At 46.0% G+C, this 52422-nt stretch carries 47 protein-coding genes and 2 rRNA genes (1 of these 49 cut by a window edge); 25 read left to right on the forward strand and 24 right to left on the reverse strand.

Features of this window, described 5'->3' with window-relative positions; all coding sequences use genetic code 11:
* Together GV64_RS02310 and rrf are read left to right on the forward strand one after the other, a co-directional pair.
* Positions 1-1374, forward strand: a 23S ribosomal RNA gene (locus GV64_RS02310) (it extends 1516 nt beyond the left edge of the window).
* Between the two features lie 123 nt (positions 1375-1497).
* Positions 1498-1613 (forward strand): 5S ribosomal RNA (rrf, locus tag GV64_RS02315).
* Between the two features lie 61 nt (positions 1614-1674).
* Here the strand turns inward: rrf and GV64_RS02320 are convergent.
* On the reverse strand, positions 1675-2037 hold the full coding sequence (locus GV64_RS02320; RefSeq protein WP_020582648.1) for a phage holin family protein: 363 nt from the start codon (positions 2035-2037) through the stop codon (positions 1675-1677).
* 212 nt (positions 2038-2249) lie between these two features.
* On the opposite strand from GV64_RS02320, the gene GV64_RS02325 reads away from it, so the two are divergent.
* Together GV64_RS02325 and GV64_RS23525 are read left to right on the forward strand one after the other, a co-directional pair.
* On the forward strand, positions 2250-3965 hold the full coding sequence (locus GV64_RS02325; protein ID WP_020582647.1) for an amidohydrolase: 1716 nt from the start codon (positions 2250-2252) through the stop codon (positions 3963-3965).
* 81 nt (positions 3966-4046) lie between these two features.
* A complete protein-coding gene (locus tag GV64_RS23525; protein ID WP_020582646.1) occupies positions 4047-4709 on the forward strand; it encodes a DUF3313 domain-containing protein in 663 nt (220 codons plus the stop codon).
* Between the two features lie 38 nt (positions 4710-4747).
* Here GV64_RS23525 and GV64_RS02335 read toward each other — a convergent pair whose 3' ends face one another.
* The 5 genes from GV64_RS02335 to GV64_RS02355 all read right to left on the reverse strand — a co-directional run bounded on the left by GV64_RS02335 (position 4748) and on the right by GV64_RS02355 (position 12209).
* A complete protein-coding gene (locus GV64_RS02335; RefSeq protein ID WP_020582645.1) occupies positions 4748-7561 on the reverse strand; it encodes a response regulator in 2814 nt (937 codons plus the stop codon).
* 5 nt (positions 7562-7566) lie between these two features.
* The gene (locus GV64_RS23530; RefSeq protein ID WP_081622130.1) at positions 7567-8100 is read right to left on the reverse strand and encodes a YfiR family protein; all 534 of its coding nucleotides are present in this window, start codon (positions 8098-8100) and stop codon (positions 7567-7569) included.
* A 21-nt stretch (positions 8101-8121) separates the two neighbouring features.
* Positions 8122-10269 carry a TonB-dependent receptor plug domain-containing protein gene (locus tag GV64_RS02345; RefSeq protein WP_026258270.1) on the reverse strand — a complete coding sequence of 716 codons (2148 nt, stop codon included), beginning with the start codon at positions 10267-10269 and terminating at the stop codon, positions 8122-8124.
* Positions 10270-10441: 172 nt separating this feature from the next.
* Positions 10442-11836, reverse strand: coding sequence for a S8 family peptidase (locus GV64_RS02350; protein ID WP_020582642.1), 1395 nt, complete (start codon positions 11834-11836; stop codon positions 10442-10444).
* A gap of 4 nt (positions 11837-11840) precedes the next feature.
* The gene (locus GV64_RS02355) at positions 11841-12209 is read right to left on the reverse strand and encodes a hypothetical protein (protein WP_020582641.1); all 369 of its coding nucleotides are present in this window, start codon (positions 12207-12209) and stop codon (positions 11841-11843) included.
* A 240-nt stretch (positions 12210-12449) separates the two neighbouring features.
* Here GV64_RS02355 and GV64_RS02360 point away from each other — a divergent pair, with 240 nt between their 5' ends.
* The 5 genes from GV64_RS02360 (at position 12450) to GV64_RS02380 (ending at position 17276) form a co-directional block, all read left to right on the forward strand.
* Positions 12450-13031 carry a DedA family protein gene (locus tag GV64_RS02360; protein ID WP_020582640.1) on the forward strand — a complete coding sequence of 194 codons (582 nt, stop codon included), beginning with the start codon at positions 12450-12452 and terminating at the stop codon, positions 13029-13031.
* 43 nt (positions 13032-13074) lie between these two features.
* Complete coding sequence (locus GV64_RS02365) at positions 13075-14235, forward strand: ATP-grasp domain-containing protein (protein WP_020582639.1); 1161 nt, start codon at positions 13075-13077, stop codon at positions 14233-14235.
* A gap of 28 nt (positions 14236-14263) precedes the next feature.
* Positions 14264-14707 (forward strand): YHS domain-containing (seleno)protein, encoded by a 444-nt coding sequence (locus tag GV64_RS02370; protein ID WP_020582638.1) that lies wholly within the window; start codon positions 14264-14266, stop codon positions 14705-14707.
* 25 nt (positions 14708-14732) lie between these two features.
* Positions 14733-15179 carry a DoxX family protein gene (locus GV64_RS02375; RefSeq protein WP_020582637.1) on the forward strand — a complete coding sequence of 149 codons (447 nt, stop codon included), beginning with the start codon at positions 14733-14735 and terminating at the stop codon, positions 15177-15179.
* 282 nt (positions 15180-15461) lie between these two features.
* Positions 15462-17276, forward strand: coding sequence for a lysophospholipid acyltransferase family protein (locus tag GV64_RS02380; RefSeq protein WP_020582636.1), 1815 nt, complete (start codon positions 15462-15464; stop codon positions 17274-17276).
* On the opposite strand, the gene GV64_RS02385 is transcribed toward GV64_RS02380, so the two are convergent.
* Entirely contained in the window at positions 17273-17803 is a 531-nt protein-coding gene (locus tag GV64_RS02385; protein ID WP_034843951.1) for a DinB family protein, read from the reverse strand. The two genes, GV64_RS02380 and GV64_RS02385, sit on opposite strands and share 4 nt — an antisense overlap.
* 376 nt (positions 17804-18179) lie before the next feature.
* Between GV64_RS02385 and gcvH the strand changes: the two genes are divergently transcribed.
* Complete coding sequence (gcvH, locus tag GV64_RS02390) at positions 18180-18572, forward strand: glycine cleavage system protein GcvH (protein WP_020582634.1); 393 nt, start codon at positions 18180-18182, stop codon at positions 18570-18572.
* A 171-nt stretch (positions 18573-18743) separates the two neighbouring features.
* On the forward strand, positions 18744-19493 hold the full coding sequence (locus tag GV64_RS02395) for a HesA/MoeB/ThiF family protein (RefSeq protein ID WP_020582633.1): 750 nt from the start codon (positions 18744-18746) through the stop codon (positions 19491-19493).
* 24 nt (positions 19494-19517) lie between these two features.
* On the opposite strand, the gene GV64_RS02400 is transcribed toward GV64_RS02395, so the two are convergent.
* Together GV64_RS02400 and GV64_RS02405 are read right to left on the reverse strand one after the other, a co-directional pair.
* Positions 19518-19784, reverse strand: coding sequence for a TfoX/Sxy family protein (locus tag GV64_RS02400; RefSeq protein WP_020582632.1), 267 nt, complete (start codon positions 19782-19784; stop codon positions 19518-19520).
* Positions 19785-19951: 167 nt separating this feature from the next.
* Positions 19952-20566 (reverse strand): AAA family ATPase, encoded by a 615-nt coding sequence (locus GV64_RS02405; protein ID WP_020582631.1) that lies wholly within the window; start codon positions 20564-20566, stop codon positions 19952-19954.
* 511 nt (positions 20567-21077) lie between these two features.
* On the opposite strand from GV64_RS02405, the gene mrcB reads away from it, so the two are divergent.
* From mrcB to GV64_RS02420, 3 genes are read left to right on the forward strand one after another with little or no spacing between them, the layout of a single operon-like run.
* On the forward strand, positions 21078-23312 hold the full coding sequence (mrcB, locus tag GV64_RS02410) for a penicillin-binding protein 1B (RefSeq protein ID WP_033403043.1): 2235 nt from the start codon (positions 21078-21080) through the stop codon (positions 23310-23312).
* Entirely contained in the window at positions 23309-23737 is a 429-nt protein-coding gene (locus GV64_RS02415; protein WP_020582629.1) for a tetratricopeptide repeat protein, read from the forward strand. The genes mrcB and GV64_RS02415 overlap by 4 nt, the downstream gene beginning before the upstream one ends.
* A gap of 16 nt (positions 23738-23753) precedes the next feature.
* A complete protein-coding gene (locus tag GV64_RS02420) occupies positions 23754-24065 on the forward strand; it encodes a YqcC family protein (RefSeq protein WP_020582628.1) in 312 nt (103 codons plus the stop codon).
* Between the two features lie 77 nt (positions 24066-24142).
* Here the strand turns inward: GV64_RS02420 and GV64_RS02425 are convergent, their stop codons facing one another.
* From GV64_RS02425 to GV64_RS02450, 5 genes are all read right to left on the reverse strand, one after another.
* Positions 24143-25123 (reverse strand): hypothetical protein, encoded by a 981-nt coding sequence (locus GV64_RS02425; RefSeq protein ID WP_020582627.1) that lies wholly within the window; start codon positions 25121-25123, stop codon positions 24143-24145.
* A 269-nt stretch (positions 25124-25392) separates the two neighbouring features.
* Positions 25393-29229, reverse strand: coding sequence for a YobI family P-loop NTPase (locus tag GV64_RS02430; RefSeq protein ID WP_020582626.1), 3837 nt, complete (start codon positions 29227-29229; stop codon positions 25393-25395).
* Positions 29230-29437: 208 nt separating this feature from the next.
* Entirely contained in the window at positions 29438-30658 is a 1221-nt protein-coding gene (pepT, locus tag GV64_RS02435) for a peptidase T (protein WP_020582625.1), read from the reverse strand.
* A 395-nt stretch (positions 30659-31053) separates the two neighbouring features.
* Entirely contained in the window at positions 31054-32001 is a 948-nt protein-coding gene (gene surE / locus GV64_RS02445) for a 5'/3'-nucleotidase SurE (RefSeq protein WP_020582623.1), read from the reverse strand.
* 275 nt (positions 32002-32276) lie between these two features.
* Positions 32277-32714 carry a DUF4124 domain-containing protein gene (locus GV64_RS02450; RefSeq protein ID WP_020582622.1) on the reverse strand — a complete coding sequence of 146 codons (438 nt, stop codon included), beginning with the start codon at positions 32712-32714 and terminating at the stop codon, positions 32277-32279.
* Between the two features lie 472 nt (positions 32715-33186).
* On the opposite strand from GV64_RS02450, the gene GV64_RS02455 reads away from it, so the two are divergent.
* Both GV64_RS02455 and ilvN read left to right on the forward strand, forming a co-directional pair.
* Positions 33187-34917 carry an acetolactate synthase 3 large subunit gene (locus tag GV64_RS02455; RefSeq protein ID WP_026258266.1) on the forward strand — a complete coding sequence of 577 codons (1731 nt, stop codon included), beginning with the start codon at positions 33187-33189 and terminating at the stop codon, positions 34915-34917.
* Positions 34917-35408, forward strand: coding sequence for an acetolactate synthase small subunit (gene ilvN, locus GV64_RS02460; protein WP_020582620.1), 492 nt, complete (start codon positions 34917-34919; stop codon positions 35406-35408). Before GV64_RS02455 ends, ilvN begins: the two co-directional genes overlap by 1 nt.
* Before the next feature lie 41 nt (positions 35409-35449).
* Here the strand turns inward: ilvN and GV64_RS02465 are convergent, their stop codons facing one another.
* The 3 genes from GV64_RS02465 to ilvY form a co-directional block, all read right to left on the reverse strand.
* Entirely contained in the window at positions 35450-36331 is an 882-nt protein-coding gene (locus tag GV64_RS02465; RefSeq protein WP_020582619.1) for an SET domain-containing protein-lysine N-methyltransferase, read from the reverse strand.
* 229 nt (positions 36332-36560) lie between these two features.
* A complete protein-coding gene (locus GV64_RS02470; RefSeq protein WP_020582618.1) occupies positions 36561-37283 on the reverse strand; it encodes a hypothetical protein in 723 nt (240 codons plus the stop codon).
* Between the two features lie 265 nt (positions 37284-37548).
* Positions 37549-38439 carry an HTH-type transcriptional activator IlvY gene (gene ilvY, locus GV64_RS02475; protein WP_034844527.1) on the reverse strand — a complete coding sequence of 297 codons (891 nt, stop codon included), beginning with the start codon at positions 38437-38439 and terminating at the stop codon, positions 37549-37551.
* Between the two features lie 210 nt (positions 38440-38649).
* On the opposite strand from ilvY, the gene ilvC reads away from it, so the two are divergent.
* A complete protein-coding gene (gene ilvC / locus GV64_RS02480; RefSeq protein ID WP_020582616.1) occupies positions 38650-39666 on the forward strand; it encodes a ketol-acid reductoisomerase in 1017 nt (338 codons plus the stop codon).
* Positions 39667-39824: 158 nt separating this feature from the next.
* Here the strand turns inward: ilvC and GV64_RS25170 are convergent, their stop codons facing one another.
* The 7 genes from GV64_RS25170 to GV64_RS02510 all read right to left on the reverse strand — a co-directional run bounded on the left by GV64_RS25170 (position 39825) and on the right by GV64_RS02510 (position 44951).
* On the reverse strand, positions 39825-39965 hold the full coding sequence (locus tag GV64_RS25170) for a hypothetical protein (RefSeq protein WP_020582615.1): 141 nt from the start codon (positions 39963-39965) through the stop codon (positions 39825-39827).
* Between the two features lie 30 nt (positions 39966-39995).
* Entirely contained in the window at positions 39996-40892 is an 897-nt protein-coding gene (locus GV64_RS23535) for a hypothetical protein (protein WP_020582614.1), read from the reverse strand.
* Complete coding sequence (locus tag GV64_RS02490) at positions 40876-41748, reverse strand: HEAT repeat domain-containing protein (protein ID WP_020582613.1); 873 nt, start codon at positions 41746-41748, stop codon at positions 40876-40878. Before GV64_RS02490 ends, GV64_RS23535 begins: the two co-directional genes overlap by 17 nt.
* A gap of 135 nt (positions 41749-41883) precedes the next feature.
* Positions 41884-42744, reverse strand: coding sequence for a hypothetical protein (locus GV64_RS02495; RefSeq protein WP_020582612.1), 861 nt, complete (start codon positions 42742-42744; stop codon positions 41884-41886).
* 3 nt (positions 42745-42747) lie between these two features.
* The gene (locus GV64_RS02500) at positions 42748-43947 is read right to left on the reverse strand and encodes an MFS transporter (protein ID WP_152553900.1); all 1200 of its coding nucleotides are present in this window, start codon (positions 43945-43947) and stop codon (positions 42748-42750) included.
* Between the two features lie 117 nt (positions 43948-44064).
* Complete coding sequence (locus GV64_RS02505; protein WP_020582610.1) at positions 44065-44751, reverse strand: DUF2959 domain-containing protein; 687 nt, start codon at positions 44749-44751, stop codon at positions 44065-44067.
* Between the two features lie 2 nt (positions 44752-44753).
* On the reverse strand, positions 44754-44951 hold the full coding sequence (locus GV64_RS02510; protein ID WP_020582609.1) for a YqaE/Pmp3 family membrane protein: 198 nt from the start codon (positions 44949-44951) through the stop codon (positions 44754-44756).
* Between the two features lie 253 nt (positions 44952-45204).
* Between GV64_RS02510 and cuyB the strand changes: the two genes are divergently transcribed.
* From cuyB to GV64_RS02550, 8 genes are all read left to right on the forward strand, one after another.
* A complete protein-coding gene (cuyB, locus tag GV64_RS02515) occupies positions 45205-45933 on the forward strand; it encodes a cysteate racemase (protein WP_034843957.1) in 729 nt (242 codons plus the stop codon).
* A gap of 70 nt (positions 45934-46003) precedes the next feature.
* The gene (locus tag GV64_RS02520; protein ID WP_020582607.1) at positions 46004-46264 is read left to right on the forward strand and encodes a YdcH family protein; all 261 of its coding nucleotides are present in this window, start codon (positions 46004-46006) and stop codon (positions 46262-46264) included.
* Positions 46265-46334: 70 nt separating this feature from the next.
* Positions 46335-47489 (forward strand): beta-aspartyl-peptidase, encoded by a 1155-nt coding sequence (gene iadA / locus GV64_RS02525; RefSeq protein ID WP_020582606.1) that lies wholly within the window; start codon positions 46335-46337, stop codon positions 47487-47489.
* Positions 47490-47501: 12 nt separating this feature from the next.
* Positions 47502-48425 (forward strand): LysR substrate-binding domain-containing protein, encoded by a 924-nt coding sequence (locus GV64_RS02530; protein ID WP_034843959.1) that lies wholly within the window; start codon positions 47502-47504, stop codon positions 48423-48425.
* A gap of 343 nt (positions 48426-48768) precedes the next feature.
* Positions 48769-49602, forward strand: coding sequence for a CDP-diacylglycerol--serine O-phosphatidyltransferase (pssA, locus tag GV64_RS02535; protein ID WP_020582604.1), 834 nt, complete (start codon positions 48769-48771; stop codon positions 49600-49602).
* Positions 49603-49741: 139 nt separating this feature from the next.
* Positions 49742-50239 carry a hypothetical protein gene (locus GV64_RS02540; RefSeq protein ID WP_020582603.1) on the forward strand — a complete coding sequence of 166 codons (498 nt, stop codon included), beginning with the start codon at positions 49742-49744 and terminating at the stop codon, positions 50237-50239.
* A 168-nt stretch (positions 50240-50407) separates the two neighbouring features.
* Positions 50408-51439 (forward strand): protein-methionine-sulfoxide reductase catalytic subunit MsrP, encoded by a 1032-nt coding sequence (gene msrP, locus GV64_RS02545; protein ID WP_020582602.1) that lies wholly within the window; start codon positions 50408-50410, stop codon positions 51437-51439.
* Positions 51440-51462: 23 nt separating this feature from the next.
* Positions 51463-52056 (forward strand): protein-methionine-sulfoxide reductase heme-binding subunit MsrQ, encoded by a 594-nt coding sequence (locus tag GV64_RS02550; RefSeq protein WP_020582601.1) that lies wholly within the window; start codon positions 51463-51465, stop codon positions 52054-52056.
* The last annotated feature ends 366 nt before the right edge of the window (positions 52057-52422 follow it).

A 52422-nucleotide genomic window follows, 5' to 3' on the forward strand; every position in this document is an offset into this window, starting at 1 on the left:
GGTTCTAAGGAACTGAAGTGATTGATGCCATGCTTCCAGGAAAAACTTCTAAGCTTCAGGTCAGAAGGGACCGTACCCCAAACCGACACAGGTGGTCAGGTAGAGAATACCAAGGCGCTTGAGAGAACTCGGGTGAAGGAACTAGGCAAAATGGCACCGTAACTTCGGGAGAAGGTGCGCCGGCTTTGGTGATCGGACTTGCTCCGTAAGCTGAGGCTGGTCGAAGATACCAGGTGGCTGCGACTGTTTATTAAAAACACAGCACTGTGCAAACACGAAAGTGGACGTATACGGTGTGACGCCTGCCCGGTGCCGGAAGGTTAATTGATGGGGTTATCTTCGGAGAAGCTCTTGATCGAAGCCCCGGTAAACGGCGGCCGTAACTATAACGGTCCTAAGGTAGCGAAATTCCTTGTCGGGTAAGTTCCGACCTGCACGAATGGCGTAACGATGGCCACGCTGTCTCCACCCGAGACTCAGTGAAATTGAAATCGCTGTTAAGATGCAGCGTATCCGCGGCTAGACGGAAAGACCCCGTGAACCTTTACTACAGCTTCACAGTGGATCTTGATGTTGCTTGTGTAGGATAGGTGGGAGGCTTTGAAGCGTGAACGCCAGTTTGCGTGGAGCCATCCTTGAAATACCACCCTGGCAATATTGAGGTTCTAACCCAGGTCCTGAAACGGGATCGGGGACATTGTGTGGTGGGTAGTTTGACTGGGGCGGTCTCCTCCCAAAGAGTAACGGAGGAGCACGAAGGTTGGCTAAGTACGGTCGGACATCGTACGGTTAGTGTAATGGCACAAGCCAGCTTGACTGCGAGAGGTACATCTCGAGCAGGTACGAAAGTAGGTCATAGTGATCCGGTGGTTCTGAATGGAAGGGCCATCGCTCAACGGATAAAAGGTACTCCGGGGATAACAGGCTGATACCGCCCAAGAGTTCACATCGACGGCGGTGTTTGGCACCTCGATGTCGGCTCATCACATCCTGGGGCTGAAGCCGGTCCCAAGGGTATGGCTGTTCGCCATTTAAAGTGGTACGCGAGCTGGGTTTAGAACGTCGTGAGACAGTTCGGTCCCTATCTGCCGTGGACGTTGGAAGTTTGAGAAGAGCTGCTCCTAGTACGAGAGGACCGGAGTGGACGGACCACTGGTGTTCGGGTTGTGTCGCCAGACGCATTGCCCGGTAGCTATGTTCGGACGGGATAACCGCTGAAAGCATCTAAGCGGGAAGCCCCCTTCAAGATGAGACTTCCCTGGGCACCAGATGCCCCTGAAGAGCCGTTAAAGACTATGACGTTGATAGGTTGGGTGTGTAAGTGCTGTGAGGCATTGAGCTAACCAATACTAATGACTCGTGCGGCTTGACCATATAACGCCAAAGCGATTTAGAGTGTAGAGATACACAGCCATACGCAAGAGTGTGAAGCAAGAAGCAGCTTAAGACAGGATTCCGGAACTGAGAGCCGATAGGCTTTGAGTTCAACCAGTTAAGCCTGGCGACCATAGAAGGTTAGAACCACCTGATCCCATCCCGAACTCAGCAGTGAAATGACCGATCGCCGATGGTAGTGTGGGGCTTCCCCATGTGAGAGTAGGTCATCGCCAGGCACTAATTAGAGAACCCCGATAGAGCAATCTGTCGGGGTTTTTGCTGTATGTGGTAAAAAAATCACATGAAAGGAAATGAGATTACAGCAAACATTTTGAAGATGCCCATGATCAGGCTCATCAACATTGCCCAGCCAAAATTCTTGATCTCAAAGCCGTCAACCAGCTTGCTGGAGAAGACCAGGATCAGAGCATTGATAACCCAGGTAAATAATCCGAGAGTAAGAATCGTGATAGGTAACGCTAATATCATCAGAATGGGTTTAACTAGAAGGTTTAGGCAGGTCAGCACCAGGGCAACAATAAAGGCTATCGTATAATTTTCAATCTCCACTCCCGGAAGAAGACGGGCAGAGATAAAAATAATAAATCCATAAATCGCTAGAATGGCTATTTGTACCAGCAAAAATAAAAGTATATCCATAAAGCTACCTTCAATTTTTTACAGTAATCGCTGCATTGTAGGTCAATATGGTTCAGGCTAATGTGTTCTGTCAGATCCCGTGATCTCATAAACGGCTAAAGCGTACGATAGTGTAAAATTATTGCTTTGCGTTTTAATCCCCTGCACACTGTGGCCAGCTCGCATCCTGTGATACGACAACTGCATAAATAATAAGAAAAAAAGGGGCTTATATGTTTGTCCTACGCCGAGTCTTACAGGCTTTTCTGGTTCTGTTCTTTTTAGTGACCGCAGGCCTCTACTTTATCTGGTATCAGCTTAACCCCTCTCCTCCTGACCAACAGGTATTTCTGAACTCAATGGTACTGACAATGGATCAGGAGAATCCCACTGCAGAAGCGGTGCTGGTTGAACAGGGTATTATTATTGCCGTTGGCTCAGAAGAGGCTGTCCTAAGCCAGGCTTCACCAGAGGCAGAGCATATTGACCTGGCAGGAAAAACACTGCTGCCCGGCTTTATCGAAGCCCATGGTCATTTTCCTGGTAGCGGCTTGAGTGCTGTTGCAGCTGATTTGAACAGCCCCCCTATTGGAAGCACGTTGTCTATCAAGGATGCACTAAGCGAATTGAAGGTAATGGGTGATGCAACCCCTGAAGGAGAGTGGATCATCGGTTTTGGCTTCGACGATACCATGATTCTGGAGAAGCGCTTCCTTAGCAAAGAAGACCTTGATCAAGTATCAACAGAGCACCCTGTCGCAGTACTTCATATTTCCGGGCATATGGTCATGATCAATACACTGGGTCTGGAAATCATGGGAATAACTCATGACAGCAAGGACCCAACAGGTGGAGAGATTGTAAGAGACAGTAAGGGAAACATTACCGGGTTACTGAAGGAAAAAGCACAGGATCCTGTCGTTGCTAAAGCATTAAATCTGTCTTTGCCAAGAATTGCTGAGATGCTCAAGAAGAGCCAGCAGGAATATCTGGAAAAAGGGGTAACGACGGTTCAGAGTGGCCTTACCAATATTGATAAATGGAAGCCTTTGGCGTTTGCGGCCAGGTTTGGTTTCTTTCCCCAGCGATTAGTTATATGGCCCGATATTTCGATGGCTGACGGTATTCTGGATGGAACCGTAGAAACAACAGACAGCGAGAAACTGACCGTTGGTGCGTTAAAGCTGGTATCCGATGGTTCAATTCAGGGATACACGGGATTTTTAAAAGAGCCTTATCATCAGCAGGAACCTGATCGAGATACCGATTATCGAGGGTATCCAACGATGACTCGGGAAAAGCTGCAGGATATTGTTACTCGCTGGCATGCCAGTGGCCGGCAGCTGGCAATACATGCGAATGGTGATGCTGCCATTGATCTGGTGATTGAAAGTGTTGCAGAAGCTCAGCAGCAATCCTTCCGAAGCGACCCACGGCATATTCTTGTTCATGCCCAAATGATGACTGATGGACAGTTGAAAAAATCAGGGGCCCTTGGCCTTACGCCCAGTTTCTTCCCTTCCCATATTTATTATTGGGGAGATCGGCACTTCAATATTTTTATGGGGGCAAAGCGTGCTGAACATATCAGCCCCATGCGGTCCGCCGAAGAACTCGACGTTCGATTTACGATGCATAACGACACTCCGGTGGTTCCCATCGACCCGATGCTTCTTGTAGAAAATGCGGTTGAACGTAAAACGTCCAGTGGGAAAGAGCTGGGAGTGAGCCAGAAAATAAGTATTGAGTCAGCGTTAAGGGCGCTGACTATTGATGCTGCCTGGCAGGTTTTTCAGGAGGGTAACCGAGGCTCAATTGAACCTGGAAAGTTTGCGGATTTTGCCATTCTCGAAGAAAACCCTCTTGCCGCGTCAGGGAAATTGCGGAACATTCAGGTTGCACAAACCTGGATTGGTGGAGTGAAATGGTTTGACCGTAACCAGCTGTAGTCAGAAAGACGTATTGCTGTTAGGCACTGGTGTATGTTTTCCTGTTCCGAACTAGAACAGAAGTGGATCTCAGGGGGATAGATGAGAGCATGGTTGGGCTTGCCAATGATCCTTATGGTGATGTTACTGGCAGGTTGTGCCAGCGGGCCAAAAGTTTCAGAACAACACAGTGGCTTTCTTTCGGATTACTCAAGATTAAAACCACTAGAGGCCCAAGAGAAGTCACAATTTTTGGGTTATCACGCCAGACGCTGGAAAATGCGTCGCTATGAAAGCGTGATCATTGATCCAGTGATTGTGCATATCAATGATGAAGTCCGGAAGAACTGGCAGGTTCAACCAGAGCGTTATCACCAGTTACAAGCTTACTTCACTGAAAGGCTGACAGAGCGCCTCAAGCTGAAATATATGATCACTGACCAGCCGGGGCCGGATACTCTGCGTTTGAGAGTAGCGATTACTGGCGGTGAGCTGGGTATGAAGGCACTGGAATTTTATCAGTTTTTGCCATGGGGACTGGTCATTAACGGTGTCGGAGAACTTGCAGGGGTCAGGGATAAGCTTCTTAATATTATTGAAGAGGGAGAGCTGGTAGATAGCCTGACGGGAGAACAGGTTGTTGCACTGGTCGGTGGTGTTCAATATGGTCCTGTTGATATGGGGGACTTTAGAGAAAGTTCAGCGAATGAGCTTAAGCCGGTGATTGATGTGTGGGTTGATTCTTTTTATAAACATCTACGATAGTAGCTTTGTGTATATTGCTGACAGTTGTCTTCCAGATTTCAACTATCAGGAGCTCTCAGCATCTTTATAGTTTCATCAAGCGCTGACTCCAGAGAAGGAATCAGTGCTGATGCCTCACTCAATTTATTAGCCTGACCTTCCCGCTCTATATCAGCGGCGATCATTGCCAGTTGCGTGGCGCCAAGGTTGTTGCTGCTTGATTTTAGAGTATGAGCCGCCCTGACAAGAACCTCACGGTCAGCATCTTTAGAGGATGACTGAATATCGGCCATCAATTTAGGCGCATCTTCGACATAACTATCAATCAGCACAGGGAATTCTTCTTCCATCAGTTCTTTGAGAGAGTCAAAGGTTGATTGATCGATTAATGGGTATTCTGATTGGTTGGCCTTTTTCTCGCTCTCTTTTACTGTGCTGGTACCCATATCGGCAGTGTCCTGTGGTGGGGCGTCATGTATCAGCCAGTGTTCAAGCCTCTTTCTCAGGTTATCAATCTTGACCGGTTTGCTTAGATAATCATCCATCCCAGCAGCAAGGCATTTCTCCCGATCCTCAGCCATTGCATTGGCTGTCATGGCAATAATAGGTATTTTGGGTAACTGCTGTTCCCTTTCCCGCTGTCGAATAAGACCTGTAGCTTCATAGCCACTCATTTCTGGCATCTGGCAGTCCATAAGAATCAGGTCATAAGTTTGATTACTGCTCATGTCGACGGCTTCTCGCCCATCTTCTGCTAAATCGATATGGTTTAAACCAATTTTTTTCAGCATGCTGATCGCAACTTTCTGATTCACTATATTGTCTTCTACCAGTAATATTTGAATGCTTTCTGAGAAAGCGGTTGCTTCCGGCTCCAGTTGGTTTGCCATCCCATCCTGTTGTTGGTTTGTATGATGGTAGTGCATAACCTGCATTGTTGTGTCCAGTAGCCTGGATTGCCTGAATGGTTTGCTCAGGCATGCGGAAATGCCAGCTTCTTCCTGTTGCTCTTGGGAAATAAAACCAGTTGAGCTAAGCATTATCCTACGAGTGGATTTTAAGTCGAGGTCTTGTTCTATCATTTTAGACAGCTCCAGACCATCCATTTCTGGCATATCCATATCCAGAAAGACAAGCTCAAAGGGCTGGTTATTACTGTAAGCTTTTCTCAGCTGCTGAAGAGCATCTTTGACCGTTGATGCTTCACTGTGGTCTATACCCCAGGCTGTTAGATAGTGACGAAGGATTTCCCGATTGGTTTTGTTATCATCAACAACCAGTGCCTTTATCCCGTCAAGCACATGGAATACCTGAGATCTTTGTATGTGTTTGTTCTGAGATATTTCCATTTCAAGGATGAACGTGAAGGTCGAACCGAGTCCTTCAGCGCTAACGACAGTAATATTTCCTCCCATTAACTCAACCAGCTGCCTGGAGATGGTAAGACCAAGCCCGGTGCCGCCGAATTTCCGGGTAGTACTGCCATCAGCCTGAGTGAACTCATTGAACAGTGTAGGAAGAATGTCTTCGGCAATACCTATACCGGTATCTTCTACAGAGAACTCAACTTGTGCAGAAGTCTGTGATCGTTCAATGAGGTTAACCTTCACGCTGACCTCCCCTTCGGCGGTGAACTTAACCGCATTACCAATCAGGTTAGTCAGTACCTGTCTCAATCTTACAGAATCACCTTTTAGTGCCTTGGGTAAGTCTACATCGGTGTAGCAGCTAAGCTCCAACTCCTTTTCTCTGGCTGAGCCTGCCAGTAATGTACAGACATCTTCAACAATATCCCTGACAGAAACATCAACCTTCTCAATTGTCATCTTGCCAGCTTCAATTTTTGAAAAGTCCAGAATGTCGTTGATGATCTGCAGCAGTGAATCTGCCGAAGCGTATGCTGTATGAAGAAAATCACTTTGCGTTTTGGTAAGAGGGGTATCTTTCATCAAATCAAGCATGCCAAGTACACCATTCATTGGCGTACGGATTTCATGGCTCATATTAGCCAGAAATGAACTTTTAGCTTTGGCTGCATCCAGAGCGGCTTCTTTGGCCTCATTGAGCTGGGTAAGGTTTTCTTTTAAATCCCGGTTGGCCATTTTCAATTCACGAGTACGATTTGCAACGGTTGCTTCCAGAGTTCCCCTGTTCTGCTGGAGTCGATCATCCCGCTCTTTGATCTGCATTAACATATCGTTGAAACAGTCATAGAGCTGTCCAATTTCATCATTATCAAATTTCTGAACATGGCGATCGTATTGCTGATATTCAGTAATTTCGCTGATGGTATCAGCCAGCTCAGTGATGGGGCGAGCAAGGAGTCTTTGCAGGCGTGAGCTCAGCATCGCTGCAAGCACAACAGAAATCAGCGCAGCAATAAGAACCAGAAATAGAATATGAGTGAGATGAAGATAGAGTTCACTCAGGTTCGATTGGACATAGATTGCCCCAATAAATTGACCATCCATATTTATAGGGCGGTAGAGGTGCAATTTTGCCTTACTGAATAATGTAACTGGCTGATTTAACTCCTCTAGAGTAAAAGCCCAGGGTTGTTTTTTATCTCGATGATAAGCAGCAACCCGTTCTCCTGAAGCACTCAATAGATAAGCAGCCTCAATTTCATCCGTGTTTGAAAAACCGTTAAGTAATTGCTCTGCGGAAACAGTGTCTTCGAACATTAATGCAGCCTGGGCATTGGCTCCAATAACCTCGACTAACGTTTCCAGCTTACTGACCAGAAGAGTCCGGGAATGAATGTATTCGCTGACGGTTTGTACGCTTAAGGTTACCAACAGGACAGAATACGCCGTCAGCAGCATGGCGTATCGTAGCTTCTTTTTGATCGGAAGGTTTTTAAAGGTGATCATCGTTGTTATTTAACAGTCTTGGCCAGTCCCATGAGCTGGGAACTAATTGAAATTCCAGCATTTCTGGTTGCGCTGTGGCTAATGGCAAAACGAATACGACTGCCTGTACGAAATAGTCCTATGACCCCCCCCTGATAGACAAAGTTTTCGCTGTCACTAATTGTCACTACCGGCTTGTTCTGTAATTTATTTATAACTTCTGATATGCGATCCATTTTTGTATTATGGATGTAAACCATGTCGCATAACTTTTCTAAAGGGGCGGTCGGTGTTTTGTGAGTTACTGAAATACGTCGGCCCATACTGAACTTGTGATTGATTTTTAATAGTTCACTGTTTATGGCTCCGCTACCAATAATGCATAACGCCAAGGTCTGTCTTTTTTCAGGCCAGGTAATGAACTTTGTCAGTTTATAGACAATGGCTGCTTTCACTTTATCCGCTTTAGTAACTTCGCTAGCATCTGACGCAGTTGAACTCAAACAACCCAGTAAAGTTATAGCAAGTATTGCGTATGTTCTTCTAATTATTATCGGCATGAAGTCATCTCCCCCATCCGATTAATATTGCCAGCGCAACTGAAGGTACCAGGATTCCTGTACCTCCGTTGCACCAAGACCACTGAAAATCTCACTGAACTCAAGCCGCTGTTTGTCGAACAGATTCTTGCCTGTCAACGAAACTTCCAGATCTTTCCCAATTTTTTTGGCAACTCTGAAGTCTAATGCAGTATATGCACCTACTTTGGCATTCTTCAGGTTATCCATATAGCGTACCCAGAAATCCAGATACCACTGATTAGGTAGATTCATGCTTGATCTAATGTTGGCTGTGCTGGAAGCGCTCAATTCTTCAATTAACGCTTCGTTCTCTTTCAGATATATCTCGTTTTGATAAGCCTTGGCATCAATTTGAAGTGCACTGAAATTAGTGTGCAGCTTCCACCAGTCATTGACTTGCCAATCAAGCGCAACTTCAACACCGTAAGCAGTTGCGCTTAGTCCATTAGTGAATGTTGTAGGAAATTCTAAAATAGCGTCAAATGGTGGAGCTTGGGTTGTACCTGAAATAACACACACATTAGTAGGTTGCCCATCAAGGCCAATGATGTTCTCTACTGTCGTATCATCATAGCACTCACCCCTGTCAACATACGCGAGAATATCGTCATATTTATTGAGAAATGCGGTGACATCGAGGCGGAGACGATTATTGAACTGTTCACGATAACCTAGCTCAAACGCAGTCAGAGATTCGGAGTTTAAATTATTATTACCTGAGATGCTCATTAAATAGGGAGGATTTGAAACGAAATCCAATAATGGATCAAACATATCCTCAGTAAGAATATTTATGCCTCGGGTTGTCACTTCTGTTTCGCTAATTGAAGGTGTTTTTACAGCTCTTGATAATGAGCCCCAAAACGTTCTGTTCTCTGCTGCTTTCCAGGTGACTTTTGCATTGGGTTGAATTTCATAGCCGGTGAAATCGTTGTGTTCAAACCGGGAGCTTAATGCAAGGCTCCATGTGGGGGATAAGGTAATATGGTCTTGAATGAAAGCGCTGTATAACTCATCGGTTCGGCTGGTCTGAGGCATGGTTATATTATTCATGTCACTCAGATTATACTTAGTCAGCCGGTAGCCCAATCCCCAGATAATGTCGTGATTGTCCCACGGCAATATATGGTGTTGGAACTCCAGATCACCAATATCGCGTTTCTCTGTCACACGGTAGTCATAGTTTTCATAGCGGTCATAGTAACCTCTAAGGGAAAAATTACTGCCATCGCTGTAATACTGTTTGTAGTTCCCAATTAAATGCCCACCTTGCTGAGCTCTGTTGAGGTTAACAATAGTGTCCTCAACCTCTGTACCATAATAACTAAATATTTTTAATGGAGGTCTGGTTGTTCCATCATATACTTCGCCCTGTACTGAAGCTTCAGCCCCTGTTTCAGTTTGCCAGTCTGCCCTCAGGCCTGCTCGGTTTATTTTCCAGTCATCATTGGCATCTGTGCCGTCAGAGTTAGCCAGCCCATCACGAGTGAATGTTTTAAAGAAAGCTCGATAATAGCCATCATCCCCGATTTCACCGCCGTAACGATAGGCGGCAAAGGCTTTTTCTTCTGAGCCAAAACCAGTTGATAAAAGACCACCCTGTGTATCAGCTGCATGCTTGGTAATGATATTGATTACACCATTTACGGCATTGGCACCCCAAAGAGCTGCACCAGGACCACGAATCACCTCAATACGGGCAATGTCTTCCAGCATGGTATCCTGAATATCCCAGTTAACGCCGGAAAATAGCGGAGAATAAACCGTGCGCCCATCAATCAGCACCAGCAGTTTGTTTGCAAAAATATAGTTAAAGCCGCGGGTACTGATTGACCAGGTGTTACCATTTAATCGGGCTACCTGCATTCCCGGTACCATTCTTAGTGCTTCAGGAATGGAAGTGACACCTGAACGCTGAATATCTTCATCGGTGATAACAAAAACGGCTGCGGGGGAATCCATTAGTCGCTGCTTTCTTTTGGATACAGACGTAACGTCTGGTACGTCCAATGAGATCAGCTCTTCGAGGCTGAGATCCAATAGGGTGTCAGCCATTTTATCCGAATCAGAGTCTGCCTGAAGATTCACAGGAATTATTAGAGATGAAAAAATACCGGCTAGCAGCAGTGAATTATGTGGTTGTTTCAAAGCTCCACTCCATTGGGTTTCTATAAGAAAAAAGAAGCACTGCTGAATCATTCTTTCTTCTCTTAAAATATTGCATTATTTCCCGTTTAATTGATAAGTCATGCAATATTAACTTTATCTTGTTATCCCTTATTAAAAACCTAGCTGAATTTCAGGGAGGTGGTGAATGTTTTTATTGGGCATTCTGTACTGCTCTCAGAAAAGAGCCTGCGTCAGCAATGCCTGCGCCACACCGAAATGTGGTGCAATTACTGTCAGATGCGAATGGCCTGGCAGTTTCCATTAATAATTTTCTACGCTCAGCAGGTGTCAAAGAAGGGTTTACTGCATAGCTCAGGTCGATAAGTCCTGCAATATGTGGCGTTGCCATGCTGGTGCCCTGTAATTCAGTGTAAGATCCATTTTTTGGTGACTTAAGCCCGGAGTTATACAGAGATAAGACGCCATTGCCAGGGAAGTGTGTTTCACCGCCAGGTGCCATAATATCTATGCCAGTGCCATAGTTTGAGTACCAGCTTCGGTTACCCGTGCGGTTGACGGCTCCGACGACAATGACATTTTTACAGTTTGCTGGAGTGCTCAAGGCGACATTATGTTGCTCATTACCTGCTGCAACCACGATTGTGACACCCGCATCAACAATCTCATCAATGGCGTCCTGGTAGGTTTGGGGGCACCAGAGTGCGGTCCCGCCAAGACTTAGATTAATCACATTGACTGGGTTAGGGTTTATCGGGAGCCCATACACTTTCAGTCCTGCAGCCCATCGCATGGCTGAGACTATGTCGGATGTATAGCCACCACAACGCCCGAGAGCTCTTAGAGGTTGCACTCTGGAGAGCCAGGTTACCCCGGAAACACCCGTATTATCATTGGTTTTAGCTGCGATCGTGCCGGCAACATGAGTGCCATGCCAGCTGCTCTTCTGAGCATTAGCGGGAATCGGGTTGCCGAATGAGGTTCCGCAGGCTCCTGGTTGCAGAGAGTCTCCCGGGTCCTGAGGGTTTTCATCCCAGCCATCACCGTCATTGGCCATCCAGGGATCTGAGACAAAGTCATAGCCTGGTACAAGCCTGTCATTAATCTCTTTGTGATCAGTAATACCGGTATCCACAACCCCAATCACATTGTTAGCATGGCCTATGGATATCTCCCAGGCTGCTGGAAGATTGATACCGGCTTTGACTTCAAAGTAGTGCCACTGCTCGTTATAAAGAGGGTCATTGGGAACCCTCATGGTTTGCATGACAAGATCGGGTTCGGCAAACTCAACCTGGGGATCATCCTCTAACCCTTTTGCCAGTATTTTCACCTCTTCAAGATCCAGAGTCGCTCCGATTTCAAGCACTTCTTGGCTTTTCCCAGCAGCAACCCCGTAGCCACCATGGGTGACACCCTGTTTAATAAACGCTAATGCTCTGGCTTCTGTAGGTTTTTCTTTGAAGTGAACAATTACGCGATCAGTTCGTTGTAAAAGCAGTCTGTAATTATCCACCTCAGCCTGTGAAATAAAGGCCGGTATTAGAAGCGTTGCTGTTAAAACAGTCCTTGTCAGCAATGAATTCATGGTTTTACCTCAAGGGTGTGGTGCCCATATTTCTATCTTGTAATGGGTTCATGGTGTCATCAATTTCGATAAAGCGAACTTTTTCCAGTAATAACAGCTGGTTAATAGTCTTTTCTATCTGTGAATCAGCAGACTGATTGATATGGACAAGGATTGAGTTATTACCTAATGGCCTGACCAATGATATTGGGTGATTACTTTTTGAATAGTTATTAATGTACTCATTCGCTTCAACAGCACCACCCAGTCCATGATAGGCGTCAGAGTAAAATCCAATAATGAGTCTTGTGGATTTAATACCTTCGACTATTTCTGCTTGAATACCAAGGCTAAACACCATGAATAAAATGATGTTCAATAGTTTCTTGTTCATTTGTTAAGATTCACTATCTATTTAGTTTGAATTCGCTTTTCTGAAAGTAACTTCCTAATTATTCATCAGGCTTTTGTAATCTGTATTTTTTTGTCCTGCTATATAGATATGCTGTTGAACCAGTATTTTACAAAACCAGATTGCCTTCGGTTTTGTCATTGAGAATATTCGATTTGGAATTCCCCTAAGAAAAAAGTATGGTTGATGGATATAGAGGCTTCAAAGTAATTTGGATGATTGATGGCAGAGTTGATATTGGATGTCACAAAGAACCCTCTGGTATTGGCAGGCTTAATTTTACTGTCAACCTATCTTCTTGAAGATGCTGCCATTATTTCGGCAGCATTGATCAGTATTGATGGCTTTCTCTCGCCAGAACTGGCTTTTCTGGCGCTGTTTATCGGGATTTTTACCGGAGACCTTGGCCTTTATGGGGTGGGACGTTTTTTAGGCCGTTGGTCATGGTTAGACAGAAGAATTCCAAAGGAGAAGATTAATAGCGCAGGTGAATGGCTAAAACGGCGTGCTGTTTGGACTATTCTGGTTGTACGCGTGGTGCCAGGCCTCAGATTACCTTCTTATGTTGCCTGTGGCTTTTTTCAATATTCATTTGTTTCTTTTTCCTGTTGGGTTTTTCTGGCCTCTTTGGTGTGGACCGGTGTGATTTTTATGGGGCTTTACTGGTTTGGCTCTATGTTTTGGAGTGAGCTTTCTTCACTAAAATGGCTTTTGCTTCTTTTAGTGATCATCGCCATTTTGATTTTGCATCGAAGTATAAAGCGATCAATAGGAAAAGATAACGCTGAGAAAAGTCAGGTCTGATATTGTGGTTAAATCATCTCAGGGAAGGTAGTCAGAATAAGTTATGGAAGCTTTCGTTCACGAAAAGAATAGTGCATCTGCCCGATTATTTGTTGAGAGAACATCGCCGGATAAGCCAGTTCACCCCGGCATGCCGGACCTTGAGCAAGTAAAGAAACCAATTTCATTTTTTGAGTTTTGGCCGGGCTATCTTTTTTATATTCCTGTGGCTTTTCAATGGCTTTGGAACGCTATCCGTTTTCAAGGCCTTGGATTGCCATTGATAGCCAATCCCTCAATTCCTTTAAGTGGGATGGTTGGGGAGTCGAAGTCAGGCGTTTTCTCCAAAGCATCTGGCGCTGCCAAAGATAGGATTGCCCCCTGGGTATTACTGGATGATTGGGAAAATACTGATCAGGGTGCCAGCCGTGCGCAGCGGCTCTTTAAACATGCAGGCTTGAGCTTTCCACTGGTGGCTAAGCCTGATATTGGCTGCCGTGGTGCAGGTGTTCAGTTGATCAGGAGTAAAGCTGAGCTGGTTGCATATATAGAGAAGTTTCCTTCCGATGGCCATATTCTGTTCCAGCAACTGGTTCCCTACGAGGCGGAAGCTGGTATTTTTTATATCCGTTATCCTGGAACCGAAAATGGCGAAATCATCTCCATCACGCTGAAATACCAGCCATATGTAATCGGGAATGGACAAAATACTCTGGAAGAGCTGATTTCTATGGATCCTAGGGCTGGTCAGCTAAAGCATCTCTATCTGCCGAGGCACAGGGATCGACTACAGGATGTCTTACCTCACGGGCAGCCGTTTCGCCTGGCATTTACTGGTAGCCACAGTAGAGGTTGTATCTTTAGGGATGGGCGGAAGTTCATAACGCCTGAGCTTACAAGAGCCTTTGATCGACTGTGTAATGACTTGCCGGAATTTTACTACGGTCGGTTTGATGTCCGTTTTAAGGATATTGATTCTCTAATGAAGGGACAGGATTACTATATACTTGAAATTAATGGAGCCAGCAGTGAAGCTGCTCATATATGGGACTGCAGAGGCTCTCTGGCCGATGCTTTTAAAACGCTTTTTTTTCAATATCGAACGCTTTTTAAACTGGGAGCTATTAATCGTCGTCGAGGTTTTTCTTCCCCTCCACTTCGACAATTGATAGGGGCGTGGCGAAGGGAGAAAAAGCTGGTTAGCTGTTATCCTGAGACAGAATAGGATAGAAATAACAAGAGGACGGAACCTCATGAATAAATTGCTCAAGAGCATTACTCTGTTTTTGTTGGTTGTCAGCGCACCCTCCTTTGCAGACAAGCATATTTATACCGGTTGGTTCAGCAGTAAAGCGGTCAGCGGTTATGATACAGTGGCTTATTTCACTCAGGAGAAGCCGGTGAAAGGGAGTGCCAAATATAAATTTGAGTATCTGGACGTTGAATGGTATTTCTCTTCTGAGAAGCATTTAAACCTGTTCAAAGAAAATCCTGAGAAGTATATGCCACAGTATGGTGGTTACTGTGCGTGGGCTGTCGCTGCGAAAAAACAAAGGGCACCAGGAGACCCTAAATACTGGAAAATTGTCGATAACAAACTGTACTTGAATTACGACAGCAGCGTTCAGGAAACATGGCTTAAGGATATTCCGGGCTTTATTAAAGCTGCAGATCAGCACTGGCCTGAAATGAACTGATTTTTATATTTGCCAGGAGGCACAGATGGTTTATAAGGGATTTACTTGGGCGCTAAGCCTGTACATTGCCGTGGTATTCGTTCAGTCATTGTTTTTTAAATTTACCGATGCTTATGAAACCCTGCATATATTTGGTGTTCTTGGCGCGTGGTCCGGGTTTCAATGGTTTGCCGATTATGGTGCTTATGGGGTTGGGGCTGTAGAGCTGGTGGCTTCAATATTACTGTTAACTCCACTGCGCCTTTACGGGGCGGCTATTGCTACAGGCGTAATGACAGGCGCTGTATTCTTTCATTTATTCACACCCCTTGGCATTGCCATGCCCGAGTTTGATGAACTTGGGAATATCATTGGGGATGATGGAGGGCTGCTGTTTTATAATGCCTGTGGATTACTGGTTTCAGGTATTATTCTGAGCATCCTGGAGTTTAGAAATACTGATAACAAAATTAAGCAGTTCCTTCATAGTTAAAAATTTTAAAGTGTTGAAGAACATCACTGTTTTCTTTTTGATAGCAGTGGTTCTTCAACGCTCACCTTCATAAAAACATCACTTCATTTTCACCTTTTTGTCATTTCTCCCAAATATTCTGGTTGTTCATTGAGGTTGGCTTCGACATTATAGAAAGAAAGCCCTGTGGTAGTTGCCATGGAGATAACACTGTAAGGCATCTTTCAATGTTCGGTGTTAAGGCAGCATATTCAGCGACTGATGTGATGAACATGGCGCTGAGTACCGAATACAGGCATAGCGATGATGAGTGTATTTGCGCTTGGAAAAAACTCAGGGATAGAGGACTACATGCTGAACTCACCTTTCCGTTTACCAAGGCATACACGCTTTGGTTTGATAGAGTCTGCAATTGAGAAGTTTATTGGACTGAACATTCTTGAGCGCTTGTATGAGCCAGAATACAGGCATCAATACTCCGGAAAAGTCTTCCTGAAGCGGGTACTGGAGATTTTTAACGTTAGCTATGAAGTTGCAAGAGGCTCCATCTCATCAATTCCTGAGTCTGGCCCATCGATTATCGTGGCGAACCATCCTTTTGGTGGAATTGAAGGCGTTGCACTGGCAGATCTCCTGTTGCAAAGGCGTAACGATGTCAAGGTTCTCACCAACGAGCTCCTTTGCCGCATTCCAGAGTTTAAAGATGTGTTCATTGGCGTTGATGTATTAAGTAAGCAGGCGAAAGAAAAAAACAAACGGGCTATAGCAGAAGCTCAGGCCTGGGTTGCAGACGGTCATCAACTGTTAATTTTTCCCGCTGGTGAAGTATCAAGCTATAACAAAGCGTTAGATAGTATTTGCGACCCTGACTGGCGAAATACTGCCAGCTCCATTGCTTTAAATACACAGACCAGTGTTACACCTATTTTTGTAGAAGGAAGCAACAGTAAGCTTTTTCATTGGCTTGGCAGAATCCATCCCCGGTTGAGAACAGTAAGGCTGGTTCGTGAACTTATTAATAAGCAGGGTGCAACACTAGCTTTCCGAGTTGGGAAAACACTGAATACAAAAGAGTTGCACTCGTTTTCATCAAAAAAGGCACTGACTCACTATCTCCGGCTGTGTACTTATCTGCTTTCTTCTCAGCCGATTTATTCCGGGAACGTAGAGAATATGAAGTCTCAACGTGAAGAGGAAGCTATTGTAGATGCAGTCTCTAGTCTTGCGATAAAGGCTGAAATTGAAGATCTTTCAGAGAGCACGATGCTTCTGGAAAAAGGCGATATGGCTGTATATTGTGCAACCTCTCGCGAAATTCCATATGTTTTGAGAGAGATAGGTCGCCTGCGAGAGGTTACTTTCCGTCAGGTGGGTGAAGGTAGTGGCCGGTCACTCGATCTTGATCAGTATGATCAATATTATCTACATCTGTTTCTTTGGAACAGGCAGAAGTCTGAGGTGGTTGGTGCTTATCGGATTGGCTGTGTTGATCAGATATTAAGTGACCATGGTATTCACGGGCTCTATTCAAGGAGTTTATTTAATTACAAGGACAGCTTTATTCATAAGTTGGGCTGTTGCCTGGAAATGGGGCGTTCTTTTGTCCGTCCGGAATACCAGAAGAGCCTGAGTGCTCTGCTAATGCTTTGGAAAGGCATTGGGGCATATGTTGCGGCTAATCCGAGGTATCGAGTTCTGTTTGGTCCAGTCAGTATCAGCAGTGACTACAGTGAAGTGTCACGTCAATTAATGGCGGGCTGTCTTGGCGTTAACAATTCCGATCAAGCGCTAGCTGAGCTGGTCAGACCTACGACACCGTTAAAAAGCTCTGGCCAGTTCTGGTCTGTAAAGGATTTACAGGGCATCAATAATATTGAGCAGCTTTCTTCTCTGGTTCAGCAAATTGAAAAAGATAATAAAGGAGTGCCGGTTCTGCTGCGCCAGTATTTGAAGCTGCGGGGAGAGCTCGCTGCATTCAATGTGGATCCGGACTTTAATAATGCTCTGGATGGACTGATTATTGTCGACCTGTTTAAGGTTGATGAAAAAACACTATCAAAATATATGGGAGCTGAACGTTGTAGCCTGTTTCTGAAATATCATCGTGAGGCGGCCTAATCAGAAGGCATCACCTGCTGATTTCGGTAGATCAGTGTAGAGGTAGCTACACCAAGATCTTTTGGGGGCTCGTTACCTGCTACTTGAAATAGCAGGTTGATTAGAGCCATGTGGTGCGTTGTATGACTTTGTAAAAACAGCAGTTCCCGTACCAGGGATGACTCCAGTGAGACAGTACTTCCATTCGTGTCAATAGTAGCACTGAACGCCAGGTTTATACTTGCCGAGGGAGTGTTTGCCAGACTGGATAATTGGTGTGTGATATTCAGCAATGTTCTTAATGCTGAAGCAAGATTAACCTCATACTCAGTGTCCCTTTTTCGCTCATCATAGTTAATTTGTTTACTTTCCAGTCCTGAAAAAAAGCACTGATAAAATTCAATGATATGACGAACATGGGCGCCTATTGTTTGCGAGTTATCAGTTAGTACTTCTTCCTGATAGCTACTTGAAGAGAGTGTCTTAAGAGCCTGGATTAGCTCAGACAACAGTTGTTCATTACACTGGCAGACGCTTTGTAGTGACATTCGACCTTGAACCTTATCACTTTTCTTTATGAACCAATGCCACGATCGCTTATGGCATATTATTCAGTGTGGGCTACCTTGCCCTTTCACAAAACCATTTCAGTCTTGCACAGGCAGTGAGCTTTTGTATATAGCTGACAGGTGCTCGACAATACTGCTCGCCTAATATCAATAGTCGATTGGTTAACCGAAGCAGTGCTATGTAAACTTCACATTAAACTCGTTAGAATGCTCGTGCCAGTCAGCCATGAGCTTGAAAAAAGCCATGAGTCAACGAGAAGTATTTGAGTTCATCTTTTTGTCTTCTTGGAGGGGGATAATGAGATAGGAACCTAATGCTTTTCAGCATTAAAGACAGTCGACCGAGGATTATTAGATGAGCAACATACCTTCTGAGTTACGGTATCTGCGTTCCCACGAATGGGTCAGGTTGGAAGAAGACGGAACCGTCACCATTGGTATTACTGATCACGCCCAAGAGTCATTGGGGGATGTCGTATTTGTTGAGTTGCCTGAGCCGAGTACTGTTCTTGGTGCTGGTGATGAAGCGGGGGCTGTAGAGTCTGTAAAAGCGGCTTCTGAGATCTATGCACCGTTGACTGGTGAAATTGTTGAAATAAACGAAATACTGGAAGATGCACCAGAGACCGTCAATAGTGATCCATATAATGACGGCTGGTTTTTCAAAATGAAGTTGAAGGATGATGGTGAGCTGGGTGATTTGCTGGATGCAGAAGCCTATGCAGAGTTCGTTGAGTCAGAAGCTTAATTTTATAAAGCCCGAACCCGAAGGCAGGCGGGGATGACCAATCCCCCGCCAGTATAAATATCATGGGTATATTCTCGGACTTATCTCTTCTTATACTTCACAGTTAATATCTCTACGGTTTCTTTTAGCTGTCCCAGAACAGTGTACCCTTCTCAAGGACTTTGAACGGCCATGAATGATGAGCAGTTACTCCGCTATAGTCGACAGATCATGCTTCCTCAGATTGATATTGAGGGGCAGGAGCGGTTGCTGGAGGCCAGAGTTTTAATTCTTGGTTTGGGGGGGCTTGGCTGCCCGGCAGCACAGTATCTGGCAGCTGCTGGAGTTGGACAGATGGTGCTGGTGGATCCGGATACGGTGGATACCACGAACCTACAGAGACAATTGCTTTATTCCAGCCTTGATCAGGGTACTCCAAAAGCAGAAGCTGCAAAAAACCGGTTGTCTGCAATTAATGGAGGTGTTGAATTTGAGGTCGTGGAAGACCGGCTGGAAGGTGAAGCTCTGTTCGAACAGGTGAGTAAAGCAACCGTGGTTCTGGATTGTACCGATAACTTTTCCAGCCGTTTTGCGATCAATGCTGCCTGTGTGAGGGCTGGCGTTCCATTAGTGAGCGGGGCCGCCATTAGGCTTAATGGACAGCTGTCCGTTTATGATCGCCGACAGCCAGATGCTCCCTGCTACCGCTGTCTTTATGATGAACAAAGCAATGAAAGCCTCAGCTGCTCAGAATCCGGAATACTGGGGCCAGTAGTGGGTACTATTGGCACAATGCAGGCCCTGGAAACAATCAAGCTGATCACCGGCTTTGGAAAGACGTTACATGGTCGGCTGATGATCTTTGATGCCATGACCATGGAGTGGCAGACAATGGGACTGCAGGCAGACCCGGATTGCCCTGTCTGCGGTCATGATAGATAAATAAGTTTACGATTTTTGAAGCGGTTACAGCACTGGGGGGCTGTCTTCTACAGCCTCAAGCAGGCGGGCTTTGTAATCAGGATCCAGGTCATTCCAGTGGGCTCCGATAAGAGCGCCTTCAAGCGCGTAGAGCAATACTTTCGAAACTTTGAACCCCCGATCACGGACTTTGCAATAGGCTGCAACAGAACCAACTTCATGAAGTTGCTCAAGGGTTCTGATGCCAACAGCGTTTAACCATTGTACGGATGTTTTACCAAGGTTTTTTAATTCGATCAGATCAGTTGCCATTTACTGGATCCCTAACTCAACTCTAGCGTCCGTACCAGAGACAGCATGATTATTGAAAGTCAGAAGTCATTTTCTCTTAAGAATAGACCAGACTTTTGAGGTCCTCCCATAGAGTTATCAGTTATTACCAAAGCAATGATAATTTGACGCCTTACTGGTACTACCTATCAAATTCCATGGTGTTCCAGCTGTCTTTTTAACTCGTCCTGCCAAAATAGATGATCGGTGTTAAGTGATATCAGAAGAGGGGCGTCTATTGAGCAGGGCTCTTCCAGCCAATCCAGCTGCTGTTTCATGATATCAACAGTCGCTTCGGAGGCGGCTCCAGGCTTCTTTAGCCGGTTGCAGAGCCTCTTATTAATGGTGCTTTCCTGCGCCTTGCAGTAGACAATAGCGCAGGTAGTCTTGAGTTTTTTTGCAATGTCGATAAATTGTCGACGATCTATGGCACGCAGAGCTGCAGAATCAAGAATGACCGAATAGCCCGATTCCAGCAGAGTGTGAGCCAGAGAGCCCATTTGGGTGAATGTCTTTTTATGAGCGGCAGGGGAGTAAATATTCAGGCCTGCTGCTTTGGAGGATTGTTCTGGTCTCAAACCGTAGAGACGCTTCCTGACCACATCGGCGCATACCCAGGCGGCCTGAAACTCGTGGGCGATCATACCGCTGGCAGTACTTTTTCCTGAACCCGATAGCCCCATCATGATAACCAGAAAGGGTGTGGAGCTTTGGGTTAGCTCAGTTGGTTCATAGAGCCACTTTTCATCAATTGGCAGGGGCATTGCTCAGTTACCTTGGATTAATACCATTTCCACCTTCTAACTATGGGCTGCGCAGCCATTTTGAGTCGTTGGTCTGCGTTGAAGCTCCTCGCCATAGCTTAAGGCTATGACTCGTCACTTCGCCTTGCCCAACAACCCAAAATGGCTTGCTCGCTCTCATAGTTAGAAAGAGGAAATGGTATAAGAGGTGATAACGACGCTTATACCCGTCACCTTTCAATTTGCTACTTTGTTAGCGGCGCTCATTCACCCCGATCATCTACTAATTGTAGGCTCCCGAGGCTTCGCTTATTTGCCGTCGCGTAGCAATTTGAAATCCTTTGGGTATAGAAATAAAAAAATAGAGTCAATATCCTGCAATTTTCGTTTTCCGCAAAAGATCATCAGCAGGCTCTAGCGTATAATCGCCCGCATGGTAAAGAAATCGACGACTAAAAAAGGCCAATCTGCCAAAAAAACCAAATCATCCTCGAAGAAAAAACAGGGAAATCCGGTGCCATGGAAATCCATTATGTTCAAGCTTGGCTTGACGCTGGTGGTTCTGGTTTCTGCTTATGCTGTCTATCTGGATGCCGTGGTCACCAAGCAGTTTGAGGGGAAAAAGTGGGCAATACCGGCCAAGGTATTTGCGCGCCCGATGGAACTGTATGCTGGTAGGCTCATTACCCCCAGTGATCTCCAGTCTCAACTTAAGCGTCAAGGGTATCAGGCGGTTCGGGATGTCAGTCGGCCTGGCACATACGCCAGAAATGGTAATCAGTTTGTCATCTATAGCCGCGGCTTCCACTTTCCTGATGGCTCAGAGCCATCGCGCTATGTAAAAGTTGACTTTCAGAGTAGTGAAGTTGTGCGTTTGGGGGGACGGGACGGTAAAAGTCTGCCACTGCTGAGACTGGATCCTCAGCCGATCGGAGGCATTTACCCGGCAAGCTATGAAGATCGCTTGCTAATTAGAGCCTCTCAGGCCCCTCAGTATCTCATTCCTGCCTTGCTGGCTATTGAAGACAGAGACTATTACGACCATTTTGGTATCTCTCCCACGTCCATTGCCCGGGCTATGGTTGCCAACCTGAAAGCCGGTGGTGTCGTTCAGGGTGGCAGTACTATTACACAGCAGCTGGTTAAAAACTTCTTTTTGACCAACGAGCGTACACTCGTTCGAAAAGGCAAAGAAGCGATGATGGCGCTTCTGCTTGAACTGCATTACAGCAAAGAAGAGATTCTTGAGACCTATTTAAATGAGGTTTATCTGGGGCAGCATGGTCGCAGAGCGATTCATGGCTTTGGTCTGGCTAGCCAGTTTTACTTTGCCCAGCCCCTTCAGGAGCTAAACCTTGCTCGTACGGCACTGCTGGTGGCTATTGTCAAAGGCCCATCTTATTTCGACCCGAGACGGTACCCGGAACGTGCCCTTGAACGACGCAACCTGGTACTTGATGTGCTGGCGGAGCGTTCCATCGTTCCGGTTGCTGAAGTAGAGCGTTCCAAGAAATTGCCATTGGGTGTTGTCAGTCGTGAACTGGTTAGCACCAATGATTTTCCTGCTTATATCGATATAGTTAAAGAGCAGCTGCGAAAGGATTATGACGAGAATGATCTGACCAGTGAGGGCTTGAGAATCTTTACCAATCTGGATCCAGTGATTCAGCGGGAAGCTCAGAAAAGCGTGACAAGTACCTTAAAAAATCTGGGTAAAGATAATCAACTTCAGGGAGCCATGGTGGTTAGCTCTGCCCAGACGGGAGATCTTCTCGCCATTGTGGGTGATCGAAACCCTGGCTATGCCGGATTCAACCGTGCTATTGAGGCTCGTAGGCCGGTAGGTTCTTTATTGAAACCAGCTATTTATCTTACGGCACTGGAGCGACCAAACCAGTACACACTGACCACGCCTGTCAGCGATACAGCGGTGAAAATCAGTGATGGTCGTGGAGGTTACTGGGAGCCTCAGAACTATAGCCGGGAATCCCACGGGCAGGTGCCACTCTACCTTGCGCTGGCTAAATCCTATAATCAGGCAGCAGCCAATACCGGCATGGCGGTCGGTTTGTCATCGGTACTGGATACTCTGAAAAGACTGGGTATTGATCAGGATCTGCCGCCTTATCCCTCGGTATTGCTGGGCTCGCCGTCAATGGCACCTATTGAGGTTGCCAAAATGTATCAGACCATTGCCAGCGGGGGGTTCCGTATGCCGCTGCGGGCAATAGATGCCGTGGTGGACAGTCAGGGTAAGCCTTTAAGTCGTTACAGTCTCTCAGTAGAGCGTGCTTTTGAGCCTGGTCCCATGGAATTGCTACGTACTGCTTTGGCTATTGTGATGAAGGAAGGTACCGGGCGAAGAATCTACCAGTATGTTAAACCCGGCATTGCGCTGGGTGGCAAAACAGGAACTACCAATGACCTAAGGGACAGCTGGTTCGCTGGTTACTCCGGTGACCTGGTGGCGGTTACCTGGATTGGCCATGATGACAACAGCCCTACGAAACTGACTGGCAGCAGTGGCGCTCTGAAAATCTGGGGCAACTTTATGTCGAATGTTCCGGTTCAATCGGTTACGTCACTGGATGCCAGTAATCTAACGAGCATCTGGGTTAATCCGGTGGCAAATGGTCGAAGCCATCGCTACTGTGAAGGTGCCCTGCAAATGCCATATATTAAAGGATCTGAGCCACAAGCTTATGCCGGTTGTAAGGCAGATGTAAAAGATAATCTGTTTGACAAGATTAAAGCGTGGTTTGAATGAAGTACTACACTCCCTCTCAATTTATAGCCTCCTGCTTAAAGAAAGAGAGCTTTGCTAAGAAAGGCCTGACTGTGCTGGCTTTAACTGGGGTTCTGGCCGGATGTTCCACGCCTGTGCTGATACAACAGGAAGACCAGCCCGCTACTTCATCACCCTACGAACAGCGTCAGGATGCTTTGGGTACTCTGTTGAATCAGGCCTGGAATGCCAGGGAGTCTGGCAGGTTAGACGAAGCAGAAAGTACGCTCGGACGAGCGATGCGAATCAGCCCAACAGCTCCGGAAGTATATTACCAGTTGGCTTTACTCAGGCATGACCAGGGGCGTCCAGAACAATCCCGCCAACTGGCAGAACGGGCTCTGAGTCTTGGCCCGGGCTTTATGCTGGAACGTAAAATCAATCATCTGTTACGTACATTGTATTAAAGAGCAAATAGCTGAGATGTCTAAAGAAGTTATTATTTTACTGGAAGCTATAGAAATAGAGCTGCGCAGACAGGATGCCTGGCTGCCGATGCCCCCCTCGGTTGAAGCCATGGCCAGTACCACTCCGTTTTGTATGGATACCATGGCGTTCAGTCAGTGGTTACAGTGGATCTTTGTTCCCCGCGTTCAGGCTATTATCGATAGTGGTGGGAGTTTGCCAAAAGGATCTAACATCAAACCCTATGCGGAAGAAGCTTTGACGATTGAGCGTCTTGAAAGGGAAAAACTATTACTGATTATTGAGCAGTTCGATCATCTAATGAGATAACCTGCCAACTTGGCAGGTTATTTTTCCTAAGAAACAATGCTCAGTCATTTGCAATAGATCCAGATTCTTTCCAAGTATTACCTAGAGATGTGACGAGAAAGAAGAGCACAGCAACCGACGGAGGGTTCATCCCTGTCTTGCCCAAGTCTTTCTTTTCCTTCATGGAGAGGTTCTATTCTAGCAGAGGGACTTACGCCTTTTTCAATTCTGCTACTCTCTACTGTCGTTGAAACCATAGAAATAAGCAGCTCTTTAGCACTATCTTCAGGAAGAATACATGCAGAAACGTTATACATGGGTTTTGACTCAACTCTGATGCAGTACCTGAAGGTTCCATCATCATTTCTAACTTTTTGAATTGGAATTGTCTGTGCGTTACTGTTTTCCACTCCCCACCCGCGGCGAGAATAAAGATAGACAAGCCTTACTCTTTCATCAACTGGCTCTCTAGATGTGATATCTGAGCACTCTTCTGCACTGTCAACGGGCCTTTCAGGCTTGGTTTCTGATTTTGTTTTCGGGGTGGTAACCATCACTTGGTACCAACCCAAAATCCGACTTTCATCTGTTATTTCTTTAGACGCTCTACTTTCTGTCAGGATTGGGCCTAATGAGTCAACTTTGGTAAATCCTAGAACACATATCCGCTCTTTATTCGTTTGGAGAGAGAAACTCCGGCCAATCAGAGGGGTATAGTTATCTTTTGAAATTGTTTTGGTAATCCCAATGCTTTGAATAGGCTGCTGCGAGTTTCGACTTGGACTATTAGTCTGTAACTCTTGCTTGTGCTCTGGTGACGTATCAGAACTTGATAAAGGGTCTGTAATATCTTCAATACTGGCTTTAGGGGCAGTACTGCTTCCTAAAGGCATGACATCAAAGTCAGTCACTTTTTTCGGTTGAGGCTCATGTGATATTTTATTTGAGTCAGCAGAGGGTAAGAAGTTTTCCCGTTGTCTTAAAGCACCAGACTCTGAACTTTTGACAGAAAGTGAGTCAGAGGGTTGGTTGTGTGTTGAAGATAAAGATAGGGCTGAACCGCCTAAATGAGAATCCATAGCTACCTCAAAGATGTTCCGAAAGCTTTTGTAGACCGATACTTTTCTAAATGGTTTCTTTTTATTTACACTTATTGAGGAACTTAAATGAATTCGTCTAAAAAAAGTTCTTTATATATTTTGACCTGAGGGTGTGTGATATATAGTTTTAGTCATATAGTTAAAGCTGCTTGTAACTAATGAATAAGGACATTCACATATCTGATACGGTCTGTTGGAATCCGTTAGTTGAACAGCCCTTAATTATGTCTAACTTACAGCCTGAGACATCAAACTGACTGCATGGCTGATCTTTTTACATATGCCTTAATCGTCTGGCTCTTTTCTGATGTTTTTATGGTTCCAAGGTAATTCGCACTTCTCAGGGCATTGACAAGCTCAAGGTTCGTTTCTGTATTGGGTACAGAGAACTGGTAGCTTTTGGCCGTCAGCTTATCAAAAGCTTCAATGCCTAATTCTGAGAGCAGTGTTGATATTTCTGACCAGGAAAGATATTTGATTTGCTGTGTTACGAGACGGACTCTTCCACGCTCTGTTGGCTCGGTGCCGATCAGTACTTCAAGCCTCTTAAAGCTGATCTTTAAATTGAAATCTTCATAGGGTTGAGAGGTGATTATTGCGAGCATTTCACTCAGAATCTCGCTATCGGTTTCATTCTCATGATTCAGCAAATCACATAGCCAGAACTTTTCCTCAAGCGAGATATCACTGCCGGCAAGTAACTTCCGAACGGTACTTACCGTTAAATGATTCGTGCCTTTTGCCTTATGTTTATATTCATTCCAGAAACGTAAGAGGTACTGATAAGCATCATCGGTAAAGCGACCCTCAAATCGTGCAAACCAGTTAAGTGTCTCCAGAGAAAACTGGCAGTTGGGCAGCTGGCGGATAATGTTCATTCTGGCCAGAGAAATGTTTTCTGGTTCTAACTGTTCAATAAGAATGGCAGGGAATGCTGAAAGCAGTTTCTTAAGGGTAGTTTCTGAGATCTCTTCATTACAGACCAGTGCAGTGAGCAGACCGTCTAGATGATGACTATAGGGTAACGCTTGTTGGGATAGCTGCTCAGTGTTCCTGGGTGTCGAAATAAATTTCACCAGCAGTGGATCAATTGTGTTCTTTCCTCTCATCTCAAAAGCAGACTGAACGTTACTCCATGAAGCTTCTACCCGATTTTCTTTAAAAAGCCTGACCTGCATTGCTGTATCTGTAATGTCTTTAATACCGATTACAGCCTGTCCCGAGAGAGAGATAAGGCTTATTCTGTCCGCAATCTCCAGCTTGGGGTTATTCAGCAGGTCAATAAGATAGGGCTGTTCTTCCTCAAGCTGAGGTTGTGAGAGCAGTATCGTTTTGACAAATACTTCCAATTGGTCATGAATCTGGCTAATCAGCACCGGGTTTTCAGAAGAGCAGATAGCGGAGTAACTGACTTGTGCTGGAGTAGTGGCTCTCTCTTCAGCAGTAAATGCCAGTAAAACCCCCATCATGTGACTGTTCAGCTGATACATTGAATCTTCGATCACTCTTAACGCTATTTCCTGCGAACAGTGCTTTAGTGACAGGCGGTCAAATTTTACAGGATTACTTTTCAGCCACTGTCTTACCTCTGGCTGTTCATTGGTAAGGTTGAAAATAGGTCGAATATCATCAAGTGCGTTGATAACCGGGATGATCGTGGTATTTAAATCACTATGATCCTTCGTCATGAGAATCGGCAGGAGCTCTGCAACCAGTTCAGCCTTTGGCATTTTTTCTGAACTGTCCCCGGTAATACAGCGGATGATCAGTGCCTGATCAATGGTAAACATAGCGGTAAACAGCTTCCGGTGATTATTGTATTCACTGTGAATATACTGGCAGATAAAGTCCTGCAGACGCTCGAACCTATTCTCTGTTAAATCAAAGAGCTCGTACAAAAAACTCTGGGCTGAGTAGCCGTTATAGTTGGCTTCAGGGCTTTCCAGAAGTTGTGAAATTACGGCATTTATAAAGCCTCTTCCTTCAGACAGGTCTGACGGTGTCAGGTGGTTCAGCAGTGCTTTGGGCGAATCTACGCTCTGAGAAAACTCAAATGATTGTCCTTCGCCTAAGCTGAGGGAAAGTCGCTTATCATGTCTACTGATTGAGCCTGGGTAGAAGTAGGAAAGATAGTCCTTATAGTCTTCTGCAAAATAACCCTTTCTAAGCAGGTAGAGTACAGGGCCAAACTGCTCTTCTGTTAATGCGTTGATAAACGAATCGCCGATGGTTCCTTCGGCCAGAGATTCGGAAAGTCTGCTACCAAGCAGTTTATTTTTTGTGCGCTCCAGCAACTCAATATACGCTTTTGTTAGCTCTATATCCTTACGGACCAGTTTAACTCTGTCTTCATAGGTTGGTGCTGTGCCATTCGTTATTTCATGAAGTGTTAAGCCAGTAGATATTGATTTCTGGCCGTGCCTGGTTGCTTTTTCGATATGAATTTTATCATGAGATTGGTAGGCAGGTTCCCAGAAATGATCTTCAACAAAGTCACAAATGGTCATTTTTCCAGTGATTTGAGTGGATACCAGGCTGGAATCACTTTTAGTCGTTTCAAACAATTTTAACCAGTAAATGGATCTAAGCTCTTTTATATTCTTGATATAAGAGCGCTCATAGCTGTCGGCTTCTTCTCGATACTGATCTATCTTATGGCTGTATTCCTCTATGGTATCTCTCTTCTTCCTGTCGAACTCATTGAATACGTTCCATAAAATACCATTGTGATGGGTCAGTTCAGCGTGCTCTTTTGGATAGAGGTTCTTGATGACCATCATGGCAAAGAGCTTGTTTTTGTTCAGCTCTTCAATGTTATTGGTAATCTTGTTGAGGTAGATATCAAACTCATTGACGATATTGGTGATGACTCTCATATCATCAATGTAGTCAGCCACTTTGTAGATCAGTTCTTTATCAAGGAAGTCAGTGACTTTTTGGCCATCTGCTTTTATGGTTTCAAGCTGCTCGTATAATTTTGGTCCGGCATTCGTCGTATTGATGACAGGAACAATGGGGATGATCAGGTCAAAAAAACGGGTTCTGTCTCTGACAGTCAGCGTTTCATCCTCCAAGGCATAGATAAAGTAGATAGGCTGCTTAATTTGCCTGGTGTTATTGAGGTGTTTGTTTATGCGGTATAGCGCTTCGAATGCCTGAAGCTGATTAGCATTCATCAGGTCTTCTATGATCACGACGTTCTGTCGGGTTTGAGCAAAGGCGTGAGTGATTTGGCTTAGATAACTATTTGATATCGAACTATCCTCAGAGATCTTCTGTCGACTTGCTCTGCTTGCCCAGCCACCACTCAACTTTTGCAAACCTTTGAATAAAAACAGCACCAGAATGGTCGTGATAAAGAACAGTGAGAACTCCGCCAGCAGAGGTGCGTACTTCTTTATGGAGGCTGTCAGGTGGTCGGGCAGGTAGAGCCGGAGTGCTTTGACCGTTGTGCTTTGGTCAATCCCCAGATTACCACTGACATAGCTCAGTGTTGCTATGGAGGAACTGGTCAGGAATGCCGCCAGAACACCAGAATATTTTCTCCAGCCACTAGATTGGGCCTGCTCTGCAGTATCAGCCGTCAGTTTCTTGCCGGTTATGCTATATAAGAGCTGCTGTACAATATCTTGTTCTACATCAGCCATTTTCTCATGTTGAGTGTTGTTACCAGCAAACTTGGCCAGAGAAATATTGGCGTATTTGTATTGCGGGTTTCGCTCTATAAATGAGTGGATAAATGAGCTTTTTCCTGCAGCATGGGTTCCGGAAATCGCGATGTTCCGGGTTTCCGGCTGTTTGCCTGTATCCAGAGCACCGAGCAATTCTCTTTCATACTTTGCGATCTGTACACTTCTGAGCACTGCCGGGGTCAGGGGTTTGAGAGTCGAGTGCCCATCATGACTGTGAAGGTATTGAGCGAGCTCATCTCTGGCCCTCTTCAAGGCAATTCTGGTAGCAGCAACACCACTTTGTTCAGCAAAGGCTTGTGCAAATTCTTCTCTGGCTGCCTTCCAGCTCGCTTTGGCAGCATTGGAATACTTGGTTTTAAGGCGGAACAATCCTGTCTGTTGAATAAGAGCCATAATTTCCCTGCTGCCTTTCCTGTTTGCCGATGTTAATGACCTGATTAATCAGAACGTTCCATAGGACGTACGATGGCTTATCGTTATCAGTCAGTATCAATACATTAACTGTTTAAAATCGGCAGGTTTTGGCTGGGGGTGAGTATATGCTGGTCGGTTTTTGACCGAATCAGCATGTGATTTCCATCGAACAAAAATTCAGGGCAATTTACGCTATTTCCATAAGTCGATAGGCGACTCGATAGCTGTCCACAAAGGACGGAATAGGAAGAAACTCGAAGGGACTATGGAAGTTATGGGCTCCGGTAAAGAAATTCGGTGTAAACAGTCCCTTTGCTGACAAGGCTGAACCATCTGTACCACCTCGCATGGCAATACTTTTAGCTGGAATCTCAAGGTCTGACAGAACCTGATAAAGACGATCAAGAGCTTCGATATCTCCTCCCATGGCCTGAGCGATATTGCTATAAATATCGGTGATGCTCAACTGAATAACCGCTTTGGGGTGTTTAGTTTTCAGAAATTTTGCCAGAGATTCCAGATACTGTTTGCGGGACTCATAGCCGGTCAGGTCGAAGTCACGAATTGAGACGGAAACGCAGGCCTTATTCTGACACCCTTGTATATCGGTTACCCAGAAATAACCTTCCCGACCATCTGTCTGTTCTGGTTTACCCATGTCGTTCAGCATGTTTATGAAGTCAGTCGCGACTAAATTAGGGTTCACAAGTACGTTTTTGGCACTCATGGGGTGTGCTGTGATACCTTCAATATTCAGCACAGCACTACCAGCATTGAAGGTTTCATGGATCACTTCACCACGCTCACAGCAATCGATGGTATAACAGTGATCAACTGGGAATAGTTCCATTGGGAGCTCTTTTGCACCCCTGAGGCCGATTTCTTCATCGGGTGTAAAGGCGAAGTAAAGGTCTCCATGATCCACCGGATCTTCCCAGAGCGACTTAGCTAAGGTCATCATCACTGCGATGGCTGCTTTATTATCAGCCCCGAGAACACTGGTCCCATCCGAGAAAAGAATCTCCTGACCAAGGTATCTTGCAAGCTCCGGGTGGCTCTCTTCGCTGACGATGATGTTCTGCCCTTTATTCAGGCATAGCGGGGAACCGCTGTAATGCAGTTGCTGCGGTTTGATATCAGGACTCAATCCCACATCAACGGTATCCAGATGGGCAACAAAGCCTAATTTTTTTGCACTTGGTTTATTCCCTGGGAAATGAGCAATTAGAGTACTGTTGTCCAATAGCTTGGTCTCATCATAGCCCATGGCTCCCAGATCATTTTGGAGCTGAATAGCCAGAGCCCGCTGTCCTTCTGAAGAAGGAACTATTGTGGCCTGGCTGTCAGACTGGCTGCTGATGGCAAGATAGCGGTGAAAATAATCTACCAGGACTTGCTCAATATTCATTGGATTTCCTTAAGATGCTGTCGCAAAAGCGCCGCGCTTGCTAATACGGTGTTAAAAAATGACTCGGGTATGAGTCCGATCAAAATGCTCATTTTCTGCTTGTGAATTATGATTTCTTACCATTTTCTGCCTTCAGGCTGCAGGTATACCGCTGTTAAACACAGATGGCAGATCCAGCCTCAGGACATGAACAGCATAGGAGTTAAGATGACAAGCAATCCAATTGAGTATGGCACCATATGGGATGCCAATGTTTCGATGCCAGACTTTGAGTCTGTAGTGCTGCATATACGAAACAGAAGTAAACGCTATAAACTTTTTAATTAGGTAGGTCTGAAATTATGACAGAGGCAAAGCTCTGTTCGCCGCTTTGCCTCTATAGTAAGGTGAGTATATTATTTTAGCCAGGAGAAGGCTGAGTCACTTAACAGACCGGATAACCTTGAACGAATCATCATCTGTGCTTTTTCAGCTGAGAAGTCATAAGTCGTTGCTCCGTAACGGGCATCCAGCAAACTGATGGCCACAGAACCCTCTTCAACCTTTCTTCCCTCCGCTTGAGCATTATTATCTTCCGGAGCACTGCTTTGCTCGTAGGAGGTAAATACAATGCCTGGCTCAGCGGGGAGGTTAATTCCGTATGCCGGGATGGAGTATGGCGACATATCGGTTACGAAAACCGGAACATTGGCAGAGTAGTTACTGGCGGTTGTCAGCTCATAAGTCACGCTATCGGCGGAAAACTTACGCAGGCTTGGCAGGTTGATATTTAGGCCATAACCTTCTGGCAGAACAGGGCTCTTTCGCTTCAGAGCTTCAATAATGGGAACAACCAGCTCTGCCAGAGCAGAAGATGTGCCATCACGATCACTGCCATGAATACCACTAAGGGCAATGGCCGGGACTCCTCGGCGAACAGCAGTGACCGTTGCTCCTACGGTACCGGATGTTGGGTTAATCAGTCCGACGTTGTGGCCGGAGTTAATGCCTGACAGAACAAGATCCGGGTTGCTTCCCCAGCGTTCTGGTGCCAGTACATCCAGACCATAGAGAAGCGCCATTATAGGCGTACCCTCCACGTAGTGAATATCGCTATCATTGGTATCCTGACCAACGGGAGCCGGGCTGAAGTAGTTAAACGATGCCGCTTTACCACTCTGTTCTCCAGCAGGAGCGGAGATCATGACATCATGGCCACTAGTCTTCAGCGCATCATAGAGGGCACGCAGGTTGGCAGATTGATAGCCGTCATCGTTGGTGATCAACACATTCAAGGCACTGGCAGAAACACTGAGACTTCCTGCTATTAACAAACTGGCAGCCCTGTAAACAAGCTTTTTCATTATTATTATTTCCCTGTTGTTCTTTCGTAGCAGCTTACATACGCTTTATGAACGGTATGTGAAGAGATGGTTACCCTCTGCTTTATGCCACCCATAGGGAGAGGTTCAGCTCCGGAAACTGAGAACCTGAATCCGGTGGGTGATTAAAAATCATACGGAAGTTGACTGCGGGCAGATATAGTCTGAATTGCTGAAATACGTAGGGTAAAAGATGGTCGATAAAAAATGGTTTAACAGGCAGGAAGCTATAAGCCTCCTTCCAGTATTACTGTGAACTAATTCTTACAGAAATCATTCAGAAGCTTTTTAATACGGGTGATCTGCTTTTGACGGGCGGTATCATCGAGAATTTCATACTCGCCGTCTTTGTTTTTAACTCGAACCCGCGGGCTGCTGTTCAGCATGGTCATATTGCCTTTCAGGGTATTGCAATAAGCCAGTTCTTCTTCTGTTTTCTGTTGTGGTTTATCAGTAGGCTCTATCGCCTTTTTTTTGACAGTCGCTTCGCTATGATCTTCATCCTCTGTCATTTGGCTGGCGTCGTCTGAGATTTTTTGTAACTCGGGCTTGGCCATGACCTCAGTATTGGTCTGCTTTTTTGGTGGAGTTGTTGAGAAGTGAATAACGCCCTGGTCGTCTTTCCACTTGTAGATAGGCTCTGCTGCACCAGTAATGGGCAGCAATAGGGCAAATAAAAACAGTAGTTGCTTCACGTTACCGATCCCTGATCGTTGTAGTTGCATTAGTTAATTATCGCCTTTTTGTGGAAAAAATTCGTATTCGCCGAAGTAAAACTCGTATTTGTATTGACTGATGGCAGCTGAAAGTAAAAAATGGCTACTCCTGAAGCTGCCCAAGAAGCTGCGTTGGGAATTATGCGACAATCTGATGCCGTTTATCTGCGGCTTAGATGAGAGTGTTCCTTAGTGTACCGACTTCTCGATCTTGTGCTGAGGTGATTTGTTGGTGCACTGCTCCTACCCGCACAGGAATGTAGCAGTTCTGCAAGCCAGAATTGTGAGTCTCAGGCAGCCCGGAGCTGCACTTGTTGGTGAAGGCTGTTGGTAAAGGCTTTTGTTAAGAGAAATACTTTCGTATTCGCCAATTTCTAATGGTCCTGTTTTCAGTTATTCAGGGCGATATAAAAATTCATTCCAAATAATGAGCAAAGCCGAGGGTTAGCAAGTGGAGCTATTATCCGGCGCGGACATGGTGGTCCGATCACTGGCTGATGAGGGAGTCGAGTATATATACGGGTACCCGGGTGGTGCTCTTCTGCACGTTTATGACGCAATTTTCAGGCAGAAGGCAATTACACATATCCTGGTACGTCATGAACAGGCCGCGACCCATATGGCGGACGGTTACGCAAGAGCAACCGGTAAGCCGGGTGTAGCACTGGTAACTTCTGGTCCGGGGGCAACTAATACCATTACCGGTATTGCTACTGCCTACATGGACTCTATTCCCATGGTGGTGATTTCTGGTCAGGTACCGTCTGCCTTTATTGGTAGCGATATGTTCCAGGAAGTGGATATGGTGGGTATTTCAAGACCTATCGTCAAACACAGCTTCCTGGTCAAACGAGCAGAAGATATTCCGGAAGTCATCAAAAAGGCATTCCATCTGGCACAGACGGGTCGACCTGGTCCCGTTGTGGTGGATATCCCCAAAGACATCACCGACCTGAGTAATAAGTACCAATATCAGTACCCGGAAAAGGTGCAGATGCGCTCTTATAGCCCCCCAGTCAAGGGGCATAATGGTCAGATTCGTAAAGCCGTTGAGCTTTTGGCTGATGCTAAAAAACCTGTTATTTATGCCGGTGGTGGTGTGGTATTGGGTAAAGCTTCAGATCAGCTGACGGCACTGGCACAAAAACTGAATGCACCGGTCACCAACACACTGATGGGGCTGGGTGCTTATCCCGGAACCGATCGACAGTTTGTTGGTATGCTCGGTATGCATGGCAGTTACTGTGCCAATCAGGTGATGCACAATGCTGATTTGATTCTGGCGGTAGGTGTTCGCTTTGACGACCGGGTAACCAATAACACCTCAAAGTTCTGTCCAGATGCGAAGATCATTCATATTGATATTGATCCTGCCAGCATCTCCAAAACCGTTCAGGCCGATGTGCCAATTGTTGGTCCGGTTGACGCTGTTCTGGATACCATGATCCGTCAGGTGGAAGAAACCAATACCCGTATTGGTCAGGATGCACTGGACAGCTGGTGGCGTCAGATTAATGAGTGGCGTGAAGGCCGGGGTGGCCTGTTCCCTTACGACAAGGGTGATGGCTTGATCCTGAAGCCTCAGCAGGTGATTGAAACTCTGTATGAGGTGACTAAGGGTGAAGACACCTATATCACCTCAGATGTTGGCCAGCACCAGATGTTTGCTGCTCAGTACTATCCATTTGATAAGCCAAACCGTTGGATCAACTCCGGTGGTCTGGGGACTATGGGCTTTGGCCTGCCTGCCGCTATGGGGGTTAAGCTCTCGTTTCCTGACAGCCATGTAGCTTGTGTAACCGGTGAAGGCAGTATTCAGATGAACATTCAGGAGCTTTCTACCTGTCTGCAGTATGACCTGAACGTTAAGATCATCAATCTGAATAACCAGGCACTGGGCATGGTACGACAGTGGCAGGATATGCAGTATGACAGTCGTTACTCCCATTCTTACATGGAGTCACTGCCAGACTTTGTCAAACTGGCGGAGTCCTATGGGCATGTGGGTATGAAGGTAACAGAGCCTGCCAAGCTGAAGTCAGCCATGGAAGAAGCCTTTGCACTGAAAGATCGTCTGGTCTTTATGGATATCCAGGTGGATACCAGTGAGCATGTTTACCCCATGCAGATCAAGGACGGCAATATGGCCGATATGTGGCTCAGCAAAACGGAGAGGACCTGATGAAACGGATTATCTCTGTACTGGTTGAGAACGAACCCGGTGCACTGTCGCGCATTGTCGGACTCTTCTCCCAGCGTAACTACAACATTGAGACATTGAATGTTGCGCCAACGGAGGACAATACTCTGTCCCGCCTGACGCTGACCACGGTCGGTAATCCCCAGGTCGTTGAGCAGATTACCAAACAGCTGAACAAGCTGGTGGATGTTGTGAAGCTGGTGGATTTGACCGAAGGCTCCCATATTGAGCGGGAGATGATGCTGATCAAGGTGCGTGCCAGTGGTCCTTTACGTGCCGAAGTAAAGCGGACGGCAGATATTTTCCGTGGGCAGATCGTAGATGTGACCAGTACTGTTTATACCATTCAGCTGACGGGTACCGGCGAAAAGCTGGATGCCTTTATTGAGGCTATTGGTCAGGCTCAGGTGCTGGAAGTCGTTCGCAGTGGAGTAACAGGCATTTCTCGTGGGGAAAAAGTTCTATCTCTCTGACTGCCTTTAAAATGAGCACCCGAAAGGGTGTTCATGATTTTCTATTGACCTGTTTTGATGAGGTTGTTAGTCGTTGGCTTTATGCCTTGTTCTGTCTGGTCGATGGAAGGTTTGATTTTCTTTGGCTTTCCCCCCCTTCTCCTCCAGAAATCATCGTCATAGGTGGCAAACAGCTCACTTCCCCGATCAAGATCCTTTGTCGCTTTTACGTAGATATGTGGCTTTTCAGCAGAGTCGGGGGCACAAAATATGACGTTCACTTTTTGAGGATCCAAAGGGTCATTGATAAAGCTTCCCGCGCCCATACTATGACCAGTTTGAGTATCAATAACTGCAGCTAATTCTGGGTCTCTAATTCCAATAATAACCACATCTCTGTTTATTTTTCTGGTATGGGTTGATGCATTCAGATCCATTTTGTGCTCATTCCTTTCTGCCTCAGATTTAAAGTGTTTTCTATATCCGTCGTACCATGTAACAAATGCACCTTTTTCAAATGGGTGATCTATAAAAGCTCCATTTCCTACATCAGAATAAGGAAGAGTACTTGGTTCTATATAAATACCCTGTCCAACAGAACACATCTCCTTGAGTGATTTTGGATAAGGGTGGTATCTTCTTTTTTTTGAAGCTGTTGTTGTTTGCGGTATCGGATCTTCAGCTGGAGTACTGTAGCCTGAATCGGGCGAAGGAGAAGCAGTATCTCGAGAGTGAGTGGATACATTATCGGCCAGCTGTTTTTTGATAGTCATAAACGGAAATTCACTCCTGGTCACTTTATAGTGAGAAATGGGAGTATCTGCTGTGTTTGATAATCCTTCCAAAGTCTCATTTATAGATTCTGTGCCACTATCGCAATTGTGCTGATTTTCATAGTTTAAGCGGTAATTTATAGGTTGCAGGACAGCAGAAAGAGCGTTCATTGAAAATGGCCTTCATGACTTTTTCTTACACAGTTTTTTTATAGTTTTTTACGGGCTGTTGAGCAAATTTCGACCTAAAAATAGCGCGAAGGTTCAATAAAAAATCTGATATATCAGAGTTTCTTAGATATTCTAATGTACAAGCTGGCCTCTCAGTGGCATGTGTGATGGGTATTTCTTTGCAGTTGTAAAGTTACCTTTAAACAAAAAAATACCCTTTGGGGCTATTTTATATTTCATCTAAAGAACGCTGAAGAATAAGAGCCATAGATAGCGCATGTCGTTTTACTAACAGTGGTGCGACATAATCGCCCCTTAATAAAGCTGACTTCAAAAAGCGCCATTTGGCCAGAAGCGTGGTGTCCTTAACTGGATGTGTCAGTAATGTGCTGTCGATTGACTCAACCAGCTCGTCGATATTATATACCTCAGTTATGGGGAAACTGGCTTGGGGCTCAGTGGCCATATAGACATAGATGGATGAAAGGGTTAGTAATGAGTCAATCTGACGGGCGCGCAAGTCAACGATAGGGGAACCACTCATATTGCTTATCAGGAAGTCAGAGAAGGCTTGCTGGGTTTGATCAAGTTCTCTGGTGACATCCTCACTGGGCACTTTATTTTTCTGCCAGTCCACCGAATAGTTTTGGAATGACTGTCCAAGGTCAGTAATTGACTTCTCTAATAGCCCATCATATTCATCAAGATGTAACAGGCTTTGCTGCATGTGTAGCTCTTTTGGGCGAATGTCTATGCCTGAGCCCTCCTGCGTGTAGGCATGCTTATCTGCCCAGGTAATCATCTTCAGCTCATAACTATCGATCATTAAGTCGAGTAGTGAGACATCACTGCCAGTGACCGACCAGCTACCAGTTGAGAAGAGGCAGCTGATGGAAAACAGGAGAGACTGACAGGTGGATTTTACAGATCCATTGCCCTTGAGTTTAAGCACAATTACATCCCTTTTTTATTTATTATATAAATGCAGCGACGACTACATGTTTTCAGTTAGTGCTGCACAAATGGCTTAAGGCTGTTTCGCACAAGAATAAATTCTGAGGATATTTGGTATCTATGACAAAAAAGGCCAGAACCCAAGGCCAATAAAACTAAGTGGTGGGTGTTTAAAAAGCAAGTACTCCCAAGTCATATCTGATAACGAGTGTCATGTATTAGCTCAGTGCTTCATAAGTATCAGGCACTAGTCCTGGTGGATTTTAGAGTATGTCGGAAAGCTGGTTCCATAATGCAGCAATCAGTGGATTCCTTAACTTTTTTTCCAGTACACACAGCCCCACTTTATAGGGCTTAAGTTCCGGGCTGACTTTTAACACCTGAACATTTGCAGCCAGCGGGCTGTTGCTCAATACAATCTCCGGGACAACACCGACACCAAAGCCAAGGCTTACCATGCTGACAATGGCCTCATTACCGGCAACCTGGGCATAGATTTTGGGGTTCCTGCCATTAGCCTGAAACCAGGAATCCAGTCTTTGCCTTGCTATCCCTTTTTCCTGAAGAATCATAGGGACATCATCAAAGTCATGAACCTGAAGCTGTTTTTCAAAAAGAGAATCTGGAAGCTGAGAGACAACAGGGGCTATAAACAGTAATGGTGAAACCGCTATTTGCTGGAATGCCAGCCCTGCGGGAAGGTTGTCAGGTCTGGCGGCAATGGCCAGATCCTCCTGATCCGTTAATACCCTCTGTATGGCTGGTTCCGGATCACCGGTATGCAGCTTGATTTCAATGCCTGGATATTTTGGTCGAAACTGGCTGAGAATCTCATACAGGAAGCTATAACTGGCAGTTACTGAGCAGTACATGCTCAGTGAGCCGTGAAGCTCTCTGGCTCCTGCCATCAGTTCATTATGAATAATCTCCCATTGAGAGAGCGCTTCACGGGCATAGGTCTGGAATCGCTCTCCTTCCGAGGTGAGCGAGACACTGCGGTTGTCCCGCTCAAACAGCGCTACACCCAGCTGGTCTTCCAGCTGTTTGATGGTTCTGCTCAACGTTGACGGACTGACGTGGCAAATGAGGCTGGCCCTGTTGAAATGGAGGGATTCAGCCAGCGCAAGGAACTGTTTAAGAGGGCGAAGGTCTATAGCCATAATCAAATAAAGGTTATTTCATATTTTGCAATTTTAAGTTGCAAATATATCACTAAATGAAACTATACGCAGAACCACCTATCGGTTATGGTGTACCCCAGTTGAGTGAGAGGCAGACTTTGTTCCGTCGCTCTTAATAAAAAGCCGAATTCTATCAGCTAACCAGCTACCACTGAGCCGGTGTTTTCTTTCAGGAGTTATTCAATGAAAGTTTATTACGATAAAGACTGTGACCTCTCCATCATCCGTGGCAAGAAAGTCTCTATCATCGGCTATGGCTCTCAGGGTCATGCCCATGCTAATAACCTGAAAGACTCCGGTGTGGATGTAACGGTTGGCCTGCGTAAAGATTCTGCTTCCTGGGCCAAGGCGGAAGCATCTGGCCTGCAGGTATCTGAAGTACCTCAGGCTGTTGCTCAGGCTGATCTGGTCATGATTCTGACACCTGATGAATTTCAATCTCAGCTCTACAGAGACGTGATTGAACCAAACTTGAAACAGGGTGCAACATTGGCTTTTGCCCATGGTTTTGCCATTCATTACAACCAGGTTGTACCTCGCGCTGATCTTGATGTCATCATGATTGCGCCAAAGGCTCCAGGTCACACTGTTCGCTCTGAGTTTGTTAAAGGTGGCGGTATTCCTGACCTGATTGCGATTTTCCAGGATGCTTCTGGCCAAGCTAAAAACGTTGCAATGTCATACGCTTCGGGAGTGGGTGGTGGTCGTACCGGTATCATCGAAACTACCTTCAAAGATGAGACTGAAACTGACCTTTTTGGTGAGCAGGCCGTTCTTTGTGGTGGTGCTGTTGAACTGGTTAAGGCAGGTTTCGAAACCCTGACTGAAGCTGGCTATGCACCGGAAATGGCTTACTTTGAGTGTCTCCACGAACTCAAGCTGATTGTTGACCTGATGTACGAAGGCGGTATTGCCAACATGAACTACTCCATCTCCAATAATGCGGAGTATGGTGAGTATGTGACCGGTCCACGTGTTATTAACGACGAGTCTCGCAAGGCGATGCGTGATGCTCTAAAAGATATTCAGAACGGTGAGTATGCCAAGAAATTTATCTCTGAAGGTGCTCTGAATTATCCATCCATGACCGCCTATCGTCGTAACAACTCTGCCCACCCAATCGAGAAGGTTGGTGCCCAGCTGCGTGAAATGATGCCCTGGATCACTGCTAATAAGCTGGTTGATAAAGAGAAAAACTAATCAGACTGAGCGTTATTTGACGCATAGTTTAGAGTCCAGAAAAACAGGGTATTTCTTTCCAGAAATACCCTGTTTTTTTATGGGCACGATTTTGTCTTCGAAGAATGTGAAAAGCCCCATTCAATAATAAGTGAGGCGATTGAGCGGGTTAATAGGGGTTATCGTTTCAGGTTGCAGCCGAAGCCAAGCTCGCGACCGGCCACGGTCGTTTTAATGACTCGCTTGTAGGCACTGGCAAGGCTGACTTGCTGGTCCAGTTTGACGAAGCCTTTTTTCAGCTTTCTGCCGGAAGATTTCATTGCTGATGCTCCCTTGCTAATGGTTGGGTGTCATAGACAGTAGACACCCTTCGGTTCGGCTGTCTTATGACTGCCGATGGTATCCAGAACGGTCTGCTTCACATAAGAGTGAGAATCCTGCATGGCAAGATTGAAAAAGTCGTCGGTAATACCCTCCATATTAAACAGAGTGGTCCAGGCAAGACCCCGGGTTCTAAAGCAGGGGTGATGACTGGCAATACGCAGTAGCAGATCGATACTGTTGTCATTACCAATCGCTTCCACCGTCTTAAAGACTGGGTTGCGCATGGTGAGATCATTCACGTAGCCAGTGATGACTTGCTTTTCAACATCAAAAAAGAATTGCAGCTTTGGCTCACCCGGTCGTGGAATGATCAGGTTGACGGAGATGGAAAGCTCATCCGGAGGATACTGGGTATGAACATCTTTGCTTGAGAAGTAGTACATCAGCTTTCCATGAGGGAAGTCAGTATCCTCCTGAAACGCCAGATCGACATGCTCGCCAATATAACCTGTGACCTGATTGTGGTCGTATTGGTAAATGATGGTTCGATAGCCGCTGCCAAAATAGCTGCAGGTGAGCAGATCAAAATTATGGTCATGCCCGTCGAAGTAGGAGAGCAGCTCATCTGCTGCCAGTTCACTCATTGGCAGCCAGACAATGGCCCGAATAGCAAAATAGGATCCGTAATAGAGAACAAAGTTTGGTGGCTTGAAATCATTCTTCTGCTGGAATTGGTTCAGACTTTTCAATCCATCATTAAGGTAGTCCGTAAAAAATGATGGGTTGTGACACAACTGACCAAGCTTGCCTGCATGCTCAATGGCAGCATCCGGCTCTTTCATTTCAGGGTGACTCTCACAGAAGTCGATGTACTCTTCCAGAGAGATGGCACTTTCTGTGGATGGCTCAATTGTACAGGCCATGGACTGATTCCTCGGCTTGATGGGGCTCATCCGACAGCATGGCCAGTGTCTGTTTTGCGGCTTTTGCTATTTCAGGGTTGTTGTCGTGTACCAGGTGCTCTTGCAGTAGCCTGGTTCCTCGCCACTCATCCAGTTTATAGACGCTTTCCGCTGCTTCCCAGCGTACAAAGTAGTCAAAGTCAGACCTGGACAGGCTGTCCAGAGTCTCTGCGTGGTGCTGTTCTCCCAACTCCCCAAGAATTCGAACCCCCAGAAGGATTCGTGATCTTTGCAGGCTATTATCAGTAAGCGTCAGTGGATCAAGACTGTCCCGGTCAAATACCCAAGTCACTGATGCCAGAGGACGGGAATAAATAATCAGACAGGGTGCCTGTAATGTCGCTTCATCCAGAACGGCTATATCTTTATACGCTTGGAAAATTGTTGGGGTATAGGGTTTTAGCTCCTGAAGAGAGAGCGTTTTGAGCGGTGCCGGACGATTATAAACCGATGAGGGCCTGATGGTGGTCTCATAGCGGGGCACTGCGACCGTTTCAGGCAACATATTGATGACCATCATATCGAACTCACTGGCACACAGTGTGTTATCAGTGTTTTCCCGTTGACCAATCACATTCAGTGTCAGGTTGAAGTCGCCTGCGGCAATCAGATGAATCTGATCCGAGTAAGCCGGCTTTTTATCGTGGATTTTCTGCAGCAGAATTTCTTCAAGAATACTGTTGAATAGCTCATTCGCCTTCTGCTGGTTAAAGCCTTCAAATAGACGGCTGAAGTCAGAAAAGTATGGGTTTTGACCAGAGGTCAGTTGATTGGCTTGCTGGGTAAGGGTTGATAGTGTGAAGGGGGAGTTGTTCATGCTTACCCCTCTCTGTACTTGGGATTCAGGTATCAAATAAACGACTGATTCCAGTGTAGAGTCATATTTATTAACCCAAAATACAGATTTCTCATAACCGATTGTCTCTAATGAAATTATTTTTCCGACATTGATTTATCTGTCGTTTATTCTACAGATCGAACGTACATAGTCGTGTGGGTCCTGGTTAGCCTGACACAGGAAGTAATGTTGATCAGAAGGGGCGATCTCTATCAAACACTGAAAACACATTGCCCGTGTTCTTGGGCAGTGATGATTGAGCGCAATATCTTGTAATAGGGTAGTGGTGTCATCATTGTGCATAAACCGGGCAACAGCCATCAGGCTGTTTGTTGCTGGCAGAGCATCCAGGTGTGTGATCAGTTTGCTGCTTTCAGGGTCAATGGCACATTGAATACCGGCATCAGGATGAGTAGGAAAAACCAGATTGATTGAGATGGACAGTGACTCAGGTGGCAGCTGAACATGGAAGTCTTCGGTGTGGCGGTAAAACATCAATTTGCCTTCAGGCAGGAGAGTCTCTTCCTGAAATATCATCTCCATACTCTTGCCAATGATTCCATGCTGCTTTTCCGCTTCACAGGTATGAATAATGGTTCGATAACCCGGACCAAAATAGCCACAGGTCAGAAAGTCAAAGTGATGGTTATGGGTTACACCATAACCTTTGGCAATGTCACCGACTTCACTGTCATCGGTTAGCCAGACAGCAGCACGTACAGAGAATGTCGGGCATTGATATAAGTAGAAGCTGGGGGGCGTAAAGTCGGTTTTGACGTCGTACAGGGAAATATCTTTCAGCTTGGTATTCAGAAAATCCAGCAGAAAATGTTTATTGTTTGCGAGACGTTGCAGCATGAATGCAGTGGATAGTACCTGCTCTCTGTCATGAAGCTTATCCTGGTTGTGGCAAAAGGCGACATACTCAGCCAGATCTATAGCCTCGGTATCATTGCTCTCTACCGTGATGGTCATAATTCAGGAGCCTGATTTGATTCTCTGATAGAGAAGATAGGTCAGGATAAGGATGAGCATGGAAACCATCGATAACACCCTGGGAGTGCCATCATGCAGTGCAATCAACGCAATATTAAGCATACTGGCGGTTCCTGAGAACACGATAAAAAGCAGGGCAGATGCCTGCATACTCCAACTCTCATGGTTTTTAAGCACACCGGTTAACGCATTGGTAACGACCAGACCGGAAAGGGCAAAAAAAGCAACAACCAAAATCAGGCTGGGTATCAGCGATGCACCATAAAACCAGTCAAGCAGCAGCATGCAAAGTGCGAGTATCATCAATACCGGAAGGGACAGATCTATCAGCTTGCTATAGGGAATGTGCTTTAGCAGCAGGCCATTGATCAGGGTTATGGCCGTTCGGCTTACATACAATACACTGATCAGGTAGCTGTATGAGATTTCTGTGAGCTGGTAATAATCCAGAAACAGAAAGGCTGAGTTGCTGATGTAGATCTGGCCGACAACGGCAATACCTGTATGGCAAACCAGAAAGGCCTGAGTTTCTTTGTCCTGCACCATTATCTTCCAGTGATACAGGCCCTTTTTTAATGGTTCAATAGTCAGCCTGTTTGCTGGTGGTGTTGCTTTACCAATACTTCTTCGGCAGATAAGGAAAGTGGTCATGCTGTAAGCCAGCATAAAGACAAAGACTGAATACCAGCTCCAGTGCTGGCTTGCCAGCGTGCTGAGCTCAGGACCAACAATGGGAATCACAAAACCAATGGCAGTGACGTAGGAAAGAATCCTGGCGACTGAATTGGTGTCGTAACACTCATTAATCAGTGCGGGTATCACCGTCATCAGTGTTGCTGCAGAAAATGCCTGTAATACCCGGCCTGTACAGAATAACCAGAGACTTGGCCAACCAATGCACAACACCGTTCCGATAATAAATACCATCAGAGCCCAGTAGAGTGCCTGTAACCGATAGCCAGTATCCGACAGCATGGCCGTTATGGGCATGGCTACTACCTGAGAGATGATAAAGAGCGGCAGGGTCAGCTGAAATATCTCGGTGTCATAACCAAATTGGCTGGCGATGTGAGGAAGAATAGGGATATACAGGGTAATGGGAAGCATCGGGATAATCGCGATGGCACCCATTAGTAAAATGGTATTTGTCTGAGAGAGCGTGGAAAGCGGTGAGTTATTCACTGTAAGCCCGTCACTGGATTGCTATCTCAGTCTAGCTGCAATCTCAAACCGGGCTTTCGGTGAAGGGGGGAAGAATAAGGTCTGCTGGAGATCTTTCATCTCCAGCAAAATCGCATACTAAGGCTGCTTGAGCGCTTTAATAAACTGTCGTGACTGGTCAATGGAAACCTGCATATCACTGATCAGACGATCAATATCGGCCTTGATGGTATTGAATTCACCTTTCAAAGCACTGATGGCCCGGGCGTTCAGGTTATGCTTCAGATAAAGCACCTGATCCTGAAAGGCATCCAGTACTGGCTGCATCCGTTGTTCAGATTTTTCCAGACTGACCATCATTCGCTGATACTGACGTCGGGTGTCTTTCAGCTTTTGGGCACTGGCTCTACGAAGGCTGTCACTCTTATATAGGTTGAGTTCTTCTTCCCACTCGTCAAACAAGGCATCAGAAACACTCTGGACGCTGGCAATACGGTCTCTTACTTTTTCTGCAGCGGCCAGGCTGTCTTCGTATTCAGCATTCAGATCGTTGTAGGCTGCTTCGAGGTCGCCACCATCAAAGTTGATGACACTCTGGAACTGCTCAAGTGCACTCTGGAACTGCTCCTGTGCCTGCTCCTGTGCACTCTGGGTATCTTCAATGCGATCTACCATTATATCGCGTTTATGAATGCCTACTTTTTCCATGGCGCTGTAATAAGTGCTCTGGCAGCCAGCCACCATAAACGAAATAACCAATGCTCCGGCAATCTTCAGGCTGCGGGACAGAAAGGCATGGTCAGACAGCGAAGTTTGTATGTTCATACTCAATCTTTTTTCTCAATAGCGTCGATCAGCTCTTTGTTACGCTTGTCGGCCAGATGATTATTCACAACAAAGAGTGCATGAATAACACCGGGAATCCAGCCCAGAATGGTCAGAATGATATTCAGAATCACCTGAAATGGTTTACCGCAGAGTAGCACGGCTAATGGCGGCAAAATAATTGCCAGAAAATAACGCATGGTGGCTGACCTTTTCTATGGAAATACCAGTTTCTCGTACTTGGAAGTGCTCAGAGTAATGAGTATTTCAGGTTCTTGGTAATGGAAAGTAATCGTTAACGGTTTTTGTACCACAAACCTCTAAGGATAGCGAAAGTAGTGTAGCCAACAGAACCTATGCCATTTCGGCATCATTTGACCGTTTTAGGCATTTCACAACCACCTGCCCTATGGAAAACACTGTGCTTAGAGACCAATTCTGGTGTGGAGCAGAATGATGTTGGGGATTCTTGGGGGAATGGGGCCACTGGCAACAGTGGATTTTATGCAGAAGGTGATTGCCCTGAGTCAGGCAGCGACTGATCAGGATCATATCCCGATGCTGGTACACAATGTGCCGCAGATACCGGATCGCAGTGCCTGTATCCTTCAGGGAGGAGAAGACCCGTTTCCGGCCCTGCTGCAAGGGCTTAAGAGGTTGGAAAATGCAGGAGCACAATGCGTGGTTATTCCCTGCAACACCGCCCATTACTGGTTTGATGCTCTGAAAGAACATGCCTCAGTTCAGATGATCAGCATTGTGGATGTCGTCTGCAAAGAGCTGGCTCGACGAGGCATTCTGAATGCGGGACTGATGGCAACCAACGCAACCGTTGCTGCTGAAATTTATAAGAACCGCATTCACACAATGGGTGGTCAGTGTCTCGTGCCTGATGACCTTGCCCAGCAGCAGGTTATGACCGCTATCTATGACATCAAGGCGGGTCGTCTTGAGCAGGGTGCCCAGGGCATGGAAATGGTTTTTGACGCATTGATCAATGAGGGTGCCGAAGCCGTTATTCTCGGTTGTACTGAAATTCCGATCGGCCTTGCCAGTATAGCCAGACAGAAACCTGAACTGTGTGTTGATGCTACTGAGCTGTTAGCCAGGGCCTGTGTCGACTGGTATTACACTGGCCACGACAATAACTACCAGGGCGACGTTCACCAGCAAGCAGCATAATACATGGACAATAGCGCCTACTTTGGAAGCTGCCTAAACTGATTCAGGTTGTTCTAAAGGAGGTTGCTCCATGTCTGAAATAAAAGATGCTCTGAGCCATAGCCTTTATCATGAGTTTCCAGAGCATCATGATCAAATCAACCGATTAAAACAAACGGATAGCGTCTTTGCTGAAAAGGCAAATGAATATCACAAGCTGGATCATCAGGTGCGCGGACTCGAAGACAGTGATGTACCCGTAACCGATGACGTTTATAACGATTTGAAACAGCATCGTGCAAAGTTAAAAGATGACCTTTATCAGATGCTGACCGCAAATCAACCACCTTAAATATGAGCTGAAAAAAGAGGCTGATTAAGAAAGCACCTTTTCAGGTGCTTTCTTTTTCTCTGGGGGAAAAATGTTTCTGCTGTTGAAGAATGCTGAGCTGTATTCACCGGAGTATCTTGGGAAAAAAGATATACTGGTTTGTGGAACTAAAATCGTTGCCATTGAAGATAAAGTGGATCAGGTTCTGCCTGGTCACTGTCATGTGGTCGATATGCAGGGCGCGATTGTTGGTCCGGGACTCATTGATCAGCATGTGCATTTAATCGGTGGTGGCGGTGAAGGAGGGTATGCTACCCGTGTACCTCAGCTGATGCTTTCTGACTTGGTAAAAGCGGGTTTGACCTCTGTTGTGGGCATTCTTGGAACGGATGGCATTACCCGTTCACCAAAGGATCTGTACGCAAAGGTGAAGGCACTGGAACTTGAAGGTTTGAATGCCTTCATGCATACGGGTTCTTATGAGGTGCCAACCCGAACCATCACCGGTTCCATCCGTGATGACATGGTTTATGTGGATAAAGTCATGGGTGTTAAGGTTGCCCTGGCAGACCACCGTTGTTCATTCCCTTCCACGGAAGTTCTTGCTCAAATGGTGTCTGACATCCGTATCGGGGGAATGGTGTCTGGTAAGAAAGGTGTTCTCCATATTCATATGGGCGAATTGCCAGATCCGATGGTTCAGATTAATCAGCTGATTACCATGGGGCTGCCGATTCAGCATTTTTCACCAACCCATATTAACCGTAACGAAAGTATTTTTGCTGAAGCTGTCGATCTGGCAAAACGGGGTGGGCATATCGACCTGACTTCTGGCGGTGCATGGCTCGACAATATCGCAGACAGCATTCGTTATGCCTTATCTCAGGGCGTGCCAATCAGTCAGTTGACCATCAGCTCAGACGGCAATGGCAGTATGCCTAAGTTTAATGCCAAAGGAGAGATGGTTGGTGTTACAGCAGCCAATGTGGATTCCAACCTTAAAACAATACCGAGACTGCTGGATATCGATCTTGGTCTGAGCGATATCTTTTCCCTCCTTTCCACGAATGTGGCAGACTCAGTGGGTATTGCAAAAGGTCGAATAGCGGTAGGCTGTGATGCTGATTTTACCGCACTTTCTCATTCCGCCCTGAGCCAGCATGAGGTTGTAGTCAGTCATGTTATTTCCCGTGGACAGTTATTAATGTCAGAAGGTGAATTACTGGTGAAGGGCACATTTGAATAGCTCTGAGTCTGGATGAACCTGGAAACCAAATGGCTGGAAGATTTTCTGGCTTTAGCGGAGCTGCGCAATTTTTCCCGGGCTGCGCAGCTTCGGAATGTCACTCAACCGGCATTCAGTCGACGTATACGCAGCCTTGAGCAATCGCTCGGTGTTGAGTTGATTGATCGGGCCACAACGCCTCTGGCGCTTACGCCGGAGGGACGACTGTTTCATACCACTGCCAGAAACCTGCTTCGACAGATGGAAGATGGTCTGCACCAGCTGAAAGGACAGAACGGAGTTGGACCACAGCCGCTGGACTTTGCTGCAGCTCACTCCCTTTCCGTAACGCTGTTACCAGAACTGATACAGACCATGAGCAATGATGGCCATGTGCTGAGAAGTCGGGTCGAGAGTATTGATGTCGATCTGGCTGTTGAGGCCCTTCAGGAAGGGCGGTGTGATTTTCTCCTGGCGTTTGATATTGAAGCCTTGATGCAGCCTCCTTTCCTATGTCTTTCCCTGGGGAACACTGAACTTCGACCAGTCTGTGCGCCAGATGCCGATGGTTTGCCTCTCTTCAAGCCTGACCAGGCTGAGCCTGTCCCTATTCTGGGTTACAGCCCGGCAGCGTTTATGGGAAGGCAGGTGAATGGTTTGCTGCGGGCTATTGATGATCTTCCTCGGTTTCAGCCGGTTATGGAGTCTTCTCTGACGAACCTGTTGAAAGTCATGGCATTGAATGGCAGTGGCATTGCCTGGCTGCCGGGTTATGCCATTGTTGATGAGCTGTCCAGCGGGCAGCTGGTGGACTTCGTCGATCCGGAAAAGCATCAGGAATATTGGGGCTCTGTTGAGATCAAGCTCTACCGTAACGATGTACGCCTGCATGCTGGTGCTGAACGATTCTGGTCTTCACTTCGTAAACGATGTCAGCAGGGTTGGTCTTTGACCTAGGGCCTGTTGACGTTTCGTTGTGAGCTCAGCGGATCAGGGTGCCTATGACGAGGCGTGGTATTGCAGTAAGGCTGGTTGCCTTTCAAAATGCCGCAACGAAGTCATAGGGGCGCCCTGATCCGCCCGAAGGATGACCCAGAAAAGCGTCATATGCGCGAAAGACTTGCTTGATGTAGAATAACTACACGCTGCACAAGTCTTTCGCGCATATGACGCTTTTCTGGGTCACTAAGCACGCAACGAAACGTCAACAGGCCCTAATGTTTGATCTGACTGTATCCCTCAAAAAGGGTATTCGTGGTACAGTCTCACGCTGGTTCTGTAATGATGAGCAGATGTTTCAATGACTGAGAAAATGGAAAGGCCGGGGAGTAATAAAGATGCCGTCGACGGCTTTTTTCCTATAGACGAGCATGAAGAAGAGGTGATTGAAGAAGGGCAGGCTATCCGACGCAAAGGGATCTACCTGTTACCCAACCTTTTCACTACTGGCAACCTGTTTTGCGGTTTTTACGCCATTATTGCTGCACAGGCGGGTAATTTTTCCCTGGCCTGTATTGCAGTATTCGTCGCCATGATTCTGGACGGCCTGGATGGTCGCGTGGCCAGAATGACCAATACCATGAGCAAATTTGGTGAGCAGTACGACAGTCTGGCGGATATGGTCACCTTTGGAGTTGCCCCTGCCATGGTGGCTTTTAGCTGGGCACTGCAGGATCTTGGCAAGTTTGGCTGGATGGTAGCCTTCATCTATGCAGCCTGTGCTGCCTTGCGACTGGCTCGGTTCAATGCCCAGATTGAAGTAACAGACAGCCGTTATTTTACTGGTCTTGCCAGCCCGGCAGCTGCCGCCGTGGTGATTGGCATGGTATGGGCGTTAAGTGACTTTGGCTTCAATGGTGAATCGACCTTTGTTGCCTTACTTGGCTCGCTGATTACCGGTGGAGCCGGCGTCTTGATGGTGAGCAATATTCGTTATCACAGTTTCAAGAAAATTGATCTGAGAGGTCGGGTACACTTTGTGTTCCTGTTGGCGATAGTTCTGGCGTTTGCTGTTGTGTTTATGGACCCGCCCCGTACATTGTTGCTTATCTTTCTGGCCTATGCCTGCTCTGGACCAATCATGGCGATCTGGCGTATGGGTGAAAGCAAGAATGATCAGGAGGAGGCTATCTAGTTTTTCTTTCCCTCTTTATAAAGCCAGCATTGCTGGCTTTTTTTATGCCTAAACAATACGTATAGGGAATGCAATGATATGAACCGCACGTGGCGTAGCAGGTCTTTGAAGGAAAGATAAAATTGATGAGGAAAAATAAATGTCTGTAGGCCTATCTGGGAGAGCAACTCCACCGCCATATAGTACAACGACCCAAGAGAAAAATGGCCAGCCTGAAAATACTAATAAGGATAGTGGTATCGTGGCAGTGGTTGTTGAAACCCAGTTATCTCAAGCCCAGTCAACAGATGAAAGCCAATTATCATTAGACAAATCTAGAATACGTATTGTTCAAGTTGACCATAAGCTACGATCTCCTGGTAATGGACAGAGTGGCAATGCTAATGGGGCATCTCAAGAATCTAAAAGCGAGGAGGGAGAGTTAGAGGATACTGTTTCTCAGTTAACAAAAGCTAAGAAAAAACCGGCTCGTTCGAGACGCGACCGGCAAAGCACAATTAATCCAGATGAGGTCCAAAAGGCGCGAGAACAAGCTCAAGGCTCTCAGGTCAGTATGAGGTCTGGAGCAATGAAGGTGGATTCTGACGGCAATAAGGCATCTGGTTTTACAATTACTAAGAGTGATGCAGGGGTATGAGTGCACAATTAGAGTGATAAGGAGAGTTTGTACTTTGTATCAGGGATGTTAAAAGATTAGCTTGCAATAGTTGAGCATATCTTCTTGTGTTGGCAACATAGCAAGAATGCTAGCCTTCAGAGTGAGGCATAATAAGAATATCGAAATGATCTTCAGGAAGGAGTGATCATGCTACTGAAAATAAAAAAACGATCAGATATTAGTAGTAGTGAGATTACACCAGAACATATTTACCATGACCGACGACGTTTTATGCAACAGTCTGGGCGCTTTGCTTTAGCCGGGCTGGGCTTGGTGCTGGCAGGGTGTTCGCAGGAAGGAGAGGCTATTGATAAAAAGCTACAAGCCGATGCTATTCCTTCTCAACCAGGCCCTGCATGGCTAAAAAAGAAAGTTCTCGAATTTAAGCCCAACGTTTATACGACCACTGAAGCACTCACTCCTCACAAAGATGTTACTACCTACAATAACTTTTATGAATTTGGTACAGGAAAAGGCGACCCGGTTAGGAACGCTCATACTTTGAAAACCGATCCATGGTCGGTTGTTATTGAAGGTGAGGTTGCCAAACCCGGTCGATACCATCTTGAAGATATTCTCAAGCCCCATTCTATGGAAGAGCGTATTTATCGACTCCGATGTGTTGAGGCCTGGTCCATGGTAATTCCATGGATTGGTATCCCTCTGGCGAATATCCTCAAACAGTTTGAGCCAACGTCCAAAGCCCGTTTTGTCGAGTTTACAACGTTGCATGATCCTGAACAGATGCCGGGGCAGCAGGCTTCCTTTGGCTCTCTGGACTGGCCTTATGTCGAAGGCTTGAGGATTGATGAGGCCATGAATCCTTTGACTCTGATGGCAACAGGATTATACGGCGATATATTGCCCAATCAGAATGGGGCGCCGTTCCGGCTAGTGGTACCTTGGAAGTACGGTTTCAAAAGCATCAAATCTATCGTCAAAATTCGCCTGACTGAACAGCAGCCTAAAACAACCTGGGAAACATCAGCACCCAAAGAGTATGGTTTCTATGCCAATGTAAATCCGGAGGTTGATCATCCTCGCTGGAGTCAGAAGAATGAACGACGACTGCCTAGTACATTGCTTTCTCCTAACCGAATCGAGACTCATCGTTTCAATGGTTATGAGGAAGAGGTGGCGGATCTCTATAAAGGTATGGACTTGAGTCGTTTTTACTAAGGTTTGTATGAGGAGCTGTGCCAATGGGTTTTGTTGCACGAATCAAGTGGGTGGTTTTTCCTCTTAGTCTTTTGCCATTGGCTAATCTGGTTAGCAAGGCAGTTAATAATAATCTGGGCCCCGATCCTGCCAACGCTCTGACTCATGGGCTTGGAGAGTGGGCATTAATATTTTTGCTTTTGTCGTTGTCCATCTCACCCGCTCGTCGCATTACTGGTATAGGAAGGTTGATACGCTTTCGACGAATGCTGGGTTTGTTTTCCTTGTTTTACGCAATACTCCATCTAATGGCTTATCTTGCTTTCATGCTGGCATGGCAATGGCAGACGCTTTTAGAGGACCTTTATAAACGCTCTTATATAGTAGTAGGTGCTTTCGCCTTATCTATCCTGATTGCTCTGGGTGTTACATCAACAAAAAAAATGATGAGGCGGCTGGGTAAGCAGTGGAGTCAATTACATCGGCTAGTGTATGTTGCAGCCATTCTTGCAGTTGTTCATTTTCTATGGCTAGTAAAAAGTGATTATACCGAGCCACTTATATATGGCTCTATACTCATGTTACTCCTTACTCTCAGGTTGCATAAAGTTAAGCGCCTGCCTTTCCTGAATCGGTAATCATTCTATACGACTTATGTTGTAGGTAGTAACCACGGGTTGTTATCTCGGATGAGTTCCGTAGAATGCGCCCCTCTTCCACGGGCTCTCCTGAAACGGTCACCCACGGATCAGCAAGATGATCATTCATCGCTGACGGGAAGAGTGATTTGAAGATGGTTGTTTGAATAGAATGAAAAACAATCGGTTGACAAATCAAGCTGGCGCGGTAAGATGCGCCTCCGCTGACACGGCCTGAGTGGCAACGTCAGCGAGTTGGAAAGCTTCTTTCTTCTACGGAAAAACGAGCGCTTGACAACGAAAGCTGCTTCGGTATGATAGCGGCCTCGCTGATCGGCACCATCGCCGGTTAGAGATTAAGTCTCA

Origin of the sequence: Endozoicomonas elysicola, from assembly GCF_000710775.1 — a bacterium.
GTDB lineage: Bacteria > Pseudomonadota > Gammaproteobacteria > Pseudomonadales > Endozoicomonadaceae > Endozoicomonas > Endozoicomonas elysicola.

Excerpts from the sequence above, each read along its gene's own strand:
- GV64_RS02520 (WP_020582607.1), top strand. The coding sequence starts at position 46,004 with ATGTCTGAAATAAAAGATGCTCTGAGCCATAGCCTTTATCATGAGTTT.
- ilvN (WP_020582620.1), top strand. The coding sequence starts at position 34,917 with ATGAAACGGATTATCTCTGTACTGGTTGAGAACGAACCCGGTGCACTG.
- GV64_RS02505 (WP_020582610.1), bottom strand. The coding sequence starts at position 44,751 with ATGAACATACAAACTTCGCTGTCTGACCATGCCTTTCTGTCCCGCAGC.
- GV64_RS02540 (WP_020582603.1), top strand. The coding sequence starts at position 49,742 with ATGTCTGTAGGCCTATCTGGGAGAGCAACTCCACCGCCATATAGTACA.
- GV64_RS02365 (WP_020582639.1), top strand. The coding sequence starts at position 13,075 with ATGGAAGCTTTCGTTCACGAAAAGAATAGTGCATCTGCCCGATTATTT.
- GV64_RS02370 (WP_020582638.1), top strand. The coding sequence starts at position 14,264 with ATGAATAAATTGCTCAAGAGCATTACTCTGTTTTTGTTGGTTGTCAGC.
- GV64_RS02395 (WP_020582633.1), top strand. The coding sequence starts at position 18,744 with ATGAATGATGAGCAGTTACTCCGCTATAGTCGACAGATCATGCTTCCT.
- GV64_RS02495 (WP_020582612.1), bottom strand. The coding sequence starts at position 42,744 with ATGACCATCACGGTAGAGAGCAATGATACCGAGGCTATAGATCTGGCT.
- GV64_RS02405 (WP_020582631.1), bottom strand. The coding sequence starts at position 20,566 with ATGCCCCTGCCAATTGATGAAAAGTGGCTCTATGAACCAACTGAGCTA.
- GV64_RS02320 (WP_020582648.1), bottom strand. The coding sequence starts at position 2,037 with ATGGATATACTTTTATTTTTGCTGGTACAAATAGCCATTCTAGCGATT.
- mrcB (WP_033403043.1), top strand. The coding sequence starts at position 21,078 with ATGTTCAAGCTTGGCTTGACGCTGGTGGTTCTGGTTTCTGCTTATGCT.
- surE (WP_020582623.1), bottom strand. The coding sequence starts at position 32,001 with ATGAAAAAGCTTGTTTACAGGGCTGCCAGTTTGTTAATAGCAGGAAGT.
- GV64_RS02360 (WP_020582640.1), top strand. The coding sequence starts at position 12,450 with ATGGCAGAGTTGATATTGGATGTCACAAAGAACCCTCTGGTATTGGCA.
- GV64_RS02415 (WP_020582629.1), top strand. The coding sequence starts at position 23,309 with ATGAAGTACTACACTCCCTCTCAATTTATAGCCTCCTGCTTAAAGAAA.
- GV64_RS02325 (WP_020582647.1), top strand. The coding sequence starts at position 2,250 with ATGTTTGTCCTACGCCGAGTCTTACAGGCTTTTCTGGTTCTGTTCTTT.
- GV64_RS02400 (WP_020582632.1), bottom strand. The coding sequence starts at position 19,784 with ATGGCAACTGATCTGATCGAATTAAAAAACCTTGGTAAAACATCCGTA.
- GV64_RS02510 (WP_020582609.1), bottom strand. The coding sequence starts at position 44,951 with ATGCGTTATTTTCTGGCAATTATTTTGCCGCCATTAGCCGTGCTACTC.
- GV64_RS23530 (WP_081622130.1), bottom strand. The coding sequence starts at position 8,100 with ATGCCGATAATAATTAGAAGAACATACGCAATACTTGCTATAACTTTA.
- GV64_RS02550 (WP_020582601.1), top strand. The coding sequence starts at position 51,463 with ATGGGTTTTGTTGCACGAATCAAGTGGGTGGTTTTTCCTCTTAGTCTT.
- GV64_RS02355 (WP_020582641.1), bottom strand. The coding sequence starts at position 12,209 with ATGAACAAGAAACTATTGAACATCATTTTATTCATGGTGTTTAGCCTT.
- GV64_RS23525 (WP_020582646.1), top strand. The coding sequence starts at position 4,047 with ATGAGAGCATGGTTGGGCTTGCCAATGATCCTTATGGTGATGTTACTG.
- cuyB (WP_034843957.1), top strand. The coding sequence starts at position 45,205 with ATGATGTTGGGGATTCTTGGGGGAATGGGGCCACTGGCAACAGTGGAT.
- msrP (WP_020582602.1), top strand. The coding sequence starts at position 50,408 with ATGCTACTGAAAATAAAAAAACGATCAGATATTAGTAGTAGTGAGATT.
- GV64_RS02465 (WP_020582619.1), bottom strand. The coding sequence starts at position 36,331 with ATGAACGCTCTTTCTGCTGTCCTGCAACCTATAAATTACCGCTTAAAC.
- pssA (WP_020582604.1), top strand. The coding sequence starts at position 48,769 with ATGACTGAGAAAATGGAAAGGCCGGGGAGTAATAAAGATGCCGTCGAC.
- GV64_RS23535 (WP_020582614.1), bottom strand. The coding sequence starts at position 40,892 with ATGGCCTGTACAATTGAGCCATCCACAGAAAGTGCCATCTCTCTGGAA.
- GV64_RS02375 (WP_020582637.1), top strand. The coding sequence starts at position 14,733 with ATGGTTTATAAGGGATTTACTTGGGCGCTAAGCCTGTACATTGCCGTG.
- GV64_RS02420 (WP_020582628.1), top strand. The coding sequence starts at position 23,754 with ATGTCTAAAGAAGTTATTATTTTACTGGAAGCTATAGAAATAGAGCTG.
- GV64_RS02380 (WP_020582636.1), top strand. The coding sequence starts at position 15,462 with ATGATGAGTGTATTTGCGCTTGGAAAAAACTCAGGGATAGAGGACTAC.
- GV64_RS25170 (WP_020582615.1), bottom strand. The coding sequence starts at position 39,965 with ATGAAATCTTCCGGCAGAAAGCTGAAAAAAGGCTTCGTCAAACTGGAC.
- pepT (WP_020582625.1), bottom strand. The coding sequence starts at position 30,658 with ATGAATATTGAGCAAGTCCTGGTAGATTATTTTCACCGCTATCTTGCC.
- GV64_RS02490 (WP_020582613.1), bottom strand. The coding sequence starts at position 41,748 with ATGAACAACTCCCCCTTCACACTATCAACCCTTACCCAGCAAGCCAAT.
- GV64_RS02530 (WP_034843959.1), top strand. The coding sequence starts at position 47,502 with ATGAACCTGGAAACCAAATGGCTGGAAGATTTTCTGGCTTTAGCGGAG.
- GV64_RS02430 (WP_020582626.1), bottom strand. The coding sequence starts at position 29,229 with ATGGCTCTTATTCAACAGACAGGATTGTTCCGCCTTAAAACCAAGTAT.
- iadA (WP_020582606.1), top strand. The coding sequence starts at position 46,335 with ATGTTTCTGCTGTTGAAGAATGCTGAGCTGTATTCACCGGAGTATCTT.
- gcvH (WP_020582634.1), top strand. The coding sequence starts at position 18,180 with ATGAGCAACATACCTTCTGAGTTACGGTATCTGCGTTCCCACGAATGG.
- ilvC (WP_020582616.1), top strand. The coding sequence starts at position 38,650 with ATGAAAGTTTATTACGATAAAGACTGTGACCTCTCCATCATCCGTGGC.
- GV64_RS02335 (WP_020582645.1), bottom strand. The coding sequence starts at position 7,561 with ATGATCACCTTTAAAAACCTTCCGATCAAAAAGAAGCTACGATACGCC.
- GV64_RS02385 (WP_034843951.1), bottom strand. The coding sequence starts at position 17,803 with ATGTCACTACAAAGCGTCTGCCAGTGTAATGAACAACTGTTGTCTGAG.
- GV64_RS02350 (WP_020582642.1), bottom strand. The coding sequence starts at position 11,836 with ATGAATTCATTGCTGACAAGGACTGTTTTAACAGCAACGCTTCTAATA.
- GV64_RS02425 (WP_020582627.1), bottom strand. The coding sequence starts at position 25,123 with ATGGATTCTCATTTAGGCGGTTCAGCCCTATCTTTATCTTCAACACAC.